This window comes from Mesorhizobium sp. P3_A10, from assembly GCF_056403175.1.
In genome coordinates, this window is sequence record NZ_JBFUFZ010000006.1 from 112,903 (window position 1) to 169,387 (window position 56,485).

Genomic DNA, 56,485 nt, shown 5'->3' on the forward strand with positions numbered 1-56,485 from the left:
GCTCGTATTCCAATATCGAAACAGACATCAAGAGCAACAACTACGCGGCGACCTGCTCCTACAAGATGGATGCAGGCAAGGGGCAGGTTCGTTTTATTGGCGGCGTATTCTACCAGGAAGTCTATGGCTTCAAGGAAAGCTATGTAGATCCGCTCTTTGGAACCGCGATCGGCCGTGTCGATCTGAATGGCAATGGCTGGGGCTGGCGCGCCGGCCTCGCGTACGAAATTCCCGAGATCGCCTTGCGCGCAAGCCTTGTCTACAATTCGCAAGTCAAGCTCGACAACATTTCGGGCAGCCTCGACCTGTCAAGTATTGGTATGGGTAGCATTCCGGTCTACGGCGAAGCCTCGATGCCCGATTCCGTCGAATTGAAGCTGCAGTCGGGTATTGCGCCCGATTGGCTTGCTTTTGGCTCGATAAAATGGGTGAACTGGAGCGTTTTGCAGAGTATTCCGATCTGCACTCTGGCGTCCAAAGGTCTTGCCCCGTGCACGTCAGTTTCGCCCGGGCTGCTTTCCGGCACTCCGGTTAGGGCGACTTCGCTCGACTTGATGTATCGTGATGGTTGGACGGTCACCACCGGCATTGGCCACAAGTTCAACGACCAGTGGAGTGGTGCTGCCCAGATTTCCTGGGATCGCGGCACCTCGCACGGTTATGGCTCGCAGAGCGATACCTGGACGCTGGGTGGCGGCGTTGCCTACACGCCGACCCCGAATGTGGAAATTCGCCTGGCTGGCGCGATCGGCGTCCTGACCAGCGGCCATTCCGGCACGTTGACCGATGAGAACGGCTATGTGGCCGGCACCGATGTCAACTACGATTTCGGCAACGATCTGGTCACGGCGATATCGGGCGGCGTCAAGATCAAGTTCTAAGCTACTGAAAATACGATCAAAAGGCCGGGCATTGCCCGGCCTTTTTCGTTTGCAGAGGCAGTGTCGTACACAGCCGCCGCGCATTCGCGCTGCAAATCCATAGCACAACCTTCGCCCCACGCTATTGTGACGTTTTGGCAACAGTTTCTGAACAACCCTCGCGCCGCAAAGTGACTCTGGGGAATTGCCCATTTCCCGCCATAAACCCGGCGCACCTCGAATTTGTCTCGGGACACGCGCCAGAAGGCTCGGCGATGGGACAGGCCGCACCGCCCGCGGCAAGGAAGAGTATGGACGCCAGAGTCATTTCCAAGGCCAAGCTGCCCAGCCGCCATGTGACCGTTGGTCCGGCGCGTGCGCCGCACCGTTCCTATCTCTATGCGATGGGACTGTCGGCGGCCGAGATCGCGCAGCCTCTGGTCGGCGTCGCCAGCTGCTGGAACGAGGCGGCACCTTGCAACATTTCGCTGATGCGCCAGGCGCAAGTGGTCAAGAAGGGCGTTGCCGCCGCCAGCGGCACGCCGCGCGAATTCTGCACCATCACCGTCACCGACGGCATCGCCATGGGCCACCAGGGCATGAAGTCGTCACTGGTGTCGCGCGAGGTCATCGCCGATTCAGTCGAACTCACCATGCGCGGCCATTGCTACGACGCACTGGTCGGCCTTGCCGGCTGCGACAAGTCGCTGCCAGGCATGATGATGGCCATGGTGCGGCTCAACGTGCCGTCGATCTTCATCTATGGCGGCTCGATCCTGCCCGGCAGCTATCGCGGCCGGCAGATCACCGTGCAGGACGTGTTCGAGGCGGTCGGCCAGCACTCGGTCGGCACGGTCAGCGATGCCGAACTGCTTGAAATCGAACAGGCTGCCTGTCCGTCGGCCGGCTCCTGCGGTGCCCAGTTCACGGCCAACACCATGGCCACCGTCGCCGAGGCGATCGGCTTGGCGCTGCCCTATTCCTGCGGCGCCCCGGCGCCTTACGAGATGCGCGATCGTTTCAATTTCGCCTCCGGCGAAAAAATCATGGAATTGATCGCCAAGAACATCCGGCCGCGCGACATCGTCACGCTGAAGGCGCTGGAGAATGCCGCGACCGTGGTTTCGGCGACCGGCGGCTCGACCAACGCGGCGCTGCACCTGCCGGCCATCGCGCATGAGGCCGGGATAAAGTTCGACCTGTTCGACGTCGCCCAGATTTTTGAGAAGACGCCTTACATCGCCGATTTGAAGCCGGGCGGCAAATATGTCGCGAAGGATATGTTCGAGGCCGGCGGCATTCCGCTGCTGATGAAAACCTTGCTCGACCACGGCTATCTACACGGTGACTGCCTGACGGTAACCGGCCGCACTTTGGCCGAAAATATGGAACACGTTGCCTGGAATGAGCATCAAGATGTGGTCCGTCCCGCCAACCGACCAATCACCCAAACCGGCGGTGTTGTGGGCTTGAAGGGAAACCTTGCCCCCGAAGGCGCGATCGTGAAGGTCGCCGGCATGTCGGAGCTGAAATTCTCAGGTCCCGCGCGCTGCTTCGATTCGGAAGAGGAATGTTTTGAAGCGGTTACGCACCGCAACTACAGAGAAGGCGAGGTTCTCGTCATCCGCTACGAAGGTCCGCGTGGCGGCCCGGGCATGCGGGAAATGCTGTCGACGACGGCGGCTCTCTACGGCCAGGGCATGGGCGGCAAGGTGGCCCTCATCACCGACGGTCGCTTTTCCGGCGCGACGCGCGGCTTCTGCATCGGCCATGTCGGGCCGGAGGCCGCTGTTGGCGGCCCGATCGGGCTGTTGAGAGACGGCGACGTGATCTCGATCGATGCGGTGAATGGCACGATCGAGGTGGCGTTGTCCGACACTGAACTGGCGGCGAGGGCAAAGGGATGGAAGGCGCGCACGACCGACTATCAGTCGGGCGCGATATGGAAATATGCGCAGACGGTAGGGCCTGCCCGCGATGGCGCGGTCACCCATCCGGGCGGTGCGAAAGAAACACATTGTTATGCGGATATCTGAGGTGTTGAGGTCGTCTGTCTTTTCGGCACTGGTCGCGGTTGCGACCTTGGGCGCCGTGGGCCAGGCCATGGCCTTCGACGACAAGGTGTTCGACGACAAGACCGGCGTGAAGCCGCAGTCCAGCCCCTGGGCGGTGTTCCAGTTCGGCTTCTCCGCCTACAAGAGCGGCCACAAGGAACAGGCGGCCGAGGCCTACAAATATGCCGCCGAGAACGGTCAGATCGGCGCCACCTGGAAGCTTGCGCGCATGTATGCCGAGGGCGACGGCGTGGCGCGCGACGATTACGAGGCCTTCAAGTTCTTCTCCGAAATCGTCGATCAGGACGTCGAACCCGGCTCGCCGGAGGAAAGCTATGTCTCCGACGCGCTGGTGGCGCTGGGCGACTATCTGAGGACAGGCATTCCCGGCAGCCCGGTCGAGGAAAACGAAGTGGCGGCGCAGGAATATTACATGCGCGCCGCCGCCAACTACCGCAATCCCAATGCCCAGTTCGAAATGGGCCAGATGTTCCTGAAGGGCGAGGGCGGGGTCAAGGCCAGCGTCAAGCAGGCCGGGCGCTGGTTCCAGCTTGCCGCCGAAAAGGGCCATGCCGGCGCGCAGGCGACGCTCGGAAATTTGCTGTTCCAGAGCGGCAAGATCGTTCGCGGACTGGCGATGATGACCGCGGCCCTCGAACGCGCCTCACCGGCCGATCAGCCATGGATCCGCGGCATGCAGGAAGAGGCGTTTGCCGCTGCCGGCGAAGCCGACCGCCGCACCGCGATTTCGCTGGCCGACGACATCCTCACCAAGGGCGGCGGCGACCAGTAGTCGGGCTGCCGATCTCCCCCCTCGTGGGGGAGATGCCCGGCAGGGCAGAGGGGGGCGCTGTCCCTCCGGACCTGTCAGTTGATTGCACATTGCTAATGACGCAAGCCTCGGCGCTCCAAAGGTTGACCAAAAGGTAGCGATCCTTCGCGCCCCCCTCTGTCCTGCCGGACATCTCCCCCACAAGGGGGGAGATCAGCCATCAGTTGGCGGTCGGCTCGCTTGGTTCGGCCAAGGGCAGGGTTGGCGCCGGTGTCGAGATCGGCGTGCTTTGCAAATGCGGCGCCAGGGTGTTTTCCGGACAACCGTCCTGGATCTTTGTCCACGATGTATTGTTGAGCACCATGTCGCAGCGGGCGAGGTGGCTCTGGCCGGCAAGCGTCAGGCAGGCGACCTGGCCGACCTGGAAGGATTTGCCGTTGGCGAGGCATTCCTGAGCGGCAAAAGCCGGCGTCACGGCGGCCATCGCCAGCGCGCAGCCGATCGGGCAGAGAGCAATACGGATAGTCATGGAAACCCAGCCGCCATGATGATCTCTCATCAAACGCGCGGTTTGTGGCGATAAGAGGTCCGCTTCAGAGCATGATCAGCCCCATCCCGATTCCACCGGGATGGAACAGCTCTAATCGTGCTGGCCTGGCCTCAGGCCGGCTGCAGGGCCAGGTCGATTGCCACCGGTACGTGGTCGGAGGGTTTTTCCCAGGCGCGCACATGCTTTTCGATCGACGCCGAGGAGAAGCGGTTGGCGGCTTCCGGCGACAACAGCAGATGATCAATGCGGATGCCGTTGTCCTTCTGCCAGGCGCCGGCCTGATAATCCCAGAAGGTATAGACACCGGCGGCGTCGGTGACGGAGCGCACCGCTTCGGTGAAGCCGAGATTCTTCAGCCGGCGGAAGGCTTGCCGTGTCTGCGGCTGGAACAGGGCATCACCCAGCCAGTTCTCCGGGAATTTTGCGTCGATCGGCTCGGGGATGACATTGTAGTCGCCGGCCAGCACCAGCGCCTCTTCCAAAAGCAGGCGTTGCTCGGCCCAGCGATGCAGCCGCTCCATCCAGGCCAGCTTGTAGGGAAACTTCTTCTCGTCATCGATCGGGTTGCCGTTGGGCAAATAGAGCGAGGCGACGCGCAATGCACCCTGGTCGGTCGAGAACACGCCCTCGATGAAACGCGCCTGCTCGTCCGTATCGTCGCCCGGCAGGCCTCGGATAACCTCGTCGAAGGGAAGCTTCGACAGCAAGGCGACGCCGTTGAAACCCTTCTGGCCGTGGGTTTCGACATTGTAGCCCAGCGCCTCGATCTCGGCGCGCGGGAATTGCTCGTCGACCGTCTTGATCTCCTGCAGACAGACGATGTCAGGTGCGCTTTCGCTCAGCCAATGGATGAGGTTGCCGATGCGTGCGCGGACGCCGTTGATGTTCCAGGTGACGATTTTCATGACGGCCTCAATGATCTTCCGGCGCTAGACGTTCAACGAGGCCGACCGTATTGCCTGCCGGGTCCTTTAGGAAGGCCATCCATTCGCTTTCCCCCGCTGGACCGAACTGGCCTTCGGTGTCGTTGTGCACCAGCGTCGGCGGCGCGGTGAAGGGAACACCGTCGGCTTTCGCCGAAGCGTGGAAGGTTTTGAGACCCGATATGTCGAGATAGACGGTGCCGGCAGGCACGCCGTCGGTGAAGAAGAGACGCACGTCGCCAGCCATGATGAAGGCGATGCCCGGCGGATCGTAGCGAGCGTGAACGCCCAAGCCGAGCACGTCACGCCAGAAGGCGAGAGTCACGTCGAGATCGCGCCCGGCCGAGAGCGCGACCTGACGGACCGCGCCGATGGCAGGCATGGCTATACGGAGAAGCTGGTGCCGCAGCCGCAGGAGGCGACCGCATTCGGGTTCCTGATCTGGAACGACTGGCCCATCAGATCGTCGACGAAATCGATCACCGAGCCGCCCATATAGACCAGGGAGAGATCATCGATCAGCACGGTGGCGCCGTCCTTCTCGATGGCGACATCGTCGTCATTGCGGGTGTCGACGAGGTCGAACTTGTAGGAAAAGCCCGAGCAGCCGCCGCCTTCGACCGAGACGCGCAGCGCCGTCTTGCCGGCCTCGCCAGACACGATTTTCGCGATCCGCCTGGCGGCAGCTTCGGTCATATCGACTTTCATGGCAGTCTTGGCATCAGCGCCCATAGGCGTCACCTTGCTTTCGGTTTCACATGATAGGTATGAAGCGGGAAGGGGCAAGTCAACTGCGGCGGCATCAGCCATGACAAATGAGCTTGGCGACATTGGGTTCGGCTACCGGCCGCGCGCGGCTTATGCCAGCGACCCGTCGCGTTCGCGCGGACGGCTGTTCGACGAGACGGAGAGCCCGACCCGCACGCCGTTCCAGCGCGATCGCGACCGCATCATCCATTCGACGGCTTTCCGCCGGCTGAAGCACAAGACGCAAGTGTTCGTCGCGCATGAGGGCGACCATTACCGCACAAGGCTGACGCATTCGATCGAGGTGGCGCAGATTGCGCGCGCTCTGGCGCGGGCGCTGCGCGGCGACGAGGATCTGGCCGAGGCGGTCGCCCTGGTGCACGATTTCGGCCACACGCCCTTCGGCCATACCGGCGAGGAGGCGCTAAACGAGAAGATGGCGGCGTGGGGCGGTTTTGACCACAACGCGCAGTCGCTGCGCGTGGTGACGCGGCTGGAACGCCGCTACGCCGAGTTCGACGGGCTGAACCTGACCTGGGAAACGCTGGAAGGGCTGGTCAAGCACAATGGACCGCTGACCGACGCCAGCGGCAAGGGTTTGAAAGGCTTGGTGCCGCAGGCGATCCGCGATTATTCCGAGCTGCATGACCTCGAACTCTTCCGTTTCGCCGGCATCGAGGCGCAGTGCGCGGCGATTGCCGACGATATCGCTTACAACACCCATGACATCGACGATGGCCTGCGCTCCGGGTTTCTGACGCTGGAGATGCTGGAAAAGGTGGCGCTGCCGGGGTCGATCCTCGAAGGCGTGCGCGCGCGCTACCCGGCGCTCGATGCCGTGCGCACCGGTCACGAACTGCTGCGGCGGCAGATCACCATGATGGTCGAAGACGTCATCATCTCCACCACCGCCAACCTGACGCGTATCAAACCGGAAAGCGCCGATGCGGTGCGGGCGGCGGGCGAGACGCTGGTGACCTTTTCCACCGAGATGGCGGCGGCCGAGAAGGAATTGAAGGCCTTTCTCTACAAGCATCTCTACCGGCACAGCGAGGTCATGCGGGTGCGCACCGACGCCGAGCAGATCGTGCGCGACCTGTTCGACGCCTATTTCGCCGATCCGCGCGCCATGCCCGATGGCTGGCGGGAGGGGCTCGACCGGGCCGAAGACCGCATCAAGGCGCGCAGCGTTGCCGATTTCCTGGCCGGCATGACCGACACCTACGCGCTCAAGGAGCACAGGCGTTTGTTTGACCACACGCCTGAATTAAGCTAGGGCGGGCTCGATTTTGCCGGCCAACGAGCCGGTCCCCTTCACAGTCCGCCAGAGCAAGACCCATGAACATCTTCGCCGATTTTAGCGCGCGAATCACAAAAGCCGTCGAAGCGCTTGATTTGAAAGACAGTGACGGCGTTTCGCCCGACCTGTCGCGCATCGCCGTCGAGCCGCCGCGCGACGCCAGCCATGGCGATCTGGCGACCAATGCGGCGATGGTGCTGGCCAAGCCGACCGGGCAGAATCCGCGCGCGCTCGCCGAACGGCTGGCGCAGGCACTGCGCACTGACGCCGATGTCGCCGCCGTGGACGTGGCCGGCCCAGGCTTCGTCAATCTGCGGCTCAAGGACGGCTTCTGGCAGGCGCATCTGACCGCGCTGCTCGGCGAAGGCCGCAACTATGGCCGCTCAAACATTGGCGGCGGGCGGAAGACCAATGTCGAATATGTCTCGGCCAACCCGACCGGCCCGATGCATGTCGGCCATTGCCGGGGCGCGGTGGTCGGCGACACGCTCGCCAATTTGATGGCGTTCGCCGGCTACGACGTGACCAAGGAATATGTCATCAACGATGCCGGCTCGCAGATCGACGTGCTCGGACGTTCAGCCTTCCTGCGCTATCGCGAGGCGCTGGGCGAGGACATTGGCGAGATCCCGGCCGGGCTTTATCCGGGCGACTATCTGGTTCCGGTCGGCCTGGCACTCGTCGCTGAATTCGGCCGCAAGCTGCTGCAGATGCCGGACGACGAGGCGCTGGCCATGGTCAAGGACCGGACCATCGATGCCATGATGGCGATGATCCGCGAGGATCTGGCGCTGCTCAACGTGCATCACGACGTGTTCTTCTCCGAGCGCACGTTGCACGCCGACAATGCCAAGAAGATCCGCTCGGCGATCAACGATCTGACGCTGAAGGGCCATATCTACAAGGGCAAGCTGCCGCCGCCCAAGGGCGAGAAGCCGGACGATTGGGAAGATCGCGAGCAGACGCTGTTCCGCTCGACCGCGGTCGGCGACGACATGGACCGGGCGCTGGCCAAGTCGGACGGCACCTTCACTTACTTCGCAGCCGACGTCGCCTATCTCAAGGACAAGGTCGATCGCGGCTTCGTGGATCTGATCTATGTGCTCGGCGCCGACCATGGCGGCTACGTCAAGCGGCTGGAAGCGCTGGCGCGGGCGATTGCCGGCGATGATCTGAAGCTCCAGCTTACCGTGTTGCTTTGCAATCTGGTGAAGCTGTTTCGCGATGGCGAGCCGGTGCGCATGTCGAAGCGTTCGGGTGATTTTGTGACGCTGCGCGAAGTGGTGGAGGAGGTGGGTCGCGATGCGATCCGCTTTATGATGCTCTATCGCAAGAGCGACGCGCCGCTCGATTTCGATTTCGCCAAGGTGACCGAGCAGTCGAAGGACAATCCGGTGTTCTATGTGCAGTACGCCTCGGCGCGCTGCCATTCGGTCTTCCGGCAGGCGAGCGAGCAGCTGGGCGAGGCCAATTTCGACCGCAACAGGCTGGCGGCGGGCGCGGCGTCTTTGACCGATGAGGGCGAGATCGGCCTGATCCGGAAGCTGGCGGAATATCCGCGGCTGATCGAATCGGCGGCCCTTGCGCTGGAGCCGCATCGGCTGGCATTCTACCTCTACGACCTTGCCTCCAGCTTCCACGGACACTGGAACCGGGGCACGGATAATCCTGACTTACGTTTTGTTAAGGTTAACGACCGACAATTGACGCATGCCAGACTAGGGCTGGTGCAGGCTGTTTCGGACGTTCTGACGTCCGGCCTGACGCTGATCGGAGCTGATGCGCCTACCGAAATGCGTTAGGTTTGACTAAATAACCTGTCACCTTTTGCCCACATTGCGCTGGTAAGGGCCAACCCTACGCGACGTCCATGGCGTCCGAATGAGTGCGAGTTCGGGAACAATAATGGCAGACAGAACCCAGCTGAAAGCAGCCGACCACAACGACATCTCCGAGGATGATCCGTTCGCGGAACTGACCAGGATCATGGGTTTCGATCCGCGTCAGCCGGTAAAGCCGCAGGCGCCAGCTGAACAGAAGGCCGCCCCCGCCGTTCAACTCGCGGACGAGGGCGATTTCGACATCGACCTCGAGAAGGAATTGATGGGCGAATTCGGCGACGACGACGTCGTCGATGCAGTTGCCGAGATTCAGCAACCTGCCGCCGAGGTTCACGAGCCGGCTTTCGAAACGGCCGATGCGATGGACGATGCGCTCGCCGCTTCGCTCGAACAGGATTTCCTGCTCGACGATGATGCGGCTAACGAGGCCGTTCATGGTTTTGCCGCTGCTCCCGAGGCTCCGGCGCCGGCCGTTGAAGCTGCTGTCGATGAAGATTTCGACAATGCCGTCGCCAGTTCGCTGGAAGACGTGTCGCCGTTCGAAGACGATCTGCCGATGGACGACGAGCTTGCAGCGTCGCTCGAGCAAGGGTTCCTGCTCGATAACGATGCGACTGACAACGACGAGCACAACATGGCTGCCGCCGAGGTTTCCGCGCCGGTCGCGGAGGCCGCGGTCGACGCTGATTTCGACCATGACGATTTCGACAATGCCGTCTCGATGTCGCTCGAGGATGAGCTGACACTCGACAGCCATTCACCTGATGAGGACCACAATGCCGGTCCCGTCGCTGCCGAGATTGCCGCATATCAGGCTGCACCGGTCGAGGCCGCAGCCGATGTGGATCAAGGGGTTTCCGAGGAAGATTTTGCCGGCCATTTCGATGATGCGATGGCCGATGTCGACATGGACTTCGAGGTTCGCGCCGAGCAGCCGGCCGCGGTCGACGCCCCGCTGGTGCACGAAACGCCGGCCGAGCCCGTCTATGCCGAGGACCACGCTTACGACGCCGCTTCGCGAGAAACATACGACCTTGCTCCGCAAGAGGTACAAGAGGCATTTGACGCTTTCGACCTGACCTTTGACGATGCCGAAGAGATCGAAGCGCCTGTTGCGCAGATCGCCGCCGTTCCGGCCCAGCCAATCATGGCTCCTGCCGTTGTGGCCGAGCCGGTCGCAGCACCCGTCGCCGCGACAGATGAACGGACATTGGAAGACGAGCTGAACGCGCTGCTGGGCACGATGAAGGCGCGGACGGCTCCGATGGTCAAGGAGCCTGCCGTGGTTCAGCAGCCAGTTGCACCGGTGCAAGGAACCGCCGGCCAGTCGACGGATCCTGTCAATGATCTCGATTGGGATCTCGATGAGCACGAGCCTGGGCAGCCGCTGCACGCCGAAGTGGCCCAGGCAGCCGATCTCGACAATCTTCTCCTCGACGAGTTCGAAGGTCACGACTTCGAGACTGGTGAAGCAGCGCCCGCGACCGCGGCTGCCACCGACATTCATTTCGATGACGATGCGTTCGATGCCGCTTTTGCCAAGGGTATCGATCTCGGTGCCGGCGCAGCAGCCGCTCTGTCGGCACGCTCGACGCCACCGGAGCCAGCTCGTTCGTGGAGCCGGATGACGCCCGTCGCCCAGTCGCAACCGTCATTTGCAACCCAGCCGATGGCTGCCCCGCCGCCGGCCGCGGCAGTGCCGTCCTATCGGCCGGTCGAAACAGCTCCCACCTATGCGCAGCCCGAACCGACGCTGCCCGAACCGCCGCAGAGCTACGACGAGATGCCGGATGTCGAGACGGTCGATGTGCCCGAGCGCGTCGTCGCGCTGGCGGACGACCTCGATATTCCGGAACTCAACTTCGATGAGGACGAGCCGGCAGCGGCGGCCTATGACGATCTCGACGCCGAGTTCTCCAGCCTTCTCTCGGACATGAACACGACGGAAGTGGCTGCAGCGCCGCAACGCAACGCGGCCTATGACGACGATTCCTACAGCGCTGGTTTCAAGCCGGGCTATGAGCGCAACGATCAGCGCGCCTATGCGGCGCGGCCGGCGGAAGTGCCTGCCAAAACAGCCACCAGTTCCTATGCCGACGCCTCAAACGGCTTCGACATTGACGACTTGCCTGGCAACCCGCCGGCTTCGCAGGCCGACGATTTCGCTGTCGACGAACTCGACTACGATCCCGAACTGGACGAGGCGATGGCGGTTCCGGGCCTGGCCGGGCAGGATGCTGCCAGGAAGCCGCGTCGCAGCGGTCTGCTGATCGCCGCGGTTGTCGGTGCGGTGGCCATTGCCGGCGGTATTGGCGCCTTTGCCTTGTCCTTTGGCGGCAAGGGTGGCAGCGATGCGCCGGTGATCGTCAAGGCGGACAACGCACCGATCAAGGTCAAGCCGGAAAATCCGGGCGGCACTGTCGTGCCGAACCAGGACAACAAGGTCTATGACGCGGTGGTCAAGGGCACGAAGCCGGCCGAACCCGTGCAGGAGAAGCTGGTCACCAACACCGAAGAGCCGGTGGATGTGATCGCCAAGGAGCCGCAGAGCCGTGTTGTCGATCTTTCGCCCGACAACACCGATGCCGCTGCTGGTACCGATGCTGCTGCTGGCACCGATGCCACCGGCAACACCGATGCCGCCGCGGCGCCCGCACCCAAATCCGAGGATCGCATAGCGCAGGTTCTGCAGGAAGCAGACAAGGGCACGAATTCCGATGTTGTCGCCATTGCGCCGCGCAAGGTGAAAACCATGGTGGTCAAGCCCGACGGTTCCCTGGTTGCGCGCGAGGATCCGGCACCTGCAGCGGTGGCAGCCACCGAGCCGGTCGATCCGGCGCCGCAGCATGTGGCCCCGACGGGCCAGGCCGACGCGGAGCAGACCGGCACGGTGCCGGCCGCGGCCGACCAGGCCAGCGATGAACAGGCAAGTGCCGACCAGACCGAGACCGCCAATCCGGTCAAGCCGGCAGCCGCGCCGAAGGCGGAAGCCAAGGCTCAGTCCGCCAACACGCCGGCGTCGGTTCCGCTTGCACCGCAGCGCCCGTCCGACCAGCCAGTCGACGTGGTTGGCGAGGTCAAGCCAGACCAGGTTGCTTCCATTCCGACGACGGCTTCCACCGCCGCCGGTGGCTCGTGGTCGATGCAGATCGCGTCGCAGCCGACGGTTGAAAGCGCCCAGGCCAACTATGCGGACCTGCAGCGCCGTTACGGCAGCGTGCTCGCCGGCCGCACCGCCAACATCGTCAAGGCCGAGATCGCCGGCAAAGGCACCTTCTACCGCGTCCGCGTTCCGGCGCAGTCGCGCAACGATGCGATCAATCTGTGCACCAGCTATAAGGCAGCCGGCGGCAACTGCTTCGTCTCGCGCTAAAGTCTGGTTCAACCAATCAAAACCGGCGCGGTCCCAGACCGCGCCGGTTTTTTTATGTGGAATGGGGTTCGGCCTTAAAAGGCTTGCGGCTCGGCACGATTCCCTTTGGCGCCGTGAAGCTCTAAACTCCTGCCCATGACCGAATCAAAATCCATGATCCTCGGCTGTGCCGGGAAATCGCTCACTCGCGACGAAATCCGTTTCTATCGCAACGAATGCCCGTGGGGCTTCATCCTGTTTGCGCGCAACATCGGCGAGACCGAGCAGATCCGCGATTTGGTGGCTTCGATGCGCGACTGCATCGGGCGCCCGGATGCGCTGGTGTTCATCGACCAGGAAGGTGGCCGCGTGCAGCGGCTGCGGCCGCCATTGGCGCCGAACTATCCGGCCGGCGGTGCGCTGGGTGCCTTGTGGCGAGATGACCACGACGCCGGCACCCGTGCCGCCTGGCTGATGGCGCGGCTGCATGCCTTCGACCTGCTGCGCTACGGCGTCACGGCGGATTGCCTGCCGGTGCTCGACGTGCCGATCGAAGGCGCCAGCGATGTCATCGGCGCGCGCGCCTATGGCAAGGACCCTCGTCCGGTCATCGAACTCGGCCGCGCCGCGGCAGAGGGGCTGATGGCGGGCGGCGTGCTGCCGGTGATGAAGCACATTCCCGGGCATGGACGGGCTTTTGCCGACACGCATTTCGAGTTGCCGACGGTCGATGCCTCGATGAGCGAATTGCAGCGGCATGATTTCGCCCCGTTCAGGGAGCTCAACCATCTGCCGATGGCGATGACGGCGCATGTCGTCTACAGCGCCATCGATCCCAAGAACCCGGCGACCACCTCGGGCAAGGTCATCGACGAGATCATCCGCCGCGAGATCGGCTTTGACGGGCTGTTGATGAGCGACGACACCTCGATGAAGGCACTTTCTGGGGATTTCCCGACAAAGGCAGCCTCTATCCTTGCGGCGGGCTGCGATCTGGTCCTTCACTGCAACGGGGTTTTCGAGGAGATGGCCGGCATCGCATCTCGCACCACCGGGCTTGAAGGCAAGGCGCTGGAGCGTGCAAAGCGGGCGCTGACCTATATAAAGAACCGCGATCGGGCTGACGAAACCGAGATACGCGCTGAATTTGCCACCTATTTCGACGCGGTGGCCTAGACCAGAAGGAAAAGGGGCAAGTGGCGGAGACATTGGAAAGCAAGGCCGCAAAGGCCGCACCGATGGACCGTCTGTGGGCCGAAAATGACGATTCACGCGTCACCGGCGACCCGTCGCTGGTTGTCGACGTGGCCGGTTTCGAAGGCCCGCTCGATCTTCTGCTGCATCTTGCCCGCAACCAGAAGGTCGATCTGTCACGCATCTCGATCCTGGCGCTGGTCGAGCAATATCTGACCTTTGTCGAGACGGCGAGGGCGCTGAGGCTCGAGCTTGCCGCCGACTATCTGGTGATGGCGGCGTGGCTGGCCTTCCTCAAATCGAAGCTTCTGATCCCCAAGCAGCCCGGCGACGATGGCGAGAGCGGCGAGGAACTGGCGGCGGTGCTGCAGTTCAGGCTGAAGCGGCTGGAAGCCATGCGCGATGCATCGGCACGGCTGGTCAACCGCAACCGGCTCGGCCGCGACGTGTTCGCGCGCGGCATGCCGGAAATGGTCATCGTCGAGAAGCGCAACGCCTATTCGGCCTCGCTCTACGACCTGTTGACCGCCTATGCCCAGCAGCGGCAGAAACAGGCGATCACCAATGTGACGATCGCCAGACGTGGTGTGTGGTCGCTCAAGGATGCGCGCGATATCCTGACCAGGCTGATCGGGTCGCTGCGCGACTGGACGGCGCTCGACGGTTTTCTGATCAACTATCTGACCAGCCCGGAAGAGCGGCGCACCGCGATTGCCAGCTCGTTTGCGGCGACGCTGGAACTGGTGCGCGAAGGCAGCATCGAAATGCGGCAGGACGAGGTGTTCGCGCCGCTCTATCTGCGCGGCCGAGCGCCGGGCATCAGGGCAGTCGAGGTGGCATCATGAGCGAGCGCGCCAACGCATCGGTCATTCCGTTCAAGGTCGATGAAGAAACCGAGGAGGGCGCCATTGTCCAGGATTCGGCTGAGACTATGACCCAGAATCCCGGCGAGCGGCTGCATATGGCGGAAGCCGTGCGCATGGCCGAGGCGATCGTCTTTGCCAGCGCCGAGCCGGTCAGCGAAAAGCAGCTGGCGGCGCGGCTGCCCGACGGCATCAACATCGCCGCTGCTATGGCCGACCTGCAGCTGATCTATGCGCGGCGCGGCGTCAATCTGGTTCGCGTCGGCGATGCCTGGGCATTCCGCACCGCCGGCGACCTTGCCTTCCTGATGAGCCGCGACACCGTTCAACAAAAGAAGCTTTCGCGCGCGGCTCTCGAAGTGCTGGCCATCATTGCCTATCACCAGCCGGTGACGCGCGCCGAGATCGAGGATATCCGCGGCGTCGAGACCTCGAAGGGCACGCTGGATACGCTGCTGGAGACGGAATGGGTGCGGATGCGCGGCCGCCGCAAAACGCCCGGCCGTCCCGTCACCTACGGCACCACCGAAACCTTCCTCGACCATTTTGCGCTCGAGGAAATCCGTGATCTTCCTGGCATGGAGGAGCTGAAGGGCGCCGGGCTGCTTTCAGGCCGCATGCCTTCGAATTTCTCCATTCCGTTGCCGCCGTCCGATCCCGATGCGCTGACCGATGACGAGGATCCGCTGACCGACATCGATCTCGAGGAACTCGGTCTGCTGACGCCGCGCGTCACGGAAGATTGACCGCAAGCCACTGTCAAAAAGCCGCTTGCGGCTGTAGATGCGCCGATTGGTAGCGGAGCGCATCGCCGAAAATGCGTGACATCTGCCGCGCCTTCATAAACTTTGTCGCGGTTGTGTTTGAATCCCAACGCGAAAACGCATAGATCATCGCCAGGGAAAACATTCGAGAGAGAGTTACAATGGGTTCATTTTCGATTTGGCACTGGATGATCGTGCTGGTGATCGTGCTTCTGGTGTTCGGCCGTGGCAAGATTCCCGAGTTGATGGGCGACATGGCCAAGGGCATCAAGAGCTTCAAGAAGGGCATGGCCGACGACGACGTTGCCGAAGACAAGCGCACCGTCGAGCACCGCGCCGACGAGACCGTTTCGGCGGTGAAGGAAAAGGCCAGCAAGAGCTGAGCCCAAGGTTCTAGTCGGAACAGAGTGCCATGTTTGAAGTCGGCTGGACCGAAATGCTGGTGATCGCGATCGTCATGATCGTGGTCGTCGGGCCTAAGGATTTGCCCAATATGCTGCGCACCTTCGGCCGCACGACGGCGAAGCTGCGCGCCATGGCGGCCGACTTCCAGAAGCAGTTCAATGAGGCGCTGAAAGAAGCCGAACTCGACGACGTCAAGAAGTCGGTCGATTCGCTCAGAAGCCTCAATCCGGCGGCCGAGATCCGCAAACAGCTCAATCCGTTCGAGCAGGCCGCAGCCGACGTTCGTTCCGGCGTTGACGCGGCGATGAAGCCGAAGCCGGCGGCCGATCCAGCGACGCCTGCCGCTTCGACGCCGCAGCCGGCCGAGCCGCTGAAGAACGGCGCCACGGATATGCCGGGTCTCAACGCGGCGGAAGCGTTGCCGGCTACGCCAATCTTTCCTGTCATGACCGACAGCTCGGTGGTGGCCGCGCCGCAAAAGGCGTCGGCGGCCAAGAAAACCGCCAAGCCAGCTGCACCGAAGCCGGCTGAACCCAAGCCGGCTGAACCGAGGGCAACCAAAGCCACGGTCGCGCCTTCGACGAAGGCGACGCCGGCAAAGGCTGCGCCCGTCGCGAAGGCAGCAGCCAAGGTGGCGGCAGTTCCGGCAAAGGCCGCCAAGCCGGCTGTAACCAAGACAGCAGTCAAAAAGGCTGAACCGAAGCCTGCGCCGGCAGCGGCGAAAAAGCCTGCAGCCAAGAAGACGGCGGGAGCCGCCAAGTGAGCGTTTCGGATACGGAAAAGGACGAGATCGAAAAGTCGTCAGCGCCGCTGATGGAGCATCTGATCGAACTGCGCCGGCGGCTGATCTGGTCGATCGGCGGCTTCTTCGTCGCCTTCCTGGTCTGCTTCTTCTTCGCCAAGCGGCTGTTCAACCTGTTGGTCATCCCGTTCAAATGGGCGACCAAATGGGCAGGCCTCGACCCGCACAAGGTCGAGCTGATCTACACGGCGCCGCAGGAATTCTTTTTCACCCAGGTCAAGCTCGCCATGTTCGGCGGCATGGTCATCGCCTTCCCGCTGATCGCCACGCAGATATACAAATTCATCGCGCCCGGCCTCTACAAGAATGAGCGCAACGCCTTCCTGCCGTTCCTGATTGCCTCGCCGATCCTGTTCCTGATGGGCGCATCGCTGGTCTATTTCTTCTTCACGCCGATGGTGATGTGGTTCTTCCTCGCCATGCAGCAGGCCGGCACCGACGATCAGGTGCAGATTTCGCTGCTGCCGAAAGTGTCGGAATATCTCAGCCTGATCATGACGCTGATCTTCTCCTTCGGCCTAGTGTTCCAGCTGCCGGTGGTGACCAGCCTGATGACGCGGGTCGGCATGCTGTCGTCGAAGGCGCTGGCCGAGAAGCGCAAATGGGCGATCGTCATCGCCTTCGTGGTGGCGGCAGTGCTGACGCCGCCCGATCCGATGAGCCAGATCGGTTTGGCTATTCCGACCATTCTGCTCTACGAGGTCTCCATCTGGGCGGCCCGGCTGATCGAGCGCGACCAGAACAAGCAAAAGTTGGCGCGCGAGGCCAAGGACGCGGCGGACGAAGCGGCGGAGAAGGCGGACACGCCTCCGACGCAAGCTCCTTCGTAGGCCATAGCTTCGCGCCAGCGGAAAAAGGCTGCGGTCGCCAAGCCCGATCTTGCATCGATCAAGGATGCGGTTTACGCCCTCAGGCCTTACTTGAGGACGGACAAACATGCTTGACATCAAATGGATTCGCGACAACCCGAAGGCCCTTGTCGAAGCGCTGCAGAAGCGCTCGTGGTCGGCCGAGGCTGCGCAGTCCACGGTCGATGATCTGATCGCCAGCGACGAAGCGCGGCGCGAGCATGTCACCGAACTGCAGACCAGGCAGGAGCGCCGCAATGCCGCATCGAAAGAGATCGGCAACGCCATGCGCTCGGGCGATGCGGCCCTTGCCGAAAAGCTGAAAGCCGAAGTCGGCGAGATCAAGACCTTCATCCAGAATGGCGAGGCGCGCGAACGCGAACTCGACAAGGCGCTGAACGATGCGCTGGCGGTGCTGCCCAACGTGCCGTTCGACGACGTGCCGGTCGGCAAGGACGAGCACGACAATGTCGTCAAGCGTACCGTCGGCAAGCTGCCGACGCGGCCGAACTGGGTGAAGGAACACTTTGAGATCGGCGAAGCGCTCGGCATGATGGATTTCGAGCGGGCCGCAAAGCTGTCGGGATCGCGCTTCACCGTGCTGAAGAGCGGGCTGGCGCGCATGGAACGCGCGCTCGGCCAGTTCATGCTGGATCTGCACACGACCGAGCATGGCTATGAGGAGATCATCCCGCCGCTGATGGTGCGCGATGAGGTTCTGTTCGGCACCAACCAGCTGCCGAAGTTCGAGGAGGATCTCTTTTTTGTCCAGCATGGCGATGGGCGGCTTGGCTTGATCCCCACCGCCGAGGTGCCACTGACCAACCTGGTACGCGAGGAAATCACCGCGCATGAAAAGCTGCCGCTGCGCTACACCGCGCTGACGCCGTGCTTCCGCTCGGAAGCGGGTTCGGCCGGCCGCGACACGCGCGGCATGCTGCGCCAGCATCAGTTCTACAAGGTCGAGTTGGTCTCGATCACCGGCCAGGAGTCCTCGCTCGCCGAGCACGAGCGGATGACCGAGTGTGCCGAGGAAGTGCTGAAGCGGCTTGAATTGCCGTTCCGGACCATGACGCTATGCACCGGCGACATGGGTTTTGGCGCGCGCAAGACCTACGACATCGAGGTCTGGCTGCCGGGCCAGAATGCCTATCGTGAAATCTCGTCCTGTTCGGTGTGCGGCGATTTCCAGGCGCGGCGCATGGACGCCCGTTACAAGGACAAGGACGGCAAGGGCAACCGCTTCGTCCATACGCTGAACGGTTCCGGCACCGCCGTCGGCCGCGCGCTTATCGCTGTCATCGAAAACTACCAGAATGAGGATGGCAGCGTAACCATTCCTGAAGCGCTGCGGTCTTACATGGGCGGTCTGACAAAGATCGAAGCGAAATAATGCGCATCCTCCTGACCAATGATGACGGCATTCATGCCGAGGGCCTGGCGTCGCTCGAACGCATCGCCCGCACGCTGTCGGACGACGTCTGGGTGGTGGCGCCGGAGCAGGACCAGTCCGGCTATGCCCACTCGCTGTCGATCTCGGAGCCGTTGCGCCTGCGCAAGATAGGCGAGAAGCATTTTGCCGTGCGCGGCACGCCGACCGACTGCGTCATCATGGGGGTGAAGAAGATCCTGCCCGGTGCACCCGACCTGATCCTGTCCGGCGTCAATTCCGGTGCCAACATCGCCGATGACGTCACCTATTCAGGCACCGTCGCCGGCGCCATGGAGGGCGCGCTGCTCGGTATCCGCTCGATCGCGCTCAGCCAGGGCTATTCCTATGTCGGCGAAGACCGCGTCGTTCCTTATGAGACGACCGAGGCGCTGGCGCCGGCGCTGCTCAAGAAGCTGGTCGCCATGCCGCTGCCGGACGGCGTGTTGCTCAACGTCAATTTCCCCAATTGCGCACCCGACGAGGTCGCCGGCACCGTCGTCACCTCGCAGGGCAAGCTGGTGCACAGCCTATGGGTCGACGAGCGCCGCGACGGGCGCGGCCTGCCTTACTACTGGCTGCGTTTCGGCCGCGAGCCGGTCGAAGGCAAGCAAGGCACCGACCTTTATGCGTTGCGCAACCGACTGGTGTCGGTGACCCCGCTGCAGCTCGACCTCACCGCGCACGAAATCCGCGACCAACTGACCAAGGCACTGTCTGAATAAGGTTTTGGCATGAACAAGGTTTTGGCATGAGCATGGCTGTCGACGACCGTGAAGGTTTTGCCGCCTTTCTGCTGCGCTTGCGTGGCCAGGGCGCGGTGCCGAAGGCGCTGATCGCCGCTTTCGAGGCGACGCCGCGGCGCGGCTTCATCTCCGGACAGTTCCACTCGATCGCCTGGTCGGACGGCATGCTGCCGATCGAATGCGGCGAAGCGATCGAAGGCGCTGACCTGCAGGCGGCGGTGATCGCAGCCTTGGCAATAGAACCGGGCAACCGCGTGCTCGAGATCGGCACAGGGTCGGGCTATACGGCGGCGGTGATGTCGCGGCTGGCATCGCGGGTCGTCACCATCGACCGCTACAAGACGCTGGCCGAGCAGGCCAGGCAACGCTTTGAGGCGCTCGCCATCGGCAACGTCATCGTGCGTCAAGCTGACGGTTCCAACGGGCTCGCCAATGAGGGTCCGTTCGACCGTATCGTCGCCTGGGCGGCGTTCGACAGCCTGCCGCGCTTCCTGCTCGACCAGTTGTCGAGCGGCGGCATCGTCATCGCACCGATCGGCCCGGAGGAGGACGAGCAGGTGCTGGCCAAGCTGACCAAGGTCGGCAGCCGTTTCGAGCGCGAGGACATCGGCAGCGTGCGCCTGCAGCCGATCTTGCGCAGTGTTGCGGCAGTGATCTAGGGGTATGTCGATATTCAGGTGATGCCGGCCTGCGAATGGCGGCTTCCTGCGCTTCCGGTACTCACGGACCCAAATGTCCGCTGCGTGCCGGTTCTCGGTGTCAGCCATTCTCGGCTCGGCCTGACCTGAATCTCAACAAACCCGACCAGGTCCAAAATATTTTAAGAAAATTTGCGTCTGATTCTAAGGGGTTAACCGACCAGTAACATTAACGCGCTTTAATCATGCCTAGTTTGTACCGGGTATGTGCGGGTTAGTGCGATGCAATTCAGTGTTTTGAAGGCAAACGGGCGTAATCTGGCGCGTGGCTGCGCCGTCCTCATGGTCGCAGGCGCCGCAGCAGGGTGCAGCTCCCAGGTCTCGCGGTTCAACGGTGTCGACGACGTCTTCACCTCCTCGACCAACAATCAGCGCGCCATCATCGACAAGCAGGACGCCGCCCAGCCTTATCCGGGCGATGTCGGCGCCGCGCCGGTCGCCGCAGCGCCGGTCGACGGCAGCCACACCCAGTCGGTCAGCCGTTCCAGCCTGGAGCCGGTTACCGTTCAGCAACTGCCGCCTGTCGCCCAGTCGCAGCCGGCACTGGCGCCTGCCGCAAGTCCTGTGCGTGCAGCCTCGGCTCCGGTTCTGGCGCCTCCGGCCAGACATCTCGACAAAACAGCCACTGGCACCATCGCTCCCGCGGCAAAGCCGTTCAAGAACGCGCAGCCCGACGCGCCAAAGATGGCGACGGCGGCAGGAACGCCGCATGCCACCGAGATCATCGTCAGGGACGGCGAGACCATTTCTGGCCTGGCGCAGCACTATCATGTGCCGGCCGACGTGATCATGAAGGTCAACGGCTTAAGCGCGACCAAGGGGCTGAAGACCGGCCAGAAGCTCGTTATCCCGGCCTATGCCTATTCGAGCAAGGACCAGACATCGGCGCCGAAGATTGCCGACGCCAAGCCTGCAAATGGCAAGCACGACCAGCCGGCGACAGCGCCGGACAAGGTGGCCGTGCTGCCTCAGCAGCCGAAGGTCAAGGACGGCAAAGCCGCCGCGCAGGTGGACGCATCCGCGGCAAAGCCGAAGGACGGCAAGCCCGCAGCACAGGTGGCTTCGGCTGCGCCCAAGGAGGCCGCCGGCACCTACACGGTCCAGCAGGGCGATTCGCTCTCGGCCATCGCCCGGAAGACTGGCGTCAGCACCGCTGCGCTGAAGCAGGCGAACGGCATGAAGGACGGACTGCTCAAGATCGGCCAGACGCTGAAGGTTCCGGCCGGCGGTACGGCAACGGTTGCCAGCGCCAAGCCGGCAAAAATTGACCCGGTGACGACGGCTACCACCCAGCCGGCGGCCAAACCGACGGAAACGCTGGCGTCCTATACACCGCCGAAGAAGGACTCCAAGGTCATCCAGCAGGCCGAGGACGACGACGCGGTGGCGCCGGATGCCACCGGCATCGGCAAGATGCGCTGGCCGGTGCGCGGCCGCGTGATTTCCGGGTTCGGCGGCGGCAAGGACGGTGTCGACATCGCCGTGCCGGAGGGAACGCCGGTGAAGGCTGCCGAGAACGGCGTCGTCATCTATGCCGGCGATGGGCTCAAGGAATTCGGCAATACGGTGCTGGTGCGCCATGAAAACGGGCTGGTCACCGTCTACGGCCACACCAGTTCGATCGAGGTGCAGCGCGGCCAGAAGGTCAAGCGCGGCCAGGAAATCGCGCTGTCGGGCATGAGCGGCACCACAGACTCGCCGAAACTGCACTTCGAAGTGCGCAAGAATTCGGCCCCGGTCGACCCCTCTGGCTATCTCGAATAGGCGGGCTATCTCGAATAGAAGAAAAAAAGCATTTGCAGGCCGTCTGACCTCCAGTCCGGCCCGCCGGCTCGGCCCGCTCCGTGAGGAGTGGGCTTTTTCAGTGGTTCGCGGCTCGGAGCCATTCGGCAAAAAAGGCAGTTACCGGGCAGACCCTCGGCGGGCTCTCAAGCCTTCGTCGATCCGGTAAAGAAGCCCTCCAGCTCCGCAAAACCCATGGCTTCTTCGGAAAACCGGAATGTCCCTGCCGATCTCATCTCCCGCGCGGCGCGGACGAACCTGCCAAACGCGAGCCGCGCCAGCGCCGAGCCGACACTGATCCGCTTGACGCCGGCGTCCGCCAGCTCAGCCACACCGAACGTTGCGCCGGGCATGCCCATGACGACATTGACCGGTTTCGTCACGGCTCTGCAAACGGTGCGGATCATGCCGAGGTCATGCAGGCCGGGCGCATAAAGCACATCGGCTCCGGCCTTCTCGAAAGCTTGTAACCTGCGGATGGTGTCATCCAGATCGCGGCGGCCCCACAAGAAGTTCTCGCAGCGCGCCGTAAGGACGAAATCGTCCGGCAGTGCCTGGCGTGCTTGCGCGGCCGCCTCGATCCGCTCGACCGCGAGCCCAAAGTCGTAGATCGGATCATCGCGCCGGCCGGTATGATCTTCCAGGGAACATCCGGCCAGGCCGATGCCGGCTGCGGCCTGGATCGTCTCGGCAGCGCTTTCCGGGCTGTCGCCAAAGCCCTTTTCGAGGTCGGCCGAAACAGGGAGCATCGTCGCCGCCACGATGGCGCGACAATGGCTCAACGTATCCTTCCGCGAGACCTGCCCCTCGGCAACGCCAAGAGAAAACGCCATGCCTGCACTCGTGGTGGCGAGAGCACGAAAACCCATGGCTGCAAGAATCCGTGCCGTGCCGGCGTCCCAGGGGTTAGGGATGATAAATGTGCCGGGTTCCTCGTGGAGCCTACGAAACGCTGCGCTCTTGCTCCCCAATTGCACTCCCCTTTGGCCTTCGAGTTACGGAGCGGGAAAATGACATAAATCTCGGAACAAATAAAGAACAGCGCTTATGTCAGGTGACAGCTTGGCCACATGCCTTCGGTTTCGGATGGCGGTTGCTAGTCGTTGAGCGGCTTGCCCAGCCTTCCCGCCAGATCCTGGGTGAACTGCCAGGCGACACGGCCCGAGCGGCTGCCGCGCGTCGTCGCCCATTCCAGCGCCTCGGCGCGCAACGTCTCGGGGTCGATGGCGAGGCCGTGATGGCGGACATAGCCGTCGATCATGTCGAGATACTCGTCTTGCGAACATTTGTGGAAGCCGAGCCAGAGGCCGAAGCGGTCGGACAGCGACACCTTCTCCTCGACCGCTTCCGACGGGTTGATGGCGGTCGAACGTTCATTGTCGATCATGTCGCGTGGCAACAAATGGCGCCGGTTCGAGGTAGCATAGAAGATAACGTTCGCCGGCCGGCCTTCGACGCCGCCTTCAAGCGCCGCCTTCAGCGACTTATAGGAGGTGTCGTCATGGTCGAACGACAGATCGTCGCAAAACAGGATGACGCGAAAGGGCGCGGCCTTCAGCAGGCCCATCAGCTTGGGCAGCGTGTCGATGTCCTCGCGGTGGATCTCGATGAGCTTGAGCGGCAGATCGAGTTTCGAAGACGCGTTGATCGCGGCGTGCACTGCCTTGACCAGCGAGGACTTGCCCATGCCGCGCGCGCCCCACAACAGCACGTTGTTGGCGGCAAAACCGGCGGCGAAGCGCTCGGTGTTGTCGACAAGGATGTCGCGGACGCGGTCGACGCCGCGGATCAGGCCGATGTCGACGCGATTGACCTTGCGCACCGGCTCGAGATAGCCGGGATCGGCCTGCCAGACGAAGCAATCGGCCTCGGCAAGGTCGGTTTTCGGCACCGGCAGCGGGGCGAGGCGGGAGACCGCCTCGATCAGGCGATCGAGCTTGTCGTTCAGGGCGTCGATGGTGCTGTCGGTCATTTTCGCATCTTTATTTTTTGCATTCAGGGGCGTGTGAGGCGGTAATCCGGTCGATGCCGGCGGCATAAAAACCAGCTCCAACCTTTTGTTTGTGCGTGCTCTTTTCCGGAAACCTGACACCGCTGTTCGGGTTCAAGCTCTAACACGGGTCAACCGGTCGGAAAAGCAGCCGATTTGCCGGCTCGCGCAGTTGCATTGGCAACTTTACCGACTATATTCCGGCCAAATTTGGCGGGGCCGCTTTGTGGCCTATTTTCCGTATTCAGGAGTTCTTGATGTTCGTCACACCGGCATTCGCCCAGGCTGCGGCACCCTCGCTGACCCCGCTCGGCCCGATGTTCGACCTTATCGTGCCGTTTATCCCGATTTTCGCGATCTTGTATTTTCTGATCATCCGGCCGCAGCGCGCGCAATTGAAAAAGCGCGCCGACATGCTGGCGGCGGTTCGTCGCGGCGACACGGTCGTCACCGGCGGCGGCTTTATCGGCAAGGTGACCAAGGTGATCGATGATCATGAGCTCGAAGTCGACCTCGGCGGCGGCACCAAGGTGACGGCGCTGCGCTCGACGATCGTCGATGTGCGGGTCAAGGGCGAGCCGGTGGCAAACCAGAACGCCAAGAAATAACCCAATTGTAGGCGGAACGCAGCCGCTTGTACGCCTGAACGGACGATAGACAATGTTATATTTCTCGCGCTTCAAGATGATCCTGATCTGGGTGGCCGTGGCCATCACAGTGCTTCTCGCGGCGCCCAATCTCTTCCCCGCCAGCACGCTGGCCCAACTGCCCAGCTGGGTGCCGAAGCGGCAGATGACGCTCGGCCTCGATCTGCAGGGCGGTTCGCACATCCTGCTGAGGATGGATCCGAATGATCTGATCAAGGACCGGCTGGAGACGACGCGCGACGAAATCCGGACGCTGCTGCGCGATGCCAAGCTTGGCTATACCGGGCTTGCCGGATCGGGCCGGACCGTACAGGTCCGCATCACCGATCCCGCGCAGGTGGAAGCCGCCAAGACGGCGCTGAAGTCATTGACCGATCCTGTGGCCGCGGGCCTGTTCAGCGGCGGCTCCATCCAGGAGATGACGCTGGATGACAGCGAGCCCGGCCTGCTCAAATTCACTGTTACCGACGCCGGCATCAAATACCGCACAGCGACGGCGCTGGCGCAGTCGATCGAGGTCGTCGAACGCCGCGTCAATGCGCTGGGCACGACCGAGCCGATCGTGCAGCGGCAAGGCGACGACCGCATCCTGGTCCAGGTGCCGGGCCTGCAGGATCCGCAGAAGCTGAAGGACATGCTTGGCACGGTCGCCAAGCTGAATTTCCAGATGGTCGACCAGTCGATGTCGGTGCAGGACGCGCTCAACGGTCGTCCGCCGGCAGGCTCCTCCATCCTCTACTCGCAGGACGATCCGCCGGTTCCCTATCTGATCGAGAACCGCGTCATCGTCTCGGGTGAAAGCCTCGTCGATGCGCAGGCGACATACAATTCCCAGACCAACGAGCCGGTGGTTTCGTTCCGCTTCGACTCCAAAGGCTCGGCGCGCTTCGGCCAGGCGACCTCGCAGAATGTCGGCAAGCTGTTCGCCATCGTGCTCGACGACCAGGTTATTTCGGCGCCGCAGATCCGCGAACCGATCCTGGGCGGCACCGGTCAGATTTCAGGCAGTTTTACCGCCGAAACCGCCAACAACCTCGCCGTGCTGCTGCGCGCCGGCGCGCTGCCGGCCAAGCTGACGGTGATCGAAGAGCGCACTGTGGGTCCTGGCCTTGGCCAGGATTCCATCCATGCGGGTAAAGTCGCGGGCATCATCGGTTCGATCCTCGTCGTCGCCTTCATGTTCGTGGCCTACGGCTTCCTCGGCTTCCTCGCCAACATCGCGCTGGCGGTGCATGTGGCGATGATCGTCGGGCTGCTGTCGCTGCTGGGCGCGACGCTGACCTTGCCCGGTATTGCCGGTATCGTGCTGACCATCGGCATGGCGGTCGATTCCAACGTGCTGATCTATGAGCGTATTCGCGAGGAGCGACGCAACGGCCGCTCGGTGATCCAGGCGATCGACACCGGTTTCACCAAAGCCCTGGCGACCATCGTCGATTCCAACATCACCTCGCTGATTGCAACCGTGGTGCTGTTCTATCTCGGCACCGGGCCGGTGAAGGGCTTTGCCATCACCTATGCCATCGGCATCCTGACCACCGTCTTCACCGCCTTCACCTTCACCCGTCTGCTGGTGTCGATCTGGCTGCGCCGCGCCCGGCCGAAGGAATTGCCGCGGGCGCCGGTGACGTTCATCCCGGCCGGCACGAAGATCCCGTTCATGGGCATTCGCCGCTGGACGTTCGCACTGTCGAGCGCGCTGTCGATCCTCTCGGTCGTGCTGTTTCTGACCGTCGACATCAACTACGGCATCGACTTCAAGGGCGGCTCGCTGATCGAGGTGCAGGCCAAGACCGGCAATGCCGATCTTGCCGATATCCGCGGCAGGCTGACGGAACTCAACATCGGCGAAGTGCAGGTGCAGCAGTTCGGCGAGCCGAACGATGTGCTGATCCGCGTCGGCACGCAGGACGGCGGCGAGAACGCCGAACAGACCGTCATCGACAAGGTGCGCGGCGAGCTGCAGGACCAATACGACTTCCGCCGCGTCGAAGTGGTGGGGCCGACGGTTTCCGGCGAACTGGCCAAGCAAGGCACGATCGCCATGCTGGTCGCGTTGCTCGGCATCCTGGTCTATGTCTGGTTCCGCTTCGAATGGCAGTTCGCGGTCGGCGCCATCGTTGCGACGGTCCACGACGTGGTCATGACGCTCGGTTTCTTCGTCATCACCGGGCTCGAATTCAACCAGTCATCGCTGGCGGCGATCCTGACCATCATCGGCTATTCGCTGAACGATACGATCGTCGTCTATGACCGCGTTCGCGAGGATCTGCGAAAATACAAGCGCATGCCGCTGCCGCAATTGTTGAACAACGCCATCAACGAAACGCTGTCGCGAACGACGCTGACCTCGGTGACGACGATCCTGGCGCTGCTGGCGCTGGTGCTGTTCGGCGGCGAGGTGATCCGCTCGTTCACGATGGCGATGCTGTTCGGCGTTGTCTTCGGCACCTATTCGTCGATCTTCATCGCTGCACCGCTGCTGATCCTGTTCAAGTTGCGGCCGCAGGCCACGACCGCTGACGACGAGAAGCCGGTCGGCGGCGGCAAAGCCGTGGCGACCTGACGAACGCTACGCTTTTGGCAAAGGGCATCGTCATCCGCGAGGCGCATTTCCCCGGCCGCGCGCCGATCGAGGCCTATGGCAATGGTGGGTTCCGCTTCGCCGACATGTCGCATCGCGGCTCGCTGCTGTGCCTGCCCACCGGCATTTACGGCTGGGAGCCAGCCGATCCGGCGGCCCTGACCGCGGCGGATTTCGAAAAGTTGCTGGCCGAGGCCGGCACGGTCGAGATCTTGCTGGTCGGTTGCGGCAAGGATCTCAGGCCATTGCCGGTTGCACTGCGCGCGGCACTGAAAGCAGCAGGCATTTCATCAGATCCGATGTCGACCGGGGCGGCAGTGCGGACCTACAATGTGCTTCTGGCGGAAGACCGCGCCGTGGCCGCCGCGCTGATCGCCGTCGACTGACATGGCTGATACCAGCAAGATCGTCATGGACGCGGTACGCACCGCCGACCACGACCGCTATCTCGCAGCGCTCTATGCGCCGGTGGACAGACGCGACGCGCTGTTTTCGCTCTATGCATTCAACGCCGAGATTGCAGGCATTCGCGACCGCATCCATGAGGCATTGCCGGGTGAAGTGCGGCTGCAATGGTGGCGCGATGTCATCGCCGCGGACGATGATGGCGCGACCATAGGCCATCCTGTCGCTGACGCGTTGAAGGCTACGATTGCCGCCTACCAGCTGCCGAAACCGGCCTTCGACAACATGCTCGAAGCGCGCATCTTCGATCTCTATGACGACCCGATGCCGTCGCGCACCGATCTCGAAGGCTATTGCGGCGAGACGGCAGCCGCCCTCATCCAGTTCGCGGCAATGGTGCTCGACCCCGTCGAGGCGCCGCGCTTTGCCGAACTTGCGGGCAGGGCAGGTTGCGCACAAGCGATGACCGGCCTGCTGCTTCTGCTGCCGCTGCACCGCAAGCGCGGGCAATGTTTTGTTCCGGCCGACGTCCTTGCTGCGGCGGGTTCATCGCCGGAAGAGTTTGTTGCCGGCGATGGCGGCCCGGGCGCGAAACGTGCGGTGGCGGCAATGATCGCGCTGGCGCGGGAGCATCTTTCCGCCTTCGAGCAGGGAGCATCGGCGTTGCCGGTCTCGCTGCGCCCGGCATTCCTGCCGCTGACGCTGACGCGCGCTTATCTTGGCAAGATGGAAAGCCATTCACCGTTCAATGGCCCGGCGCAACTTTCGGCGTTGCGCCGGCATTGGCTGCTGTTGCGCCGCGCCTCGCAAGGCTGGCCAGCCAGACGTCAATCGTGACAGGAATCCTTCAGGCGAGCATCAAGGCTGCGGAGTAGCGGACCCTTATTCCGCCGCTTCGGCCGTTTCCGTTTGCGCTGGCAGCCCCAGCCATTGCCGGCAATCGGCGCGCGCGCGCGATGTGATGGCGTGCCGCTTGGCGACGGTCTTGTCCTTGCCGCGCATGCGCTTGCCCTCGGTCTTTGGCGCCTCGACCGGCGGGAACAGGCCGAAATTGACGTTCATCGGCTGAAAAGAGCGCTTTCCCGGTTCGTCGTCGGAGACGATGTGGCCGCCGGTGATGTGGTTGAGCAGCGCGCCGAAGGCCGTGGTCAGGGGCGGCAGCGAGGGTGCATGGCCGAGCCGTTCGGCGGCGGCGAAGCGCCCGGCAAGCAGGCCGATGGCCGCGCTTTCGACATAGCCTTCGCAGCCGGTGATCTGGCCGGCAAAGCGCAGGCCGGGCCGCGACTTCAGCTGCAGCGAGGCATCGAGCAAGGTCGGCGAATTGATGTAGGTGTTGCGGTGCAGGCCGCCGAGGCGGGCGAAGTCGGCGTTTTCGAGACCCGGAATGGTGCGGAACACGCGCACCTGCTCGGCATGCTTCAGCTTGGTCTGGAAACCGACCATGTTGTAGAGCGTGCCTAGCGCATTGTCTTGGCGCAGCTGCACGACGGCATAGGCCTTGACCGTCGGATTGTGGGCATTGGTCAACCCCATCGGCTTCATCGGCCCGTAGCGCAGCGTCTCGACGCCGCGCTCGGCCATGATCTCGATCGGCAGGCAGCCGTCGAAATAGGGGGTGCCTTCCCATTGTTTGAATTCAGTTTTCTGGCCATCGATCAGTGCCTGGACGAAGGCGAAATATTGCTCCTTGTCCATCGGGCAGTTGATGTAGTCCTTGCCGGTGCCGCCGGGGCCGACCTTGTCGTAGCGCGACTGGAACCAGCAGGTGTCCATGTCGATCGTGTCGAAGTGGATGATCGGCGCGATGGCGTCGAAGAAGGCCAGCGCATCGGCGCCGGTCGCTTCGGCAATCGACTGGGCGAGCCCGGGCGCGGTCAGCGGGCCGGTGGCGATGATCGCCTGGTCCCAGTCCGTTGGCGGCAGGCCGGGAACTTCCTCACGCTCAATGGTGATCAGCGGATGCGCCTCGAGCCTTTTGGTCACGGCTTGCGAAAACCCGTCGCGGTCGACGGCCAGCGCGCCGCCGGCCGGCACCTGGTGCGCGTCGCCGGCGCTCATGATCAGCGAGCCGGCCAGCCGCATTTCGGCGTGCAACAGGCCGACCGCATTGTTTTCAGCGTCGTCCGAGCGGAAGGAGTTGGAGCAGACGAGTTCGGCAAAGCCGTCCGTCTTGTGCGCGTCGGTGCCGCGCACCGGGCGCATTTCATGCAGCACGACCGGAACGCCGGCTTCAGCCGCCTGCCATGCGGCTTCGGATCCGGCGAGGCCGCCGCCGACGATGTGAATGGGATTCTTGCTCATAAGCGCCGGAATAATCGCTTGGCTCGGCGATTGCAATTGCCGCGCGACAGACCGGCGAGGGGAAATCCTACCCAAAAAACAACAACACCCGCCGGGGGAGGAGGTCCGGCGGGTGTCGTTTTTGGGGTCGATCCTCGGGAGGAGGTGAAGATCGACCGATTCGTCATCGCCGGGGAGGAGGTCGGCTTTGACGAAATTCTTTTCACCGGATCAAGGGGGGCGAAACCCCTGGGATGACGAACTACGTTCGCTTTGAAAGACGAACTGCGTTCGCTTTGGGAACAACGCCCGCCGCGGGAGGAGGTGCGGCGGGCGCCGTTTTGGTGGTCAACCCTCGGGAGGAGGTGAAGGCTGACCGTATCCGTCAGGGTCGGGGAGGAGGTCGACCCTGGCGAAATTCCTTAACTTCAGATCGCCTTGCGGGCGACGTGCTTGATCTCGTCGCGGACGATGCCGAGATCATGGAGCTGGCGGTTCGAAAGGCGACCCAGTTCGTTCACGGTGTCGCGGTAGACGCGCCAGTTACGATAGTTGCGGATCAGGTTCATTGTCGTTCTCTCTTAAAACTGGTTCGGACCATTTACGGTCCGAAGGATTAGACCGCCTTGCGGGCGACGTAGTGGATGTCGCTGCGGCCGATGCCGAGGTCGTTCAGTTCACGGTTGCTCAGGCGGCTCAGCTCGGAAACAGTTTCCCGGTAGCGGCGCCAGTTGCGGTAGTTGCGGATCAGGTTCATGGTATTTCTCGTTTCGTCTTTCTTTCGGATCATTCCGTCTTTCAGTACGACCTGAAGATAGGTGGGCTAAAAACGATTTAAAAGCGCTATTGGTGCATGGCAGCAATGCAAATTGTGCAATGCACCATTAACGCGCGTTCACGGCTTCGACACAAAGAAACCCGAATCGGAAAATGCCGTTGCGTCAACGGTTTGGCCGGATCGGCTGAAAAAAGACCAGACTGGGGGAGATGGGGTATGGCGAGCTATTCGTCACGGGTCAGGGCGGATATCGCGCGCTGGCGAGAGGGCGGCCTGATTGACGCGCCGACGGCCGATGCGCTGGCGCGCGACGTCGAATCAAACGAGCGCAAATCGCTGAGCTTCGGTTCGATCCTGGCGATGATGGCGGCGCTCTTGTTCGGCGCCGCCATCCTGATTTTCGTCGCTGCCAATTGGGAAGCCATTCCACGGCTGGCGCGCGTCCTGGCGCTCTTTGCCATCATCATCGCCGGCTATGTCGGCGGTGCTGTGCTGAAGACACGCGACCATGCAGCGATCGGCGAGGCGCTGTGGATCGTGGCCGCGGCAGCGTTCGGCGGATCGATCGCGCTGATCGGCCAGATGTATCATTTGTCCGGCGACGAGGCGTCGGCCTTGATCACCTGGGGCGCCGGCACGGCGCTGGCGGCAGTCGCGTTGCGCTCCAACCCGCTCACCCTCGCTTCCGTCGGCATCGCCGACGCCTGGCTGTTCCTCAAATGGGGCGGCTTTTTCCGACGTGCCGAGTTTCCGCATCTCTTCGCCCCCATGGCGCTGGTACTCTTCGCCATTTCGTTCTGGACCCGCAGCCAGGCAGCGCGGCACCTGATCATCCTGTCGGTCACCGCCTATCTCGTGCTGCTCGTGATGGACCACGACACGCTGCAGGTCGCCACTCCGTTGGTGGTGGTCTCGGCGTTGCTTTTTGCAGCGGCTATCTTCGCGGCCGAACCGGTCGAGCGGATCGTACAGCTTGGCGGCCGGCTGCCCTTGCATGCCCTGATCGGCTTCCTCACCGGCATGGCGATGATCCAGTTCGAACTGGCCGACGAGGCGAGCTACAATGCCGGCTTCGCCATTGCCTCGGCGGTATCACTCGCCGGCATCGTCGCGGCGATCGTCCTGGGCGGCCGCGAGAGCAGGGGCCTGCGCTGGGTTGCCTATGCCGGCTTCGCCTTCGAACTCGCCATCATCTATGTCGTGATGCTGCAGTCGATGCTCGACACCGCGGGTTTCTTCCTGGCGGCCGCGGTGCTGCTCGGCATCCTCGCGCTGGTCATCATCCGCATCGAAAAGCGCATGAAGGCGCCGCGCGTTGAAGGAGCGAACGCATGATGACCGGGAAAAGACTCATCATCTCGGCGCTGCTGCTGGCGCTCGTCCAGATCGGCTTTTTGAGCTGGATCATTGCCGGCCGGGCGGCGATCCTGCGCAATGGCAAAGAAGTCCTGCTGAAGGTCGAGCCGATCGACCCGCGCGATCTCCTGCGCGGCGACTATATTGTGCTTGGCTACGAGATCTCGCGCATCCCGGTGAAGCTGATCGCCAACATTCCACCCGACAGGTCCACCAGCAACGACTCCGAACTCGTCGTCAGGCTGAAGAAGGGCGCTGAGGGCTACTGGCAGCCGAGCGCGGCCTGGTTCGATGCCGTACCGACGCCGGCAGCCTCCGATGAGGTCGACATCGTCGGGCATGTCGCGGATGGCTGGGGCCTGCGCGAGCCGGAAGCGACGATCGCGCCTGACTACGGCATCGAGCGCTTCTATCTTCCGGAAGGCGAGGGCATGGCGATCCAGAACGACATGCGGGTGCGGCCGTTCGGCATCCGCGCCGCCATCGCAGCCGACGGCAGCGCGCAGATCAAGGCGCTGATGGACGGCGACAAGACGCTGTTCGAGGAACCGCTCTACTAGATGAATGGATGCCGACCGGGACGGTCGACAGAATCCTCGGCGCTCTCCCACTTGGACGGTACGAAGCATGCCAGCGACCCTGACGACACGGGAAGACGTCAATCTCGACACTGTTTTCCGCGTCGCCTGGAAGAAGGACACCGTCAAGATCAGTGACGCGGCCTTGCTGCGCATCGCCGAATGCCGCGCATCGTTCCTGAAGCTGATTGAATCCGACCCTCCACCGGTCATCTATGGCGTCACCACCGCCATGGGGGAGCTGGCGAGCCGCAAGCTCGAACATGACGAGCGGGATCGCCATGCGCGCATCAAGGCGTTCGCGGCTGCCACCTCCTTTGGCAATCCGTTGCCGGAGCGCGTGGTCAGGGCGATCGTGCTCGCCCGTCTGACCAATTTCCTCGAAGGAAACGCCGCCACCACGCCGCGCATCGCGCTCGCCGTCGCAGCGATGCTCGACGGCCGACCGATGCCCGCGGTGCCGTCTCAGGGGCAGGGCGGCGCCGGTGAAATCCTCGCGCTTTATCCGCTGTTTGCCGAGCTTTCGACGTGCTTTGACCTCGAGGTCAAGGAACGCGGATCGCTGATCAACGGCTCGCCATGCGCTGCGGCCCTGGTGGCCGATGCAGCCTTGGCGGCCCGCCGCCGCGTGCGCTTGGCGCAAAAGGTCTTTGCGCTGTCGATCGAAGCATTTCGCGCGCCTCTTGAACATTACGATGCGGCGCTCGACACGCTTTGGGGCGACGAACACGACGCTGCCGCCCTGCGCGGATTGCGCGAGTTCCTCGTCGGCGCCGGAGACGGGCGGCGCAACTATCAGGCGCCGGTCAGCTACCGCATCGTGCCGCGCATCCTCGGCCAGGCGCATCGCGCTCTGTCGACAGCAGAGCGGGCGGCGACCGTTTCGCTGGCTTCGATCTCGGACAACCCGGTCTATATCCCGCCTGATGACGCGCACCCGTTCGGCCGCTGCATCAGCACCGGCGGCTATCACAACGCCATGGCAACGCCGGCGCTCGACGATCTGGCGGCGATCTGGGCCGATCTCTGCCTGCTCTGCGACCGCCACGCCTCAAAACTCCTGAACGGCAAGGTGTCGCTGCTGCCTGACCTCCTGATGACAGGACGGCATTGGGCCGACAGCGACGGCCATGGCAATGTCGGCTATGTCCCGATGGCAATCACCGGCTATCTCGAGCAAGCGAAACTTGCGGCGCAGCGCACCTTCATTCCGGGAACGGAATCGGCTGGCGCCGGGCAGGACGATGTCGCCACCACGGTGTTCTTCGCCTGGACCAAGGAGGCGACCGCCGGCCGCTGCGTCGACGCGGCGATGGCGATGCTGGCGATGATCGCCTCGCAGGCACTGCATGTCACAGGGCGCGAAGCACCGCCGGCGCTGCAGTCATTTGTCGCGGATATCAGAAGGATCGTTCCGCCGGTCGGTGATGACCGCGTGTTGGGGCCCGACCTTGCGAAACTGGCGGAATGGCTCACGCGTCAGGTCTTTGAGGAATAGGCTGCTGGTGCGGATGAAGGGACTCGAACCCCCACGCCTTTCGGCACTGGAACCTAAATCCAGGGCGTCTACCAGTTCCGCCACATCCGCATCGCTCGGCAATCCCATGTAGCCATCATTCTGTCAATGTCGGGGCCAAAATGGCGGTCATTCGCTGCAACGCGAAGATGGTTGAAAATTAGCCGCGCCTGTGACAAAAGGCGTGTCAAATGTGACGGGACGCGACGATCCGCTTCTGCAGAATGTGATAAGAAGTAGGAAAAACAAAGACTTATTCACATTTTGGAGCGCAGTTTGGGAGAATTTGAGCCGCTTTTGCGGTCAAATCGCCAGGTTCCGTACCAAAAGCCATTCCCGGCAAGATTATACCGGCAGGCTGTAAACGGCAGGAGCCGTTTGGCAGCCTCATTGGTGAAAAAAAGGTTTTACGATGCAGGTCACCGAAACGCTCAACTCCGGTCTCAAGCGCGAGATCAAGATCACCGTGCCGGCGGGTGACATGGAAGCCAAGCTGATGGCGCGGCTGTCGGACGCCCGTAACAAGGTCCGCATCAACGGCTTCCGCCCCGGCAAGGTGCCAGTGCAGCACCTGCGCAAGGTTTACGGCAAGTCGTTCATGGCCGAAGTGGTCAACGAGATCCTCAACGATTCGACCCGTTCGATCATCACCGGGCGCGGCGAAAAGGCCGCCATGCAGCCCGAAGTGATCATGACGGAGGACGAGAAGGAAGCCGAGAAGATCCTGGCCGGCGGCGCCGACTTCGAGTTCAGCATCAATTACGAGATCATTCCGGCGATCGAGATCAAGGATTTCTCCGACATCAAGGTGACACGCCAGGTGTTCGACGTGCCGGATACCGAGATCGACGAGCAGGTCCAGCGCGTTGCCGAATCGGCGCGCAGCTACGAGCCGAAAACCGGCAAGGCCGCCGAAGGCGACCGCGTGTCGATCGACTATCTCGGCAAGATCGACGGCGAGGCCTTCTCTGGCGGCGCTGGCACGGATCAGCCGCTGGTGCTCGGCTCCAAGGAATTCATCCCCGGCTTCGAGGATCAGCTGATCGGCGCCAAGGCCGGCGACGAGAAACAGGTGACGGTCACCTTCCCGGAAAACTACCAGGCGGCGCATCTGGCCGGCAAGGAAGCCACCTTCGACGTCACGGTCAAGGAAGTATCGAAGCCCGGCGCGCTCGAGATCAATGACGAGACGGCCAAGAACCTCGGCCTGGAGTCGCTGGAGCGCCTACGCGAAATCGTGCGTGGCCAGATCGAGAACCAGTTCGGCTCGATGACGCGCCAGAAGGTCAAGCGCCAGTTGCTCGACCAGCTCGACGCCTCCTACTCGTTCGAGGCGCCGTCGAAGCTCGTCGACGCCGAGTTCAACAACATCTGGACCCAGGTCAACCGCGATCTCGAAGCTGCCGGCCGCAGCTTCGCCGATGAGGAGACGACGGAAGAAGAGGCACGCGCCGAATATCTTCGCCTTGCAGAGCGCCGTGTGCGTCTCGGCCTGGTTCTCGCCGAAATCGGCGAGAAGGCCGGCGTCACCGTGACGGACGAGGAATTGCAGCGCGGCCTGTTCGAGCAGGTGCGCCGCTACCCGGCCGCCCAGCAGCAGGAAGCCTTTGAATTCTACCGCAGCAATCCCGAAGCGCTGAACACGCTGCGCGCGCCGATGTTCGAGGAGAAGGTGGTCGACCATCTGCTCGGCCAGATCTCGGTCACCGACGTTAAGGTCAGCAAGGAAGAGCTGATGGCCGACGACGAAGAGGCCGAAACCGCCAAGGCAAAGCCGGCGAAGAAGGCAGCTGCCAAGAAGGCTGACAAGGCTGAAAAGGCCGACGACGCGGAAGAGCCGAAGAAGAAGGCTGCGCCGAAGAAGAAGGCAGCAAAGGACGCCGAATAAGCGCCTGACGATGAGATCAAAAAAGGCCGCCTCAAGGGCGGCCTTTTTCGTTGTGGCGGGTCGGGATCAGAGCGCCTTGATGACAATGCATCCGGCCATCAGCAGGACGACGCCGGCGAGCCGCACGGCGCGCGTGCATGCCTTCACCAAATTCGTCTCCGACACCTTGCAACAGCGACGCGATCTTCTGGAAGGCAGGTCCGCGGCGCAAGGCTGGCATCTTCTATCTGCCGGCCAAATTCTGTGGTACTGAGGTGACGTAGGGCCACAAGGGAGGAGCGGATATTCCGTTCTGTGGCGCGAGGCGCATGTCGGTGCATCCATGTGCCGGCGCGCGCAGATCGTCTTGGCCAATACTGGCGATCAGTGAGGAGATGCCATGCGTGCAATAGCATTCCTAGCCACCATATCCGTTGCGACCTTCATCTCGAATTCATCGCAGGCACAGGATGCCGCGGCAGGCGAGAAGGTCTTCACCAAATGCAAGGTCTGCCACATCGCGGAAGAGGACACGAACAAGATCGGTCCGTCGTTGCACGGTGTGATTGGCCGGACGGCCGGCACGCATCCGGATTTCAAATACTCCGAGGCCATGATCGCGGCCGGCGCATCCGGCGTCAAATGGGATGAACCGACGCTGACGACCTACCTTCACGATCCCAAGGCCTTGGTCAAAGGTACGAAGATGGCGTTTCCCGGCCTCAAGAAGGACGAGGACATCGCCAACGTCATCGCCTATCTGAAGCAATTCTCAAAATAGCCTGGCTCTTCAGCCGGCTGGGCTGCCGGTTTCCATCGCTGGTCGTCTCAAATGTCGGTCAAGGAAAGCCTCAAGGATACCGGCATCCGCCTCTCGGAAGCGACGGCTGGTGATTTCTTTGCGCTTTTGAAGCCGCGGGTCATGGCGCTGGCGATCTTTACCGCTTTCGTCGGTCTGATGGTGGCGCCCGGCGGGATGAACCCGGTCATCGCCGTGATCGCTATCGGCGCTATTGCGGTTGGAGCGGGCGCGGCCGGGGCGCTCAACATGTGGTACGATGCCGATATCGACGCGCTGATGTCGCGCACCTCAAAACGGCCGATTCCGTCAGGCCGTGTCGAGCCGGGCGAGGCGCTCGGCTTCGGCTTGGTGCTTTCCGCATTTTCGGTAGTGACGCTCGGCCTCCTGGTGGGTTGGCTTGCTGCGTCGCTGCTGGCCTTCACCATCTTCTTCTACGTTGTCATCTATACGATGTGGCTGAAACGCTCGACGCCGCAGAACATCGTCATCGGCGGCGCCGCGGGCGCGCTTCCTCCTGTCATCGGCTGGGCGGCGGCCACCGGCGCCGTCGGTATTGAAAGCCTCATTCTGTTTCTGATTATTTTCCTCTGGACGCCGCCGCACTTCTGGGCCCTGGCGCTGTTCAAGACCGGCGACTATGCCGCGGCCGGCATCCCTATGATGCCGAACGTGGCCGGCCATGCTTCGACGCGAAAGCAGATCTTCGCCTATGCACTGCTTCTGGCGCCCATCGGCGTGCTGCCCTGGGCCTTCGGATTCGCCAGCGGATTCTACGGAATTGTTTCAGCCGCACTGGGCGTGGGATTCATCTGGCATGGCTGGAAAGTTCTGGTCATTGCCGACCAGGACATGAAACCGGCAAAGGCGCTGTTTGCCTATTCGATTCTCTATCTCTTCGCGATCTTTGCCATGCTGCTTGCCGACACCATCGCAATGCGCGCGTTCATGCCAGTTGCAGCCGGTGCATGACCCTGCCGGCCCTGCTGACAAAAGGGCGACAAACCCCATGCAAAAGAGTATGTTGATCACGGTGCAGGTCCGCGGTTTGCGTGGCCAGTCATGCAAAACGGCAGCACCGTGAAACCGCGACCTTACCGGACCTGATCTGGAGGAACGGCATGACAAGTTTTCACGTGATAGCAGGCGCCAGCGAGACGCTGGAACACACCAAAATTCGAAAAATCGGTGTTTCCGACCTTTTTGATGCGCTCAGACGCGGCGTCGACGATTTCATGGTCAAACCATCGCACATCGTTTTTCTCGGCCTGATCTATCCGCTGGTCGGCGTGGTGCTGGCTGCCTGGACGTCGGGCGCCAATGCGTTGCCGTTGTTGTTTCCGCTGGTCTCCGGTTTTGCACTGATCGGTCCGTTTGCGGCGATCGGTCTCTATGAGATCAGCCGGCGACGGGAAGCCGGGATCGACACCTCCTGGAGCCACGCTTTTGAAGTCAGGAACTCTCCGGCGCTGCCGGCCATCGCGGCGGTCGGGATCATGCTGTTTGCGATCTTCATCGCCTGGCTTTTGACGGCGCAGATGTTCTATCAGTATCTCTTCGGCCCGGCGCCGCCGACATCGATATCCGGTTTCATCAACGAGATATTCGCCACCGGGCGTGGCTGGACGCTGATTATCCTGGGGCACGCCATCGGCTTCGTCTTCGCCGCCGTTGTGCTGTGCACCACGGTCGTCGCTTTCCCGCTGTTGCTCGACCGCGACGTTGGCGCTTACGAGGCCATCCACACCTCGGTGCGCGTCGTTCTGGCCAACCCGATCCCGATGGCTGTCTGGGGACTGATCGTCGCCGTCTGCCTGATCATCGGCTCGGTGCCGGTGTTCGCGGGGCTGGCGGTGGTGCTGCCGATCCTTGGTCATGCCACCTGGCATGTCTACCGCAAAGTCGTGGAAGCGCCGGCGTCGGTCAGGCCGGCGAGCTGACGAAATCCGGCCCGGCTGCACCGGCGCGAGTGCCCGTGCAGCCGGTTGATTTTTCAGTAGGCAGCGTGACTGAAGCGGGCGTGACGTGCGTCCATGGTCAGGTTGCGGAAATCCTTGCCGCTGACATGTACCAGCGTCCTGTGGTCGCCTCCCTCGAAATAGATGTCGGTGGCCCCGCCGAGGCTGTCGTCGAGGATCACCGGGACATCATAGGCCGCGCCGATCGGCGGAATGGCGCCGGTGTCGCAATCGCCGAAGAGTGAGACCACCTCGTCTTCGGAGGCGAGTCCAAGACGCCTGTCCATGACGTCCTGCAATGTGCCGAGCTCGATTCTGTGCGTGCTTGGGACCACGGCCAGCGCATAACCGAGTTCGTGGTGAACGACCACCGATTTGGCCATCATGCTGCCGGGCACATGCGCGGCAATGGCGGACTGCCTGCTCGTCGATGTGCGATGATGGGCGACGGTGTCGTAGGAGATTCCTCTCCCGTCAATGTAGTCCTTCAGTCTGTTTGCGATCGTCATTTTCGGCCTCCCTGCTGGAGTTCGCGGCGCATTGGAAACGAGGGCAATCATTCTCCTCCGATCGTTTCCGATAATAGCAAGATGGATCAGCCGCCGCTCGTTTCAAGGCAGCAGCGGCCCGACCCTAATTGCAGGCAGCCTCTGTCGACCAAGCCTCAAATCCAGGTTGCGCGTCAGGGTCCGGCGCCGAAAAACGTCACACGGGTGAGAAGCGTGTGATCCGCTTCGAACAGCATCAGCGCCACGAACACCAGTACGAAAACCGGCGGCAGGATGATCGCGTACATCAGCGCCAGCCGCTCCCAGGCCATGTGCATGAAAACGGCGACGATCAGCCCAGCCTTGAGGATCATGAAGATCAGGATCAGCGACCATCTGAGATAGCCGTGGAGGCCGAAATAGTCGACCAAATAGGAGCAGGTGCTGAGAATGAACAGCCACGCCCAGACCACCATGTAGAGCTTGATCGGGTGTTCCTGGTGAACCTCTGCATGGGTGACGCCGGTCGCTGCCGCGTCATGTGCAGCGTGAAGGGCGTGTTGCCCCAGGCCGTTTGCGGTTGCTTCAGCCATATCTGCCTCTCACCAAAGATAGAAGAATGCGAAGATGAACACCCAGACCAGGTCGACGAAGTGCCAGTAGAGCCCCATGATCTCGACATTCTCGTAGCGGCCCTTGCGGCTGGTGAAGAAACCCGGCCGTTCGGTGTCGTAGTCGCCGCGCCAGACCTTGCGCGCCACGATGAGCAGGAAGATCACCCCGATCGTCACATGAGTGCCGTGGAAGCCGGTGATCATGAAGAAGCACGAACCGAACTGTGCGGCGCCCCATGGATTGCCCCAGGGCCGCACCCCTTCGGTAATCAGTTTGGTCCATTCAAAGGCTTGCATGCCGACAAAGGTCGCGCCGAGTGCTGCGGTCAAAAGCATGAGGATCGCCGTCTTGCGGCGGTCGCGGCGATAGCCGAAATTGACCGCCATGGCCATCGTTCCGCTGCTCGAGATCAGCACGAAGGTCATGATGGCGATGAGGATCAGGGGGATTTCCTGGCCGCCGATGCGCAGCGCGAAGACCTCGCTCGGATTTGGCCACGGCACGCGGGTGGAGATGCGCGCGGTCATGTAGGAGATCAGGAAGCAGCCGAAGATGAAGGTGTCGCTGAGCAGGAAGATCCACATCATGGCCTTCCCCCAGGAGACATTCTTGAACGCCCGCTGGTCCGAAGACCAGTCGGCGGCGATGCCTTGCCAGCCCGCCGGCCGCGGCTCCGTCTGGCCGATATGCGTCAGTGTCGTCTCTGCCATGCTCCCAGACCTCCTAGGTCAGTAACTGTCGGCAAATGTCGATGAAAGTCGCGGCCCAGCCGGCGAGAAGAATGAAGATGGCGAACCAGACGAACAGCAGGAAATGCCAATACATGGCGCAGAGTTCGACGCTGAGTCGCAGCCGCTGCGGCCGCGCTCCGTTCCAGGCACTGGCGGTTGTTCTGCTCAGGCCCACCAACCCGCCAACGATGTGCAGGCCATGCATGCCGGTGATCAGGTAGAAGAAACTGTTGGCAGGATTGGAGGCCAGCCAATAGCCGTCGGCGGTCAGTTCCCGCCATGCCATAAGCTGTCCAACCAGGAAGGCCAGCGCAGTCAGCCCTGCCGTGGCAAGGCCGAGCCGGACCGTGTCCAGTTGGCCCTTGCGCGCCGCTACCGCAGCGCATTGCAGCGCGATGCTGCTCAAGACAAGCACACCGCTGTTGAGCCAGAGGATGCGCGGCAATGRCATTGGCTGCCAATCCGACAGTGCCATGCGCATGAAGTAGGCACTGCTAAACAGCGCAAACAGGCAGCCGACGACGGCAAGGAAAACGCCGAGGCCGATCTTGGCGGTCGGCAGCGCCGAGCGGTCGAGGGCGATATAGTCGCCTGCCATGCCTTGCTCAAGCCATGGCTTTGCCATCAGCCGCTGGTGCGAGAGCCACCATCCGGCAATGCCGAAAATCACCAGGAGGAAGACCAGGATGACGCTCATGCCGGCTCCCTCGAGGGGCCGCCCGGCATGTTCTGCGGGATGAAGTCCTCCTTGGCGCCCGGCACGCTGTAGTCATAGGCCCAGCGATAGACGATCGGCAGGTCCTTGCCGAAATTGCCATGCGCCGGCGGTGTCTGTGGCGTCTGCCATTCGAGCGTGGTCGCCCGCCACGGATTGCCGCCGGCATCCCGGCCGTGGCGGATACTCCAGATCAGATTGAACAGGAAGACGATCTGAGCAAAGCCGACGATGAACGCCATGATGCTGATGAAGGAGTTCAGATGGTGGGCCGACTCCGTCATGATCGCCATGTCGGTCAGTTCGTTGTAGCGCCGCGGCACGCCCATCAGGCCGAGATAGTGCATGGGAAAGAAGATCAGATAGGCGCCAAGGAACGTGACCCAGAAATGGAACCGGCCCAGCGTTTCGTTCAGCATCCGGCCGGTGACCTTCGGGTACCAGTGATAGATCGCCCCGAAAATCACGGTGATCGGGGCGACGCCCATGACCATGTGGAAATGGGCGACGACGAACATCGTGTCCGACAGCGGAACGTCGACCACGACATTGCCGAGAAACAACCCGGTCAACCCGCCATTGACGAAGGTGACGATGAAGGCCATGGCAAAAAGCATCGGTATGGTGAGATGGATGTCGCCGCGCCACAGCGTCAGCACCCAATTGTAGACCTTGATGGCGGTCGGGATGGCGATGATCAACGTCGTGGTGGCGAAGAAGAAGCCGAAATAGGGGTGCATGCCGCTGACATACATGTGGTGCGCCCAGACCACGAAGCTCAGTGCGCCGATGCCGACGATGGCCCAGACCATCATCCGGTAGCCAAAGATGTTCTTGCGTGCATGCGTGCTGATCAGGTCGGAAACGATGCCGAAGGCCGGAAGCGCGACGATGTAGACCTCTGGGTGGCCGAAGAACCAGAACAGATGCTGGAACAGGATCGGGCTGCCGCCATTGTGCTGCAGCTGTTCACCCATCTCGACCACCGCCGGCATGAAGAAGGAGGTGCCGAGCACGCGGTCGAGCAGCATCATCACGCAGGCGACGAACAGCGCCGGGAAGGCGAGCAGCGCCATGACGGTGGCGGTGAAGATGCCCCAGACGGTCAGCGGCAGGCGCATCAGTGTCATGCCGCGCGTGCGGCCCTGCAGCACCGTCACGACATAGTTCAGGCCGCCCATGGTGAAGCCGATGATGAACAGGATCAGCGAGACGAGCATCAGGATGATGCCCCACTCCTGGCCGCCCGGTGTGCCGGTCATGATGGCTTGCGGCGGGTAGAGCGTCCAGCCGGCCCCCGTCGGTCCGCCGGGCGCAAAGAAGCTCGACACCAGAACCAGCACGGCGAGCAAATAGATCCAGTAGCTCAGCATGTTGACATAGGGAAAGACCATGTCGCGGGCGCCGACCATCAGCGGGATCAGGTAGTTGCCGAAGCCGCCGAGGAAGAGCGCCGTGAGCAGGTAGATCACCATGATCATGCCGTGCATGGTGATGAACTGGTAGTAGGCTTCCGGGGTGATGAAGTTGAAGGTGCCGGGGAAGCCGAGCTGCAGCCGCATCAGCCAGGACAGCACCAGCGCGACCAGGCCGATGGCCGTAGCGGTTGCCGAATACTGGATGGCGATGACCTTGGCGTCCTGCGAGAAGACATACTTCGTCCACCAACTGTGCGGATGGTAGAGTTCCATCTCCGCGACTTCGGCGGGCGGTACGGCATCTGCAGGCGTGACATCGACCATAGGAGCACCTCCGTGCCCTTTTTAGCGGGACCCGACAGTTTCGAGTTTTGCCGCAACTTTAAGAGCTGACACCGTCGCGTTGCCCGACGACTGTTGCGTCGAGCCAGTCTGCTCGGGCGCCGACAATTGCGCGAACGTCTGTTGCTGGCCAAGCCAGGCCATATAGTCCTGCTCGGTGTCGACCATGACGACGCCATGCATCATCGGATGGCCCTGGCCGCAAAGCTCGGCGCACAGGACCTGGAAGGTTCCGGTCTTGGTCGGGGTGAACCAGAAATAGGTGACCGAGCCTGGGATCATGTCCATCTTGGCGCGGAATTCCGGCACATAGAAATCATGCAGCACATCGATCGAGCGCAGCAGCATCTTGACCGGCTTGCCGACCGGCAGATGCAGGTCGGCTGCTTCGACCACGACATCGTCCTGGCCGTTGGGATCCTTGGCGATCACGCCCAGCGGATTTTCGGCGGTGACGTCGCGCGTGTCGGAAGTGCCGAGCTTGCCGTCCTTGCCGGGCAGGCGGAAACTCCACTGCCATTGCTGGCCGACGACTTCGACCACGGTTGCGTCGCTGGGAACGTTGACGAACTGGCTCCAGACGAACAGGCCGGGGACCAGCATGGCGGTGACGCCGGCTCCGGTGACGATCGTCAGCCACCATTCGAGGCGCTTGTTCTCCGGTTCATAGGCAGCCCGGCTGCCTTCCCGGTGGCGGAAGCGGAAGACGCAATAGGCCATGAACAGCACGACGGCGGAAAAGACGATGCCGGTGATCCAGAAGGTGATGATGATGGTGTTGTCGATATAGTCCCAATTGGAGGCAATCGGGGTCCACCACCATGGGCTCAGGAAGTGGAACACCACTGAGCCCACGACGATCAAAACGAGTACAACCACGATGGGCATGTCCCGTCCTCCCGGCATTCGAGGGGGCGCGAAGCCGTCCCGGCGAATGCCGCAAGCATCATGCGTGATTTGCAATCGAAATTCTAGAGCCGGCTGTGGAAGGCGCAAAAATCGCTTTTTGCGGGACACGGAACCGACTGTCCCCGTTTCGAATGCTGCATCAGGGATGGAAGCCCGGGGTAGATCGAGCGGGGCCGGTATGCCTCAACTTTCGATATAATCGTGCTCGAATCCAGCAAACTTCGTCAGGCCCGGTTGATCGAGCACGCGAACATGGCCTTGGCGGAATTCGAGCAATTTGCGCTCGCGCAGTTCCCGCAGCATTCGATTGACATGAATAGGCGTGAGGCCGAGAGCGTCGGCGAGATCGTACTGGGTGAGGGGGCATTCATAGCTGTTGCGGGTGACAGAGCCGATCCGTTCCAGACGCGCCCTCAGTTCGAGGAACAGATGCGCCGTCCGCGCCAAGGCGCTGCGTCGTCCCACATTGGTGAGATGTTGAGCGATAACTGCCCCGTGGTGCACGAGCGTTTCGAGAATAAGGGAAAAGAGGTGGGGCGACTTCATCGCAGCAAGGGTAAATGTCTTGGTCGAAGCCACCAAAACCAAAAGGTCGGTTTGAGCCACAAACGTTTCAAGAGCGCTGCCTGGGTATGACTGAGGCAGGACGATATCGCCTCTCAGCGCAAAGTCCAGAATCTGCCGCTGCCCGCCCGCGAGCTCATGAGAAATGCAACCCCAGCCCGACTCGACTATGAATACGCGATCGCTGTCCTCGCCCTGACTGACGATGACCGTCTCCGCCGAATAGCGCTTCGGCGTGAACCCCAGTGCCTTGATAAGTGCCATATCGTCGTCGTTGAGACCGACGTACGTTGGACGATTTTCACTTCCGCGCAAAGGAGGATGTGAAGCATACGTCATTTACCACCCCGCCCAAATTTCCTTTCCCCTCCGATGGAATGTACATCAGATTTGATGCGATGAGTATCCGGTCAATGGTAACTTTCGAGTGCAAGGTGTCGTTACCGCCACTTTTCGTTGCAATGGACAGTTCCGCTTGCTTGCCGAAGGCACGATTTGAAATCGCTCCGGGCACTGGTCAGGCTTTATTTCTCTTGAAATTTTCCCGCATGGACTCGACTATTTCGCTGGCAACGGCACAGCTGCGGTTGTCCACTTGATCTGCGGCGTTGCGTAGCGTCGTTGACGCGTCCTTGAGCAATCCTCTGATCTCAGCTGCCGACAACAGATGGGATGCTTCGAGTTCCAGCAGCACGGATTCACTCACGTGCAGCGCAGCAAGCGCAACCGCTCTCGGCCTGGTAGCAAGCAGTTTCAGGAGATCACCGCTGGGTCGGGCACGCGATTTTTTTTTTGCCATAGTTGCGTCTCAACCGTTCGGACAAGAAGGTTCACAGGCTCAAAATTGCGACGCCTCGACGAGCTGACCAGAGTTCCAGGATTGGGGGGCGTTCGATGCTCTCTTTTTGGCATTTCTCATGAGTATACTATCCCGGTTTGCAGCCGCGACACAGGGGCAGGGGATACCGAATTCGCCGTAGCTACTACTTCCCTACCCCTTGGAGCATCACCGCGGTCACAGCCGGCGCAGGGTTCCGCCGTCGAAGAAAGCAGCCCAGTTCCAGTCAGCCGTAAATCTGCTTCGGAAGCGTCTCGCCCTTTTCCAGAGCAGGCAGCGGGAAAGGTGCGACCTGTCCTCCAGTCTTGTCCAGATACTGCATCAACGCCGTCACCAGATGATAGAAGATGCTCGCGGGGACCTCGGTCGCCAGTGACCTTCCGCGCTCGTCAATCCTGTCGACCCACAAGCCAAGCGGTGCCGGATCGATGTGCCATCGGAAGAGGCGGGCGACACGAGCTTCGATCTCGGGTTTCAGATCCGGGCCGCCAATGCCGTCCAGGGCGACTGCCGCCTTGATGGCCTCGCATTGTGGCCAGCTGCGGGAGAGCCGGTCGAGGGGCAATCCCTGCCGCGATACCGCTGCATAGGCCAGACCTGTGGCCCGGTTCAATCCGCTGGCGACCGCCGACGAATAGAGCTTCCTTGCGTAGGCTGCCAAGTCCTTCTGCCCGCTCGCTCGCGCGAAATCGACGAGGAGCGAGGCCCATTCGAAATGGTGCCCTGGTTCGGTCCACTGTCCCTTGTCACCCGGCAATGGCAGCCAATCGACGTCGAAATGTTCGCCAAGCGTCCAGCTTTCCTGGTCGAAGAAATGGCACCGGAAGAGATCGATGACGCGTGCCGCTCGCCGCAGATATGCGCGGTCGCCGGTGACGCCATGCCAGGCAAGGAAGGATTCCAGCATATGCATGTGCGGGTTCGAGAACCGCACCCCTTTCCAACCCGGGGTCTCGAGGAAACCGTTCAAGCTGTCGTCTTCGAGATGGGCGTCGATGAATTGGAATGTCTCTTGTGCAAGCCGCAGGGCTTCTTGATGGCCGCATCGGTGAGCATGGGCTAGCGCCAGGAGCACGCAGGAATGGTCGTAGGCGTCCTCCGCCCGGTCAGCCACGCTGCCGTCTGCATTCAGCGTCCGCACCCAGCCGCCTCGGTCGGTCCGGCCGTATTTGGCGATGAAGTCGATGCCGTGGTCGATCAGCCTGTCGGCAGGTCCGTCCCAGCCGCGTTCCTTGGCCACCGCGAAAGCGTAGATCTGGCGAGCCATCGTGCGCATGCGCTTGGGTTTGCCCAACGGTCTTGCATCGAAACCGAGAGCCTCGTGGAAGCCACCGTACACATCGTCGACACCTGCAGTAGACCACAGCGGCAGGGTCTCCTCGAAGAGCCAGTGCTCGACGCGCTTGCGCCATGACCCGCTGATAATGACCCGGTCTTCCGACGCCGTGAACTTCGTCTCGAGGCGTCCGCTCTTCTCCAACTGTTCGACGACTTTCTTCACGTTCTGGCTGTGGCTGACGGGAGCGACAAATACCGCGTCCGGTGTCGCCACCACCGCCACATCCTTCATTCCGATGACGGTCAACAGCCTGCCCTGGCTTCTGAGGTAGGAGCTGGCGCAATCCATGGCGACGACGTCGCCCATGACGACATTGCCGTCGCGGTCCGTCGGGCTGGCTTCGAGCAGCGATTGCCACGATCCGAGGTCGTTCCAGCGGAAGGAAGCCGTAACCATCGCGATACCGCGTGCACGCTCCATGACTGCGTAGTCGATCGATGTTGAAGGGACAGCCGAGTAGAAGCCGTGGGGCAGGTAGATACCTGAGACGTCGGCCCGTGCGGTCTTGTAGGCACGTTCCGTGCTTTCCCAGATGTCGGGTCGGAGGTCGAGGAATGCTTGCCGCATCGTGTCGGCGCGAAACAGGAAGATGCCGGCATTCCAGTAGAATCTTCCCGAAGACACATATTGGCCGGCTGTCTCGGCATTGGGTTTTTCGACAAAACGCGAAACAGCGGCAACTCCACCACCATTCGCCGAAACCTCGATGTAGCCGTACCCAGTTTCGGGATGTGTCGGCTTGATGCCGAACACGACAATGCTTCCTGAATCGGCGGCAGGCCTGCCCGCGTCGACGGTTTCCCAGAATTGCGTTTCGGTCGATATCTCATGGTCGGAGGGGACCACCAGCACAAGCGCGTCGCCGCCATGCTCGGAGATCGTCTGCAAGGTGGCTATGGCGACCGCGGCGGCGGTATTGCGGCCGACGGGCTCGAAAATCGGCTTGCCGCCGTGCAGGCCAAGCGGACCGATGTCCGAGATAACTCGGTCGGCGTGTCGTTCGGAAGCGATCAGGTAGATCGGCGTTTCATCTCCCGGCCGCGCCTTGAGGCGGCGGACCGTCTTGGCGAGCATGGAGCCGTCGCCCGAAAGGTCATGGAACTGCTTGGGATTGTCTTCGCGCGAGAGCGGCCACAGCCGTGAGCCGACGCCCCCGCTCATGACAAAACTTACGATCCGGCCCGGCATGGTCCAGTTCCTCTCAGAATGTCTGATTGTAGACTCCGACCTCTGGATTGTGGCGCAGCACGGCATCGAGAGCCTCGAACATCTCGCGACGTCGCTCCGACGAGACAGGGCTCTCCACCACGACGACAATTTCCGGTTTGTTTGACGAGGCCCTGACCAGACCCCACGTGCCGTCCTGGGCAACGACACGCACTCCATTCACTGTGACGAGATTGGCCAGAGGCTGGCCGGCGAATTCGATCCCATCCCCCTTCATTTTTGTGAATTCCCCGACAACTTTCGCGACCACCCCGTATTTCACCTCGTCGGGGCAGTGCGGTGACATCGTTGGGGTGCCGAAGGTCAGCGGCAGATCGCGGTAAAGGTCCGCGAGTGTCTTACCCGGGTTGCGGTCGAGCATCTCGCAGACGGCGATCGCGGTCAGCAGCCCGTCGTCGTAGCCGCGTCCGATCGGCGGGTTGAAGAAGAAATGACCCGACTTCTCGAAACCAGCTATGGCATTGAGTTCGGCGACGCGCCTCTTGATGTAGGAATGCCCGGTCTTCCAGTAATCCGTCCTTGCACCGTGTTGCGCGAGAACAGGATCCGTCATGAAAAGTCCCGTCGACTTGACGTCCACCACGAAGACGGATTTCGGATGCAGCCCGGAAATGTCTCGCGCCAGCATGACGCCGACCTTGTCCGCGAAAATCTCGTTACCCTCGTTGTCGACCACGCCGCAGCGGTCGCCGTCGCCGTCGAAGCCGAGTCCGAGATCGGCACCCGTCTCCAGTACCTTGTCCCGGATCGCGTGCAGCATCTGCATATCTTCGGGATTGGGGTTGTAGTGCGGAAAGGAGTGGTCGAGCTCTACGTCCAGCGGGATCACGTCGCAGCCGATGCGTTCCAGCACCTGCGGCGCAAAAGCGCCCGCGGTGCCGTTGCCGCATGCCACTACCACCCTCAGCTTTCGGCCGACGTTCTTTCCGGCTGTCAGGTCCTCGATGTATCTCTCGCGAAATCCCGGCACGAGTTCATAGCTTCCCCCACCGACGAGATCGAAATCGCCGTCCAGCACGAGCGCTTTCAAAGCTGTCATCTCCTCCGGGCCGAATGTCAGAGGCCTTTGCGCCCCCATCTTCACTCCGGTCCAGCCGTTCTCGTTGTGGGAGGCCGTCACCATGGCCACCGACGGAACGTCGAGTGCGAACTGGGCGAAATAGGCTGTGGGAGAAAGTGCCAAACCGATGTCCTTGACGCGCGCGCCGGCCGCCATCAGGCCGGAGACCAGCGCCATCTTGATGGCCATGGAATAACTACGAAAGTCGTGGCCGGTGACGATGTCCGGGCCGACACCCATTCGGCGGATCAATGTGCCGAGCCCCATGCCGATCGCCTGCACGCCCATCAGGTTGAGTTCGGGTTCTTTCTCCGAGCCTGGATGCCCGAACCACCAGCGCGCGTCGTATTCCCGGAAGCCAGTGGCTTTGATGAGAGCACTGGTTTCGAAGGTGAATGTGTTTGGCGTGGCTTGGCCGACTATGTTCACGGTCGCGGGTTTCCGCTCTGCAATTGCGGGAAGAGTCGTAGCACGCTGCCGGACGCGGGCCTCTTCATGAATTCGAGTAACCCCAACGCCCTGGTTTGCGCCCCCTCATCCAATAGGAGCATGCCTGCCGATGGCCGAAAGGATGTCTCGTCCAGGCATGGGGGGCTTGTATTCTGGGAGCGTGCGTCCCGGTCGGGCGCCGGCGACAAGGATGGCTGCAAGATGCCGCTGACCGCATTCAGGCTCACGTTCCGCGAGAATGTCGACGAAAGGCGGTTCGGTCGCCTGGCTCGCCTTCTCACTGTCATTCAGGTGGAAATCGAGAGGGAATCCGCGGAACTCCATCCGTCCGTGGAAAGGATGACGGACTGCGCTGCCTTCTCTTCGGAGGCGATGGAAAATGGCGAGGGCCCCGAACGCATGTCCGCGCGGATCGATACGCTGGCGCGGAACCTGGCGCTCAACCGCAGACGGCAGGTCTTGCTGGAACAGCAGATGTCATTTGTCGACAGGACGAGAGAAGGGCTGCTGCGCATTGTTCCTTCCCATGGGACGTAGGGCCCATACGCCAATTGGCGGCGTTTACCTTGCGCGGCGCAGGCGTAGTCTTTCGCGGCAGTCTGGGATCGCGGGGCCTTAGCTTTCAATGAAAACATCGGCCGAATGCCATGGACCGCCTGCACGGGGACGGCGTACGCGCTGGATCTCCCCGCACGCCTGCAGGAGACGCTGAATGAACCGCATGTTCCCCAATCAATGGCCATTGACAACGGATCAGCAGGCTTCCGTCGACCAGGAGTTCATTGGCCTCTCCGACATAACCGAATTTCTACGGCGCTATGTTGGGACGATCATCGCCTGCGTTGCCGCGGCGCTCCTGGTGGCCGGGTTCTACAATTTGACCACCGACCCGGTGTTCACCGCCAGCGCACAGATCCTGATCGAGCCGAAATTGCCGCAACACCTGCAAGAGGGCGGCGAAGTAAATCTGTCATTGGATACCGCCCAAGTGGAAAGCCAGATTGCGGTGATGCAGTCGGAAAAGATCGCTGCGATGGTCCTCGACCAGCTGAAACTCGTCGACGACCCCAAATTCAACCGTCCGCAGGCTCCGATTTTGCTGGAGAGGTTCAGGAGGATCGGAGCAGTCCTGCTTGACGCTTTCGGGCTCCGGAAAAGCGCCTGGTTCACCTCGCTTTGGGAGCGTTTCGGCCTGAGCGCGCCTGAAACGCCGGCGACGCTGACCGAGTATCAAAAGGCCCGGCGCACCATGCTGATTTTCCGCGAGGGCCTCGACATCCGCAGGGTCGGCGTTTCCTACGCGATAGACATATCCTTCACCTCTCCTGATCCCGAGGGGGCAGCCACGGTTGCGAACGCCACGGCCGATGCCTTCGTGCGCGAGCAGATAGAAACCAAGGCCGACGCCGCAAAGGAAGGCGGCGCGTGGCTCGAGAAGCGCCTGCAGCAGCTGCGCACCCAGATGAACGAGGCCATGGCGAAAGCGCAGGAGTTCCGTTCACGGCACGACTACAGTGTCGGGAGTGACGCCACAGGGGAAGACGGGACAAGCGCTGTACCGACGCTCGAAGAGCTCGAGGTGACTGCCGAAACCTACCAGAAGATGTATGAGAGCTTCCTGCAGGCCTACACCAACTCGGTAAGCCAGCAATCCTATCCGGTTGCCGACGCAAGGGTGATCACGGCCGCGACGGCGCCGCTCTATCCGAGCGCTCCAAGGCCGAAGCTGATGCTGGCCTTTGCGACGGTTGCCGGGTTCATTTTCGGCGTCGGACTTTCGTTCGCAAGGCATACGTTCGACTGGACCGTAAGGTCGCCACGACACATCCGGGACAATCTGGGTATCGAATGCGTCGGAGAACTGCCGCCCACCAGCAGGAGAAGGGAATCCGGCCACGTCGACGAAGTGGTAAGATACCCGCACTCCCGATACAGCCACAGTCTCAGGAAAGCGCGAACCGAAATCAGCCTTGCGCAAACCAGCCGCCCGATCAAGTTCCTTGGGTTGACCGCTGTATCCAACGACAGTTCGAAGAGTTCCGTCGCCAGCAATCTTGCCACGCTTTACTCGATGTCCGGTCTGAAGACGTTGGTGATTGACGCCGACGTCCGGCGACCGACCATGACCACGCGGCTGCTCGGCTGGTCGGGCAGCCTCCAATCCTTCCAGGATCCTGTCCGGCTCAACATCGTCCGCGCCCCGGGGCGGCCGTTCGACATGCTTCCAAGTTCGGTCGTGGACGCCAAGCACCTGTTGGCCCCAGGCAATATGGAGGCGTTCCTCTCGGAGCTTGCCGATTGCGACCTTGCCGCCCACGAACTTGCCGCCTACGACATCGTCATCGTCGACCTGCCGACACTTGCCTCGGGCGCCGATGAACTGACTGTCGGATCGGTCCTGGATGGCGTCGTGATCGTTGCCGAGTGGGGTAAGACACATGTCGAAACGCTGCGGGGGCTTGTCAGGACGCTGCAGGCCAGCAGGACGCCGGTACTTGGCGTACTCCTGACCAAGGCCCGCACGATGACGTCCAACCACCGCAAAGCATGAAACAGGTAGCGGGATATTCCTCCTTCGGAAGTCGCAAAAGCGTGCAGGGGGATCATTCCTTGGGATTAGGGGGATAGCCCCGGAGCGTCACGCTACCTCCTTTGCCATTCTTGCCGACAAGCCCCGACCTTGGAAGAGTGTCGGGAACAATTCGAAACAGCAACCGTCCCATGACAACGAACGCCTTCGAGTCGCATCAGAAAACCCCGATCTGGGTTCAGACGCCTGTGCCCGTGGCAGCGGAAGGCCGAACGGCAGTGCTGCACGTTGTTCCTGCACCCGAACACAACAGCGCCGGGGCAGTGTTGACAGAGATGTCGCCTGCCATCAGGGCAGGAACGACGAACCCTCCTCTGGGAGGTCTCCTGAAGCGGATCATGGATCTGGTCATAGCGGTCACGGCACTTGTCATGGCTGCGCCAGTGATGATCGTTGTTGCCCTGCTGATCAGGATGACGGCAGGAGGCCCGGCAGTGTTCTCGCACAGCCGCGTCGGATTCGGCGGAAAGCCGTTCAATTGCTACAAGTTCCGCTCGATGGTTGCCAATTCGGAAGAAGTCCTGAAAGCACATCTCGAAGCCAATCCGCACCTCAGCGTGGAGTGGGAGGAGACCCACAAGATCAGGAACGACCCGCGCGTCACGCTCCTTGGGTGGATGCTCCGCAAGTCGAGTGTCGACGAACTCCCCCAGCTCTTCAACATCATCCGCGGCGACATGAGCTGCGTCGGCCCAAGGCCCATCGTGAAGGACGAACTCAACCGCTACGGCGACCATCTGGGGGAATACCTTCGGACAAGGCCGGGACTCACCGGCCTCTGGCAGGTGAGCGGAAGGAGCAGCATGGACTACGCCAGCCGCGTGGCGCTGGACAGCCAGTATGTGCGGAACTGGTCAGTCTGGCTCGACATTGTGATCTTGTTCAGGACTATCTTCGCTGTGATGCGCTTCGACAGGGCTTCCTGAAGTCCCGACGGGCTACGTTTCGTCCCGCTTCCGATGGACGGACAGGGACAGGCCGATGATGTAGGCGCAAGCCAACGCGAACGCCAGGATCAGGAATCTGGTGACGGTCACATAGCCCGGCAACCCAAGGCCATTCCAGGCAAAGCTTCCGATCAGAAGCAGAGCAGTCGCTGCTATCAGGGCGGGAACCTTGAACCGCAGCCCCATCAGAACGCCTGCTGCCGATACGGCTATTATGCTCATGAGCACTGACATCTCCAGTGGCGCCCGCAGGACTGATGGCTCACTGCGGCAGGAAGGTTCCGGCAGGGGTCCAAGGGGCCAAGTGTGTGTGCTCACTGATATGCGGCCTCAAAGTGCAAGGCAAGCGCTGCCAGGGGTAGTGCACAGATGGTCCGCTTGATGGTCGAACCTAGGCTTACGCCCTCGTGTTCTTCGTCCTTCCCCGCGGCTGCCAGCAGCCGCGGTTTCAGCTCCCGAAGGCCATGCCAACGGGGCGCAGCGAGCTGCCACCCTCGCGGAACTCACACAAGCTAGATCAGTTGGTGCCCTGAACCGGAAGCGTCTCTGCCTGAATGCCGCCGCTTACAGGGAAGGCAGCCAGGCCCGACTGCGGCGGAGGGATCTCGATCTTCACGGTATCGCCTGGCTCGATCGGCGTCGTTTCCTCAGCCGCGAGTTCTTCCGAGCCGCTGTCCGTCGTCCTCACGATCTTGAAGATCGGCTTAGCCCTTTCGGAGCGCTCCCTGAGAGCGAGCAGGGCAGGGGCGGTGACTTCGGTTTCGTGCAGTAACTGCACTGCGGTGTCGGCTTTGCTGGTAACTTCATTGAGCTGCAGCTGCGTCTCGCGCAAGGCCGCGGCGACTTCGTTGGCTTGGCTGTTGCCGAGGTTGAGGATCTCGATGTCGGTCTTGCTTATCTCCTGCCTGGCTTGCAAAAGCGAGGTCTCGGCAGCCAACCTGTCGCTCTGCATCTGTGCGACCGTCCCCTCCAGAGAGAGTTCCCGCGGTGCAACCGCCAGACCCTTCTGGACAAGGGTCGAAACGCCTGCAAGTTCCTTCTGGATGAGTTCGATCTGCTTGTCGCGGAAGGTCAGCTGCTCCTCGAGCGAAGCCAGTTCCTTTTCCAGGAAATCCCTGAGTTCGTGGAGGGAACGCAGTTGCGTCGTCATCGCGTCCTTGCGGACGGCGAAAATCTTGCGCTCCTGCTCCATCGCCATCGCGACCGTCTCGTTCGAAGCCCTGTCTTTCAGGTCCGCAGGGAAAGCGATTTCGTCGCTGCCAGCGAGTTCGGATTCCAGCCGCGCTTTGCGCGCGAGCAGATTGACGTTGCTCAGCGCCAACAACCCCACGTCGCCCTGGCCCGAGATGACTTCACGCTCGAGCCTCGACATGTCTTCTTCATGTGTCCGCAGGCCGCCGGCGATACTCAGCGCCTGCAGCACCGTCAGGCCGGGCCTGTAGGGAAACTCGCCGGGCTGCGTGACGTAGCCGACTATGTAGAACGGCCTGTACTGGACGATCTCGACGGCGACATCCGGCTGGCGGCCGAGGCCCATGTTCTGCATCAGGCGGTCGCCGATCGCGCGGGAGAGGTCGCCGGGGGCGGTGCCCTGCGCGCGTATCTGGCCGACAAATGGAAGGAAGAGCATGCCGTCGGCACCGACAACGAAACTGTCGTTGAGAGCCGTCCACTCGAAGATCACATCGCGTGAGGCGCGCCATTCGTAAACCTTGAGCCGGACCTTGTCCTGAGGTCCGAGGAGATACTCGGCAGCCACCGCCGGCAAGGCGCAGACAGTTGCCGCCGCCAATGAAGCCGCCACCGTCACAAGCCATTTCCGCATTGTCTTCCCCGCCGTCATATTTTCAGGATGTATTCGGGTTCGATCCGTCCCATGGCGACATGCAGGATCGCCAGCATGTTGCCCCTGAGCCTGCCTCTTCGGTCGACATAAGGCTCCGGCCGCAGGCTCTTTGCCAGGTTGGCCGCTATGTTCCTGAACATCAGGGACAGCGCGAAAGAGGCCGGAACTGTGCCTTTCCTGATCAGGTAGATCGGGTTGGCAACCTGGGAGTAGCCGAACCGCGTTCCGCTGGTGCGCGCCGACTTGATGCCGAGATGGACGCCCGTGATCGAGGTCACGCAGACCACACGACCTCTGCACCTCAGCTGGCTGGTGAAGTCGATGTCTTCCTGCCAGCCGTAGAGGACGAGGCGCTCGTCGAAACGTACATCGCCCACAATCGAGGAACGGACGGACATGTTGCAGCCGTAAGCTCCGACATGGTCGACCACCAGCGGTCCATGATATGTTTTGCCCTTGGCTTCGCGCAGGGCGGTTTCGGCATCTTCCCAGGTGAGGCCGGCATTCGTGGCCCCGTCTCTGACGACCCTTCCCATCACCACTGCCCATCCGTCATTTTCCGCAAAAGCTTTCTCGACCTGCTCCAGGTATTCGGCGGACGGAATGAAATCGTCGTCGAAGAATGTGATGACGTCGAAGCGCTGCAGGGAAGGCACGAGAGCCGTGTTCCGCTGGACGGACGATCCCTTTGGTCCGAAAACGAGCGACAACGGGAAAGGACAGCTTTCTGGCAACTCGACATGCGCAGCGTCGGGCGCCGACAAAATGACCTCGTCGGGAAGTCTCGTCTGGCCGCCCAGATACTCGATCAGGCGCGTGAGTTGTTCCCTGCGGCCGACAGTCGCGATGATCACTGCGAGTTTCATGCTCGATCCAGGTTTCGGTTGTCGCCGACGCTAGACCGACGAGAGCAGCAAAACAGCCTGCATAAAAGGGGACGGAATGAGCTTGCCTACCTCCTGACACCGGCTTTTGGAGTATTCCCATCGGACGACACACAGCCGGAAGTACTAGGCTGGCGCGCGCCCGGAGCAGCCTGTAGCCGATCGGACAACTTGCCGGGACGATGACGTGGAATGGAGACTGCCGGGTCTGCTGGTGCGAGGGGACCCATGCTCCACGAACGTTCTTCCGATCTGACGGTCGCGGCCAAGGTCGATGTGCCCATCGAGGAGTTGCCGGCCGCGCCGGAGCTTCGCGTCGACAGGTACGCGAAGATAGCGGTCGTTCACGACTGGTGCCCGAATTTCCGAGGCGGTGAACGGGTTCTGGCGCAAATCTGCAAGCAGTTCCCCAATGCAGAAGTGTTCACGCTTTTCGATTTCCTGCCGGCCGAGGTGAAGGAGCAATATTTCCGCGACGTGGAATTCCATACCTCCGCTGCCAACCGGATCCCGATGGTGCAGAAATTCTATCGGTCCCTCTTCTTCTTGTGCCCTTTCCTGATCGAGCAGTTCGACGTGACAGGCTACGATGCGGTGATCTCGTCTTCGGCCGCATTTTCGCGCGGCGTGATCACCAGGCCGGACCAACCGCATCTTTGCTACGTACACAGCCCGGTCCGCTACGCCTGGGACGAGCAGTTTTCCTATCTTCAGCAGGGTCACCTTGGCTTTGGCCCCAAGGGAATGCTCTACCGGTACATGCTCCATCGTCTGAGGACGTGGGACACGCGAACCGCGCACGGTCCGGACTTGATGCTGGCGAATTCGAACTAT

The 56,485-nt window shown here is 62.1% G+C and carries 54 protein-coding genes and 1 tRNA gene (2 of these 55 running past the window's edge); 32 read left to right on the forward strand and 23 right to left on the reverse strand.

Going from position 1 to position 56,485, the window contains the following annotated elements; genetic code table 11:
- The 3 genes from AC1DXU_RS22200 to AC1DXU_RS22210 all read left to right on the forward strand — a co-directional run.
- Positions 1-881, forward strand: the 3' portion of a protein-coding gene (locus AC1DXU_RS22200; protein WP_477372442.1) for an outer membrane protein transport protein. Its footprint begins 361 nt before the window's first position; 881 of the gene's 1,242 nt are visible here — the last part of the coding sequence; the start codon falls outside the window, past its left edge; it ends in the stop codon at positions 879-881.
- 290 nt (positions 882-1,171) lie between these two features.
- Complete coding sequence (gene ilvD / locus AC1DXU_RS22205; RefSeq protein WP_477372443.1) at positions 1,172-2,896, forward strand: dihydroxy-acid dehydratase; 1,725 nt, start codon at positions 1,172-1,174, stop codon at positions 2,894-2,896.
- A complete protein-coding gene (locus AC1DXU_RS22210) occupies positions 2,883-3,707 on the forward strand; it encodes a tetratricopeptide repeat protein (protein WP_477247588.1) in 825 nt (274 codons plus the stop codon). Before ilvD ends, AC1DXU_RS22210 begins: the two co-directional genes overlap by 14 nt.
- A 199-nt stretch (positions 3,708-3,906) precedes the next feature.
- On the opposite strand, the gene AC1DXU_RS22215 is transcribed toward AC1DXU_RS22210, so the two are convergent.
- The 4 genes from AC1DXU_RS22215 to erpA all read right to left on the reverse strand — a co-directional run bounded on the left by AC1DXU_RS22215 (position 3,907) and on the right by erpA (position 5,891).
- Positions 3,907-4,215: a hypothetical protein gene (locus tag AC1DXU_RS22215; protein WP_477372445.1), complete on the reverse strand. Its 309-nt coding sequence runs from the start codon at positions 4,213-4,215 to the stop codon at positions 3,907-3,909.
- Between the two features lie 131 nt (positions 4,216-4,346).
- Positions 4,347-5,141, reverse strand: coding sequence for an exodeoxyribonuclease III (gene xth, locus AC1DXU_RS22220; RefSeq protein WP_477372447.1), 795 nt, complete (start codon positions 5,139-5,141; stop codon positions 4,347-4,349).
- A gap of 7 nt (positions 5,142-5,148) precedes the next feature.
- Positions 5,149-5,541, reverse strand: coding sequence for a VOC family protein (locus AC1DXU_RS22225; protein ID WP_477372449.1), 393 nt, complete (start codon positions 5,539-5,541; stop codon positions 5,149-5,151).
- Positions 5,542-5,543: 2 nt separating this feature from the next.
- On the reverse strand, positions 5,544-5,891 hold the full coding sequence (gene erpA, locus AC1DXU_RS22230) for an iron-sulfur cluster insertion protein ErpA (RefSeq protein WP_019858570.1): 348 nt from the start codon (positions 5,889-5,891) through the stop codon (positions 5,544-5,546).
- A 76-nt stretch (positions 5,892-5,967) separates the two neighbouring features.
- On the opposite strand from erpA, the gene AC1DXU_RS22235 reads away from it, so the two are divergent.
- The 13 genes from AC1DXU_RS22235 to AC1DXU_RS22295 all read left to right on the forward strand — a co-directional run bounded on the left by AC1DXU_RS22235 (position 5,968) and on the right by AC1DXU_RS22295 (position 21,912).
- Positions 5,968-7,182: a deoxyguanosinetriphosphate triphosphohydrolase gene (locus AC1DXU_RS22235; RefSeq protein ID WP_477372451.1), complete on the forward strand. Its 1,215-nt coding sequence runs from the start codon at positions 5,968-5,970 to the stop codon at positions 7,180-7,182.
- 62 nt (positions 7,183-7,244) lie between these two features.
- On the forward strand, positions 7,245-9,008 hold the full coding sequence (argS, locus tag AC1DXU_RS22240) for an arginine--tRNA ligase (RefSeq protein WP_477372453.1): 1,764 nt from the start codon (positions 7,245-7,247) through the stop codon (positions 9,006-9,008).
- Positions 9,009-9,111: 103 nt separating this feature from the next.
- On the forward strand, positions 9,112-12,420 hold the full coding sequence (locus tag AC1DXU_RS22245; protein WP_477372455.1) for an SPOR domain-containing protein: 3,309 nt from the start codon (positions 9,112-9,114) through the stop codon (positions 12,418-12,420).
- A 135-nt stretch (positions 12,421-12,555) separates the two neighbouring features.
- Positions 12,556-13,575 carry a beta-N-acetylhexosaminidase gene (nagZ, locus tag AC1DXU_RS22250; protein WP_477372457.1) on the forward strand — a complete coding sequence of 340 codons (1,020 nt, stop codon included), beginning with the start codon at positions 12,556-12,558 and terminating at the stop codon, positions 13,573-13,575.
- A 62-nt stretch (positions 13,576-13,637) separates the two neighbouring features.
- Positions 13,638-14,438 (forward strand): segregation and condensation protein A, encoded by an 801-nt coding sequence (locus AC1DXU_RS22255; protein ID WP_477315091.1) that lies wholly within the window; start codon positions 13,638-13,640, stop codon positions 14,436-14,438.
- Positions 14,435-15,202, forward strand: coding sequence for an SMC-Scp complex subunit ScpB (gene scpB, locus AC1DXU_RS22260; RefSeq protein WP_477372459.1), 768 nt, complete (start codon positions 14,435-14,437; stop codon positions 15,200-15,202). The genes AC1DXU_RS22255 and scpB overlap by 4 nt, the downstream gene beginning before the upstream one ends.
- Positions 15,203-15,381: 179 nt before the next feature.
- Positions 15,382-15,603 carry a twin-arginine translocase TatA/TatE family subunit gene (locus tag AC1DXU_RS22265; protein ID WP_013895102.1) on the forward strand — a complete coding sequence of 74 codons (222 nt, stop codon included), beginning with the start codon at positions 15,382-15,384 and terminating at the stop codon, positions 15,601-15,603.
- Between the two features lie 29 nt (positions 15,604-15,632).
- Entirely contained in the window at positions 15,633-16,388 is a 756-nt protein-coding gene (gene tatB / locus AC1DXU_RS22270; RefSeq protein ID WP_477372461.1) for a Sec-independent protein translocase protein TatB, read from the forward strand.
- Positions 16,385-17,257, forward strand: coding sequence for a twin-arginine translocase subunit TatC (gene tatC / locus AC1DXU_RS22275; RefSeq protein ID WP_477372463.1), 873 nt, complete (start codon positions 16,385-16,387; stop codon positions 17,255-17,257). The genes tatB and tatC overlap by 4 nt, the downstream gene beginning before the upstream one ends.
- Before the next feature lie 106 nt (positions 17,258-17,363).
- On the forward strand, positions 17,364-18,668 hold the full coding sequence (serS, locus tag AC1DXU_RS22280) for a serine--tRNA ligase (RefSeq protein WP_477372465.1): 1,305 nt from the start codon (positions 17,364-17,366) through the stop codon (positions 18,666-18,668).
- A complete protein-coding gene (surE, locus tag AC1DXU_RS22285) occupies positions 18,668-19,429 on the forward strand; it encodes a 5'/3'-nucleotidase SurE (RefSeq protein WP_477372467.1) in 762 nt (253 codons plus the stop codon). Before serS ends, surE begins: the two co-directional genes overlap by 1 nt.
- Positions 19,430-19,455: 26 nt before the next feature.
- Positions 19,456-20,109, forward strand: coding sequence for a protein-L-isoaspartate(D-aspartate) O-methyltransferase (locus tag AC1DXU_RS22290; RefSeq protein ID WP_477313941.1), 654 nt, complete (start codon positions 19,456-19,458; stop codon positions 20,107-20,109).
- Between the two features lie 261 nt (positions 20,110-20,370).
- Positions 20,371-21,912, forward strand: coding sequence for a peptidoglycan DD-metalloendopeptidase family protein (locus tag AC1DXU_RS22295; protein WP_477372469.1), 1,542 nt, complete (start codon positions 20,371-20,373; stop codon positions 21,910-21,912).
- Between the two features lie 164 nt (positions 21,913-22,076).
- Here AC1DXU_RS22295 and AC1DXU_RS22300 read toward each other — a convergent pair whose 3' ends face one another.
- Entirely contained in the window at positions 22,077-22,907 is an 831-nt protein-coding gene (locus tag AC1DXU_RS22300) for an isocitrate lyase/PEP mutase family protein (RefSeq protein ID WP_477372471.1), read from the reverse strand.
- Between the two features lie 119 nt (positions 22,908-23,026).
- Positions 23,027-23,902 (reverse strand): ATP-binding protein, encoded by an 876-nt coding sequence (locus AC1DXU_RS22305; protein ID WP_477372473.1) that lies wholly within the window; start codon positions 23,900-23,902, stop codon positions 23,027-23,029.
- 275 nt (positions 23,903-24,177) lie between these two features.
- Here AC1DXU_RS22305 and yajC point away from each other — a divergent pair, with 275 nt between their 5' ends.
- The 4 genes from yajC to AC1DXU_RS22325 are packed head-to-tail and all read left to right on the forward strand — an operon-like array spanning position 24,178 to position 28,393.
- Entirely contained in the window at positions 24,178-24,528 is a 351-nt protein-coding gene (yajC, locus tag AC1DXU_RS22310; protein ID WP_477247557.1) for a preprotein translocase subunit YajC, read from the forward strand.
- Positions 24,529-24,580: 52 nt separating this feature from the next.
- Entirely contained in the window at positions 24,581-27,133 is a 2,553-nt protein-coding gene (gene secDF / locus AC1DXU_RS22315) for a protein translocase subunit SecDF (RefSeq protein WP_477372474.1), read from the forward strand.
- Positions 27,134-27,147: 14 nt separating this feature from the next.
- Complete coding sequence (locus AC1DXU_RS22320) at positions 27,148-27,537, forward strand: Mth938-like domain-containing protein (protein ID WP_477313949.1); 390 nt, start codon at positions 27,148-27,150, stop codon at positions 27,535-27,537.
- Between the two features lies 1 nt (position 27,538).
- On the forward strand, positions 27,539-28,393 hold the full coding sequence (locus tag AC1DXU_RS22325) for a phytoene/squalene synthase family protein (RefSeq protein WP_477372476.1): 855 nt from the start codon (positions 27,539-27,541) through the stop codon (positions 28,391-28,393).
- A gap of 45 nt (positions 28,394-28,438) precedes the next feature.
- Here the strand turns inward: AC1DXU_RS22325 and trmFO are convergent, their stop codons facing one another.
- From trmFO to AC1DXU_RS22340, 3 genes are all read right to left on the reverse strand, one after another.
- Positions 28,439-29,857: a methylenetetrahydrofolate--tRNA-(uracil(54)-C(5))-methyltransferase (FADH(2)-oxidizing) TrmFO gene (gene trmFO / locus AC1DXU_RS22330; RefSeq protein WP_477372478.1), complete on the reverse strand. Its 1,419-nt coding sequence runs from the start codon at positions 29,855-29,857 to the stop codon at positions 28,439-28,441.
- Between the two features lie 407 nt (positions 29,858-30,264).
- Positions 30,265-30,405, reverse strand: coding sequence for a DUF1127 domain-containing protein (locus tag AC1DXU_RS22335; protein ID WP_477247548.1), 141 nt, complete (start codon positions 30,403-30,405; stop codon positions 30,265-30,267).
- Between the two features lie 47 nt (positions 30,406-30,452).
- The gene (locus tag AC1DXU_RS22340) at positions 30,453-30,593 is read right to left on the reverse strand and encodes a DUF1127 domain-containing protein (protein ID WP_477247546.1); all 141 of its coding nucleotides are present in this window, start codon (positions 30,591-30,593) and stop codon (positions 30,453-30,455) included.
- Positions 30,594-30,830: 237 nt separating this feature from the next.
- On the opposite strand from AC1DXU_RS22340, the gene AC1DXU_RS22345 reads away from it, so the two are divergent.
- The 3 genes from AC1DXU_RS22345 to AC1DXU_RS22355 all read left to right on the forward strand — a co-directional run bounded on the left by AC1DXU_RS22345 (position 30,831) and on the right by AC1DXU_RS22355 (position 34,046).
- Positions 30,831-31,949: a DUF2157 domain-containing protein gene (locus AC1DXU_RS22345; protein WP_477372480.1), complete on the forward strand. Its 1,119-nt coding sequence runs from the start codon at positions 30,831-30,833 to the stop codon at positions 31,947-31,949.
- A complete protein-coding gene (locus AC1DXU_RS22350) occupies positions 31,946-32,530 on the forward strand; it encodes a GDYXXLXY domain-containing protein (protein WP_477372482.1) in 585 nt (194 codons plus the stop codon). The genes AC1DXU_RS22345 and AC1DXU_RS22350 overlap by 4 nt, the downstream gene beginning before the upstream one ends.
- Before the next feature lie 67 nt (positions 32,531-32,597).
- The gene (locus AC1DXU_RS22355; RefSeq protein ID WP_477372484.1) at positions 32,598-34,046 is read left to right on the forward strand and encodes an aromatic amino acid lyase; all 1,449 of its coding nucleotides are present in this window, start codon (positions 32,598-32,600) and stop codon (positions 34,044-34,046) included.
- 5 nt (positions 34,047-34,051) lie between these two features.
- Here AC1DXU_RS22355 and AC1DXU_RS22360 read toward each other — a convergent pair.
- Positions 34,052-34,136: transfer RNA gene (locus AC1DXU_RS22360), tRNA-Leu, on the reverse strand.
- Between the two features lie 340 nt (positions 34,137-34,476).
- Between AC1DXU_RS22360 and tig the strand changes: the two genes are divergently transcribed.
- The 5 genes from tig (at position 34,477) to AC1DXU_RS22385 (ending at position 38,670) form a co-directional block, all read left to right on the forward strand.
- Positions 34,477-35,952 (forward strand): trigger factor, encoded by a 1,476-nt coding sequence (gene tig, locus AC1DXU_RS22365; protein WP_477372486.1) that lies wholly within the window; start codon positions 34,477-34,479, stop codon positions 35,950-35,952.
- Positions 35,953-36,031: 79 nt separating this feature from the next.
- Positions 36,032-36,205: a hypothetical protein gene (locus AC1DXU_RS22370; RefSeq protein WP_477372488.1), complete on the forward strand. Its 174-nt coding sequence runs from the start codon at positions 36,032-36,034 to the stop codon at positions 36,203-36,205.
- A gap of 126 nt (positions 36,206-36,331) precedes the next feature.
- Positions 36,332-36,712, forward strand: a complete 381-nt coding sequence (locus tag AC1DXU_RS22375; RefSeq protein WP_477372490.1) for a c-type cytochrome — start codon at positions 36,332-36,334, stop codon at positions 36,710-36,712.
- A gap of 51 nt (positions 36,713-36,763) precedes the next feature.
- Positions 36,764-37,702, forward strand: a complete 939-nt coding sequence (locus AC1DXU_RS22380) for a heme o synthase (protein ID WP_477372491.1) — start codon at positions 36,764-36,766, stop codon at positions 37,700-37,702.
- Positions 37,703-37,851: 149 nt separating this feature from the next.
- Entirely contained in the window at positions 37,852-38,670 is an 819-nt protein-coding gene (locus AC1DXU_RS22385) for a DUF2189 domain-containing protein (protein WP_477313967.1), read from the forward strand.
- Positions 38,671-38,723: 53 nt separating this feature from the next.
- Here AC1DXU_RS22385 and AC1DXU_RS22390 read toward each other — a convergent pair whose 3' ends face one another.
- The 10 genes from AC1DXU_RS22390 to AC1DXU_RS22435 form a co-directional block, all read right to left on the reverse strand.
- On the reverse strand, positions 38,724-39,197 hold the full coding sequence (locus tag AC1DXU_RS22390) for an aminoacyl-tRNA deacylase (protein WP_477313969.1): 474 nt from the start codon (positions 39,195-39,197) through the stop codon (positions 38,724-38,726).
- Positions 39,198-39,370: 173 nt separating this feature from the next.
- Positions 39,371-39,769 (reverse strand): cytochrome C oxidase subunit IV family protein, encoded by a 399-nt coding sequence (locus AC1DXU_RS22395; protein WP_477372493.1) that lies wholly within the window; start codon positions 39,767-39,769, stop codon positions 39,371-39,373.
- A 9-nt stretch (positions 39,770-39,778) separates the two neighbouring features.
- On the reverse strand, positions 39,779-40,501 hold the full coding sequence (locus AC1DXU_RS22400) for a heme-copper oxidase subunit III family protein (RefSeq protein WP_477372495.1): 723 nt from the start codon (positions 40,499-40,501) through the stop codon (positions 39,779-39,781).
- Positions 40,502-40,514: 13 nt separating this feature from the next.
- On the reverse strand, positions 40,515-41,219 hold the full coding sequence (locus tag AC1DXU_RS22405) for a cytochrome c oxidase subunit 3 (RefSeq protein WP_477372497.1): 705 nt from the start codon (positions 41,217-41,219) through the stop codon (positions 40,515-40,517).
- Positions 41,216-42,979, reverse strand: a complete 1,764-nt coding sequence (gene ctaD / locus AC1DXU_RS22410) for a cytochrome c oxidase subunit I (RefSeq protein WP_477313977.1) — start codon at positions 42,977-42,979, stop codon at positions 41,216-41,218. Before ctaD ends, AC1DXU_RS22405 begins: the two co-directional genes overlap by 4 nt.
- A 21-nt stretch (positions 42,980-43,000) precedes the next feature.
- A complete protein-coding gene (locus AC1DXU_RS22415) occupies positions 43,001-43,885 on the reverse strand; it encodes a cytochrome c oxidase subunit II (RefSeq protein WP_477372499.1) in 885 nt (294 codons plus the stop codon).
- Between the two features lie 204 nt (positions 43,886-44,089).
- Entirely contained in the window at positions 44,090-44,734 is a 645-nt protein-coding gene (locus AC1DXU_RS22420) for a Crp/Fnr family transcriptional regulator (protein ID WP_477372501.1), read from the reverse strand.
- A 253-nt stretch (positions 44,735-44,987) separates the two neighbouring features.
- Positions 44,988-45,269 (reverse strand): hypothetical protein, encoded by a 282-nt coding sequence (locus AC1DXU_RS22425; protein ID WP_477313983.1) that lies wholly within the window; start codon positions 45,267-45,269, stop codon positions 44,988-44,990.
- A 265-nt stretch (positions 45,270-45,534) separates the two neighbouring features.
- Entirely contained in the window at positions 45,535-47,835 is a 2,301-nt protein-coding gene (locus AC1DXU_RS22430) for an AGE family epimerase/isomerase (protein WP_477372503.1), read from the reverse strand.
- A 13-nt stretch (positions 47,836-47,848) separates the two neighbouring features.
- A complete protein-coding gene (locus tag AC1DXU_RS22435; protein WP_477372505.1) occupies positions 47,849-49,363 on the reverse strand; it encodes a phosphomannomutase/phosphoglucomutase in 1,515 nt (504 codons plus the stop codon).
- A gap of 222 nt (positions 49,364-49,585) precedes the next feature.
- On the opposite strand from AC1DXU_RS22435, the gene AC1DXU_RS22440 reads away from it, so the two are divergent.
- From AC1DXU_RS22440 to AC1DXU_RS22450, 3 genes are all read left to right on the forward strand, one after another.
- A complete protein-coding gene (locus AC1DXU_RS22440; RefSeq protein WP_477372507.1) occupies positions 49,586-49,921 on the forward strand; it encodes a hypothetical protein in 336 nt (111 codons plus the stop codon).
- A gap of 175 nt (positions 49,922-50,096) precedes the next feature.
- Complete coding sequence (locus AC1DXU_RS22445) at positions 50,097-51,935, forward strand: GumC family protein (protein ID WP_477372509.1); 1,839 nt, start codon at positions 50,097-50,099, stop codon at positions 51,933-51,935.
- Between the two features lie 170 nt (positions 51,936-52,105).
- On the forward strand, positions 52,106-52,900 hold the full coding sequence (locus AC1DXU_RS22450; protein WP_477372511.1) for a sugar transferase: 795 nt from the start codon (positions 52,106-52,108) through the stop codon (positions 52,898-52,900).
- 12 nt (positions 52,901-52,912) lie between these two features.
- Here the strand turns inward: AC1DXU_RS22450 and AC1DXU_RS22455 are convergent, their stop codons facing one another.
- The 3 genes from AC1DXU_RS22455 to AC1DXU_RS22465 all read right to left on the reverse strand — a co-directional run bounded on the left by AC1DXU_RS22455 (position 52,913) and on the right by AC1DXU_RS22465 (position 55,633).
- Entirely contained in the window at positions 52,913-53,143 is a 231-nt protein-coding gene (locus AC1DXU_RS22455) for a hypothetical protein (protein WP_477313994.1), read from the reverse strand.
- Between the two features lie 295 nt (positions 53,144-53,438).
- Positions 53,439-54,746 (reverse strand): polysaccharide biosynthesis/export family protein, encoded by a 1,308-nt coding sequence (locus tag AC1DXU_RS22460; protein WP_477372513.1) that lies wholly within the window; start codon positions 54,744-54,746, stop codon positions 53,439-53,441.
- A gap of 14 nt (positions 54,747-54,760) precedes the next feature.
- Positions 54,761-55,633 (reverse strand): glycosyltransferase family 2 protein, encoded by an 873-nt coding sequence (locus AC1DXU_RS22465; RefSeq protein WP_477313998.1) that lies wholly within the window; start codon positions 55,631-55,633, stop codon positions 54,761-54,763.
- 210 nt (positions 55,634-55,843) lie between these two features.
- On the opposite strand from AC1DXU_RS22465, the gene AC1DXU_RS22470 reads away from it, so the two are divergent.
- Positions 55,844-56,485 carry the 5' portion of a glycosyltransferase gene (locus AC1DXU_RS22470; RefSeq protein WP_477372515.1) on the forward strand. The gene runs 627 nt beyond the window's last position, so only the first 642 of its 1,269 coding nucleotides appear in the window; its start codon is at positions 55,844-55,846; its stop codon lies beyond the right edge, outside the window.

Excerpts from the sequence above, each read along its gene's own strand:
- AC1DXU_RS22430 (WP_477372503.1), bottom strand. The coding sequence starts at position 47,835 with ATGCCGGGCCGGATCGTAAGTTTTGTCATGAGCGGGGGCGTCGGCTCA.
- AC1DXU_RS22210 (WP_477247588.1), top strand. The coding sequence starts at position 2,883 with ATGCGGATATCTGAGGTGTTGAGGTCGTCTGTCTTTTCGGCACTGGTC.
- AC1DXU_RS22355 (WP_477372484.1), top strand. The coding sequence starts at position 32,598 with ATGCCAGCGACCCTGACGACACGGGAAGACGTCAATCTCGACACTGTT.
- AC1DXU_RS22380 (WP_477372491.1), top strand. The coding sequence starts at position 36,764 with ATGTCGGTCAAGGAAAGCCTCAAGGATACCGGCATCCGCCTCTCGGAA.
- AC1DXU_RS22305 (WP_477372473.1), bottom strand. The coding sequence starts at position 23,902 with ATGACCGACAGCACCATCGACGCCCTGAACGACAAGCTCGATCGCCTG.
- AC1DXU_RS22390 (WP_477313969.1), bottom strand. The coding sequence starts at position 39,197 with ATGACGATCGCAAACAGACTGAAGGACTACATTGACGGGAGAGGAATC.
- nagZ (WP_477372457.1), top strand. The coding sequence starts at position 12,556 with ATGACCGAATCAAAATCCATGATCCTCGGCTGTGCCGGGAAATCGCTC.
- trmFO (WP_477372478.1), bottom strand. The coding sequence starts at position 29,857 with ATGAGCAAGAATCCCATTCACATCGTCGGCGGCGGCCTCGCCGGATCC.
- AC1DXU_RS22455 (WP_477313994.1), bottom strand. The coding sequence starts at position 53,143 with ATGAGCATAATAGCCGTATCGGCAGCAGGCGTTCTGATGGGGCTGCGG.
- AC1DXU_RS22290 (WP_477313941.1), top strand. The coding sequence starts at position 19,456 with ATGAGCATGGCTGTCGACGACCGTGAAGGTTTTGCCGCCTTTCTGCTG.
- AC1DXU_RS22325 (WP_477372476.1), top strand. The coding sequence starts at position 27,539 with ATGGCTGATACCAGCAAGATCGTCATGGACGCGGTACGCACCGCCGAC.
- xth (WP_477372447.1), bottom strand. The coding sequence starts at position 5,141 with ATGAAAATCGTCACCTGGAACATCAACGGCGTCCGCGCACGCATCGGC.
- serS (WP_477372465.1), top strand. The coding sequence starts at position 17,364 with ATGCTTGACATCAAATGGATTCGCGACAACCCGAAGGCCCTTGTCGAA.
- AC1DXU_RS22375 (WP_477372490.1), top strand. The coding sequence starts at position 36,332 with ATGCGTGCAATAGCATTCCTAGCCACCATATCCGTTGCGACCTTCATC.
- AC1DXU_RS22460 (WP_477372513.1), bottom strand. The coding sequence starts at position 54,746 with ATGCGGAAATGGCTTGTGACGGTGGCGGCTTCATTGGCGGCGGCAACT.
- ilvD (WP_477372443.1), top strand. The coding sequence starts at position 1,172 with ATGGACGCCAGAGTCATTTCCAAGGCCAAGCTGCCCAGCCGCCATGTG.
- AC1DXU_RS22335 (WP_477247548.1), bottom strand. The coding sequence starts at position 30,405 with ATGAACCTGATCCGCAACTATCGTAACTGGCGCGTCTACCGCGACACC.
- scpB (WP_477372459.1), top strand. The coding sequence starts at position 14,435 with ATGAGCGAGCGCGCCAACGCATCGGTCATTCCGTTCAAGGTCGATGAA.
- argS (WP_477372453.1), top strand. The coding sequence starts at position 7,245 with ATGAACATCTTCGCCGATTTTAGCGCGCGAATCACAAAAGCCGTCGAA.
- AC1DXU_RS22340 (WP_477247546.1), bottom strand. The coding sequence starts at position 30,593 with ATGAACCTGATCCGCAACTACCGCAACTGGCGCCGCTACCGGGAAACT.
- AC1DXU_RS22350 (WP_477372482.1), top strand. The coding sequence starts at position 31,946 with ATGATGACCGGGAAAAGACTCATCATCTCGGCGCTGCTGCTGGCGCTC.
- AC1DXU_RS22425 (WP_477313983.1), bottom strand. The coding sequence starts at position 45,269 with ATGGCAAAAAAAAAATCGCGTGCCCGACCCAGCGGTGATCTCCTGAAA.
- ctaD (WP_477313977.1), bottom strand. The coding sequence starts at position 42,979 with ATGGTCGATGTCACGCCTGCAGATGCCGTACCGCCCGCCGAAGTCGCG.
- AC1DXU_RS22345 (WP_477372480.1), top strand. The coding sequence starts at position 30,831 with ATGGCGAGCTATTCGTCACGGGTCAGGGCGGATATCGCGCGCTGGCGA.
- AC1DXU_RS22400 (WP_477372495.1), bottom strand. The coding sequence starts at position 40,501 with ATGGCAGAGACGACACTGACGCATATCGGCCAGACGGAGCCGCGGCCG.
- AC1DXU_RS22465 (WP_477313998.1), bottom strand. The coding sequence starts at position 55,633 with ATGAAACTCGCAGTGATCATCGCGACTGTCGGCCGCAGGGAACAACTC.
- secDF (WP_477372474.1), top strand. The coding sequence starts at position 24,581 with ATGTTATATTTCTCGCGCTTCAAGATGATCCTGATCTGGGTGGCCGTG.
- yajC (WP_477247557.1), top strand. The coding sequence starts at position 24,178 with ATGTTCGTCACACCGGCATTCGCCCAGGCTGCGGCACCCTCGCTGACC.
- tig (WP_477372486.1), top strand. The coding sequence starts at position 34,477 with ATGCAGGTCACCGAAACGCTCAACTCCGGTCTCAAGCGCGAGATCAAG.
- AC1DXU_RS22215 (WP_477372445.1), bottom strand. The coding sequence starts at position 4,215 with ATGACTATCCGTATTGCTCTCTGCCCGATCGGCTGCGCGCTGGCGATG.
- AC1DXU_RS22265 (WP_013895102.1), top strand. The coding sequence starts at position 15,382 with ATGGGTTCATTTTCGATTTGGCACTGGATGATCGTGCTGGTGATCGTG.
- AC1DXU_RS22295 (WP_477372469.1), top strand. The coding sequence starts at position 20,371 with ATGCAATTCAGTGTTTTGAAGGCAAACGGGCGTAATCTGGCGCGTGGC.
- AC1DXU_RS22235 (WP_477372451.1), top strand. The coding sequence starts at position 5,968 with ATGACAAATGAGCTTGGCGACATTGGGTTCGGCTACCGGCCGCGCGCG.
- surE (WP_477372467.1), top strand. The coding sequence starts at position 18,668 with ATGCGCATCCTCCTGACCAATGATGACGGCATTCATGCCGAGGGCCTG.
- AC1DXU_RS22445 (WP_477372509.1), top strand. The coding sequence starts at position 50,097 with ATGAACCGCATGTTCCCCAATCAATGGCCATTGACAACGGATCAGCAG.
- tatB (WP_477372461.1), top strand. The coding sequence starts at position 15,633 with ATGTTTGAAGTCGGCTGGACCGAAATGCTGGTGATCGCGATCGTCATG.
- AC1DXU_RS22245 (WP_477372455.1), top strand. The coding sequence starts at position 9,112 with ATGGCAGACAGAACCCAGCTGAAAGCAGCCGACCACAACGACATCTCC.
- AC1DXU_RS22385 (WP_477313967.1), top strand. The coding sequence starts at position 37,852 with ATGACAAGTTTTCACGTGATAGCAGGCGCCAGCGAGACGCTGGAACAC.
- AC1DXU_RS22415 (WP_477372499.1), bottom strand. The coding sequence starts at position 43,885 with ATGCCCATCGTGGTTGTACTCGTTTTGATCGTCGTGGGCTCAGTGGTG.
- AC1DXU_RS22395 (WP_477372493.1), bottom strand. The coding sequence starts at position 39,769 with ATGGCTGAAGCAACCGCAAACGGCCTGGGGCAACACGCCCTTCACGCT.
- AC1DXU_RS22450 (WP_477372511.1), top strand. The coding sequence starts at position 52,106 with ATGACAACGAACGCCTTCGAGTCGCATCAGAAAACCCCGATCTGGGTT.
- AC1DXU_RS22255 (WP_477315091.1), top strand. The coding sequence starts at position 13,638 with ATGGACCGTCTGTGGGCCGAAAATGACGATTCACGCGTCACCGGCGAC.
- AC1DXU_RS22370 (WP_477372488.1), top strand. The coding sequence starts at position 36,032 with ATGACAATGCATCCGGCCATCAGCAGGACGACGCCGGCGAGCCGCACG.
- AC1DXU_RS22440 (WP_477372507.1), top strand. The coding sequence starts at position 49,586 with ATGCCGCTGACCGCATTCAGGCTCACGTTCCGCGAGAATGTCGACGAA.
- erpA (WP_019858570.1), bottom strand. The coding sequence starts at position 5,891 with ATGGGCGCTGATGCCAAGACTGCCATGAAAGTCGATATGACCGAAGCT.
- AC1DXU_RS22420 (WP_477372501.1), bottom strand. The coding sequence starts at position 44,734 with ATGGCACTTATCAAGGCACTGGGGTTCACGCCGAAGCGCTATTCGGCG.
- AC1DXU_RS22225 (WP_477372449.1), bottom strand. The coding sequence starts at position 5,541 with ATGCCTGCCATCGGCGCGGTCCGTCAGGTCGCGCTCTCGGCCGGGCGC.